This window comes from Falsiroseomonas oleicola (assembly GCF_019029495.1).
In the GTDB taxonomy this organism is placed as follows: domain Bacteria; phylum Pseudomonadota; class Alphaproteobacteria; order Acetobacterales; family Acetobacteraceae; genus Falsiroseomonas; species Falsiroseomonas oleicola.
On sequence record NZ_JAERQM010000005.1, the window covers coordinates 109,364 to 163,249 of the forward strand.

Consider the following 53,886-nt stretch of genomic DNA (forward strand, 5'->3'; position numbering starts at 1 on the left):
GGCAGGTCGACATGGCCCCGCCCGCGCCGCAGAGCGTGGCCGCCGGCGCCGAGGCCGGCCTTGCCACCCGCCTGTTCGCGGGCGCCAAGGAAGTGCGCCTGCTGGATGGCTATGCCGACAACCTGAACATCGAGGGTTTCGACAAGGCGATCGACTTCGGCTTGTTCTACTGGATCACCAAGCCGTTCTTCTATGCCATCGACTGGCTGTTCGGCATCTTCGGCAATTTCGGCGTGGCCATCCTGATCTTCACGCTGGCGCTGAAGGCGGCCTTCTTCCCGCTGGCCAGCAAGGCCTACACCTCCATGGCCCGCATGAAGGTGTTGGCGCCGAAGATGACGGAGGTGAAGGAACGCTACAAGGACGACCCGGCCAAGGCGCAGTCGGAGATGATGGCGCTGTACCGGGCGGAGAAGGTGAACCCGGCCTCCGGCTGTCTGCCCATCCTGCTCCAGATTCCGGTGTTCTTCGCCCTGTACAAGGTGCTGTTCGTCACCATCGAGATGCGGCACGCGCCCTTCTTCGGCTGGATCCGTGACCTCTCCGCGCCGGATCCGACCAACCTGTTCAACCTGTTCGGGATCCTGCCCTACGACCCGACCCAGCTTTCCAGCTTCCTGCACATGCCGGCCTGGGCGATCGCCATGGGCATCACGATGTTCCTGCAGTTCAAGCTGAACCCGACGCCGCCGGACCCGATCCAGGCCAAGATCTTCGCCTGGATGCCGCTGATCTTCACCTTCATGCTGGCCAGCTTCCCGGCCGGCCTGGTGATCTACTGGACCTGGAACAACCTGCTTTCCATCGCCCAGCAGTACTGGATCATGCAGATGGACAAGAAGCGCCAGGCCCGCGCGCCGGCCGTGACGTCGCCGCCGAAGCCGGCGGCCGCCATCGCGGCGAAGCCGGCACCGAAGGGCAAGAAGTGACCATCACCACCCCCTCCGGCACCCCGGTGACGCTTCCGCCGGGTGGCTTGGCGGAAGCGGTGGATGACGAGCAGCGCGCCGGCCTGATCGAGGCCGGGCGGCTGCTTTTCGCGCGGCCCTGCACCTTCTTCTACGCCTCCCAGGCCATCAACCAGCTCCCCCCGATGACGGGGCCGGAGGTGGCCTTCTGCGGCCGGTCGAATGTCGGCAAGTCGTCCCTGCTGAATGCCCTGACCGGGCAGAAGGCGCTGGCGCGGGTTTCCGTGACGCCGGGGCGCACGCGGCAACTCAACTTCTTCCGCTGCGACGAGGGCCAGCTCACCCTCGTGGACATGCCCGGCTATGGCTATGCCAAGGCCTCCAAGACGCTGAAGGAGGACTGGCAAGGGTTGATGTTCGACTTCCTGCGCGGCCGCCCGACGCTGCGGCGCGTGCTGCTGCTGATGGATGCCCGGGTCGAGATCAAGCCCGCCGACCGCGCCGCGATCGAGCTGCTGTCGGATGCGGCGGTCGCCTTCCAGATCTGCATCACCAAGGTCGATGACGTGAAGAAGGCCCAGTTGGAGAAGCGGATCCGGGAGCTGGAGGCGCTGGTGAAGAAGCGCACCGCTGCCCATCCGCTGATGCTGGTGACCAGCAGCGAGACCGGCCAGGGCATTCCAGAACTGCGTGCGGAGCTGGCGGCGGTGGCGCGCCTGGGTTGAAGACCTAGGCGGGGCCTTCAGCCCCGTTTAAAGGGGTTTGGTGCAGGGTTCTGGCGGCGTGTTCCCGATTCCCGGGATGCCGACCCTGCCGCCCAAGGACCCATTCTCCATGTTCCGACGCCTGCTCCTCGCCACCGCCCTCATGGCGGCAACCGCCGCGCCTGCCTTCGCGCAATGCGACACCCGCTTCACCCTGCGCAACAGCTCCGGCGCCCAGGTGAACGAGTTCTATTTCGGCCCCTCCAGCAATTCCAACTGGGGCCGCGACCGGCTCGGCGAGAATGTGCTGCCGAACGGCCGCAGCATGTCCTTCACCCCGGGCGGCCGTGGCGGTGCCTATGACTTCAAGGTGGTCTGGGCCAATGGCGAGACCGCCGAGGTCATGCGGGTGAACATCTGCGAGGCCTCCGAGATCGTCGCCACCCCGCGCGGCATCGAGGCGCGATAATCACGCGATAGGCGAAGGCCCGCCCGGGGCGTCACGCCACGGGCGGGCTTGACCCTGCGGGCGGAAGGCCGCAAACCGCGCCGCCCGCGGCGACATGGCCCCGGAGCCGACCGGGGACGCCTGACCATGACCGACGACGCGCTCGACCAGATGGCGATCCTCGCCGGCGCGCTGCCCTTCCTGAAGCGCTACGACGACCAGATCGTGGTGGTGAAGTATGGCGGCCACGCGATGGGGGAGGAGGAGACGGCCCTCCGCTTCGGCCGCGACATCGCACTGCTGGAACAGGTGGGCGTGAACCCCGTGGTGGTCCATGGCGGCGGGCCGCAGATCAACGCCATGCTGAAGCGCCTGAACGTGAAGTCCACCTTCGTCCAGGGGCTGCGCGTGACGGATGAGGAAATGCTCGACGTGGTCGAGATGGTCCTGGCCGGCCCGGTGAACAAGCAGGTCGCCTCCTCCATCACCCGCGCCGGCGCCCTGGCGGTGGGCATTTCCGGCAAGGATGGCGGGCTGATCCAGGCGCGCAAGCTGACCCGCACCTATCGCGACCCGGACAGCAACATCGAGAAGGTGCTGGACCTCGGCTTCGTCGGAGAGCCGGAGCGGGTGGACCCGCGGGTGCTGCAACTGCTGATCGGCGCGGATATCGTGCCGGTGGTGGCGCCCGTCGGCGTCGGTGCCGATGGCCAGACCTACAACATCAATGCGGATACCGTGGCGGGGGCCATCGCCGGCGCGCTGAATGCCGAGCGGCTGCTGATGCTGACCGATGTGCGCGGCGTGCTCGGCCCCGATGGCCAGTTGATCCCGGAGATGACGGTGGCGGAGGTGAAGGCCGGCATCGAGGCCGGCTGGATCTCCGGCGGCATGATCCCCAAGGTCGAGACCTGCATCTATGCCGTGGAGCGCGGCGTGAAGGGCGCAGTCATCGTCGATGGCCGGGTGCCGCATGCGGTGCTGCTGGAACTGTTCACCGGCCAGGGCGCGGGCACGCTGATCCGCCCCTGAGGGCGCCTGCCGAGCCTCCTCAGGCCGGCAGCCCCTCCAGCAATTCCGCCTGCCATTGCAATTCGGCCTCCCCCAGCGCCCAGCTTCCCTCGGCGGTGGGGTGCACCACCTCGGCCGGCGCCAGGCCACCGAGCGCGATCTGCACCTCCGCCGCCAGCCGCGCCGACCAGCCGGCGCTGTGGCACAGGCCGGCGATGGCGCGGCCGCTGCGCAGTGCCAGCGCCGCCTCCACACGCGCCTCCGTCACCCCCGCCGCCTCCGCCAGGCGCAGCAGCAGCAGGTCGCGGTCGCCGGCCGCGGCGGCGGCGAAGAGCGAATCCTCCCCCGGCTCCGCCGCATCATCCTGCGCGGCGAGCTGCGCGGCGACCCGGCCACGCAGGCTGTCGGCCAGCCCCTCCGGCAGGTCGGTGCGCGCGGCGAGCACGCCCAGCAGGTGGTCCGTCACGATCTCCCCCAGCGCGCGGGCGGCGCGGGGGGGCAGTTGCGCCCGGCGCACCAGGGCCGCCTGCCAGCTCGGCTGGTTGCCGGCGCCGGCCACCAGCCGGTCCAGCGTCGCCTCCCGGATCGCGGCGGAGGAATTGGCCAGCAGGGCGCTGACGGCGGAGGTATCCGTGGTCTGGGCGATGGCGTCGGAGACGTTTTCCGTCAGCGCCGGGCGGCGCGCGACGGCGCGGCGGGTGGCCGGTGCTGGCGGGTCGGCGATCAGCGCCAGCAGGTCCGCCTCGGTCAGCAGCGGCGACAGGCGGATCACCGGCTCCGCCACCGGCATGGCGGTGTCGCGCGCGAGCTGCAGGATCAGCTCCCGCGGCGCGTCCGGCATGTCGCGCACCACCTCGGCGATCGCCGCGCGCACCTCCACCGCCGTGTCCTGCACCAGCAGGGCGAGGGTGCCGGCGGAGAGCCGCATCATCCGGCTGCGGGCATTGGGGTCCAGCGTCGGCGCCAGGGTGGCGATGCGCCCGGCCAGCACGCGCCGCACCTCCGCATCCGCATCCGCCGCCAGCAGCCGGGCCACGGCCGGCGGCGTATGGGCATGGGCGGCCACGGCCTGTCGCACCGATGCCACCTTGTCGGCGGCCAGATAGGTCAGCAGTTCCGGCGATGTGCCGGGCAGGCGCGCCACGGCCGTACGCGCGGCCGGGTCGCCATGCCGGGCGGCATGAATCGCCTCGGGGGTGTCTGTCATCGACGGCGGTCCCCACGGGCCCGTTTCACCGCATACATGGCGGCATCTGCGCGGGCGAGCAGCGCCTCCACGGTCTCTCCCACCTCGGCGACGGCGATGCCGATGCTGGCGCGCAGCGCCGAGGGCCCCGCCTCCGGCCAGTCGGCCAGCGGGCCGGGCTCGCCGAGATCGGCCATGCGATAGGCCGCCTCGGCCGCCGAGCTGCCATGCAGCCAGAGGCAGAATTCGTCGCCGCCCAGCCGCGCCGCCAGGTCGCGCTCACTGGCCGCGCCGCGCAGCCGGGCGGCCATGCCGCGCAGCGCCGCATCGCCCACCTCATGGCCGAACTTGTCGTTCAGCGGCTTCAGCCCGTCCAGGTCGATGAAGACCAGCGCGCCGCCGGCCACCACCTGCCGGGTCAGGGCGCTGGTGAAGCCGCGCCGGTTCAGCAGGCCGGTCAGCCCGTCGCCATGCGCAGCATCGGCCAGCGCGCGCTGGCGCAGCAGCTCGGCCCGCAGCGCCGCCATCGGCAGGGCGAGGGCCGCCAGCAGGTCGCGGTCGTCCGAATCGAGCACCGGCTGGTCCGGCCGGCGCCAGACCAGCAGGCAGGGGCCTGCCTCGGTCGGTGCCATGGCGAGATGCTGGGCGGCGACGCTGGTGCCGGGCGGGGGCAGGTGCGCCAAGGGCGGGTGGTCCTTCGTCACATGCGCCACGCGCCAGGTGCCGCCCTCCGGCTCCAGCAGCGCGGCGCCGTCGCAGGACAGGGCGGCGGGCAGGGCGGTCAGCATCGCCTCCAGCGCCGCCTCGGCGCCGCCCTGGCGCTGGCCGAGGCGCAGCAGGCGGCCGAGGGCATTGGCGCGGCGCAGCGCGCGCGCCGCCACCTCCCCCCGACGTTCCGCCGCGGTGACGTCGCGGCCCACACCACGCAGCCCGGCTTCCTGCGGCAGAAGGGTGAATTCCAGGCAGGCCTGGCTGCCATCGGCGCAGACCAGCCAGGCCTTGGCGTGGCGCTGCCGCTGCCGTGCGGCGAAGGTGCCGCGGCCGAACAGGCCCGGCCCGAAGGCACCCGGGCCGAAGGGGCCGGGGCCGGGGGTCGCCATCAACGCCGATGCCGGCTTGCCGAGCAGCGTCTCCGCCACATGGCCGAGCACCAGGTCGGGGGCCAGGAAGGTGAAGCGGCCCTGCGCATCCGTCTCGAACATCAGGTCGGCTGAAAGCAGCGCGAAGTCGCGCCACCGCGACCGGCTTTCGACCAGCGCGGCGGCCAGGGCGTTGTGGTCCGGGGCGTTCTGGTCCGGGCCGTTCTGGTCCGGTGAGACCTGATCCGGAGATTGGGGAGACATTCCATCCATGTGGGCAGCGTAATCAGACGCGGATGAAGGTGTGGTTAGCGCCGGAGATGAGGCACGCCGCGTTGACAGCGCGGAGGCGCCCTAGGCATGGTCCGACGGCACGCGCCGCGATGCGGCCCACCGCCGGAACAGCCAGGACATATGCAGATGACGACGCCCCTCCAGGCCCAGATCGAGGCACTCTGGGCCCGCCGGGACACGCTGAACGCGCAGACCCAGGGCGAGGACCGCCAGGCGGTCGAGACCGCGCTGGAGATGCTCGATTCGGGCAAGGCCCGCGTCGCGGAGAAGACCGCGGCGGGCTGGCAGGTGAACCAGTGGCTGAAGCAGGCGGTGCTGCTCTCCTTCCGCCTGAGCGACAGCGCGCCGATGGATGTGGGCCTTGGCGCCTATGACAAGGTGCCGCTGAAATTCGCCGACTGGGGCGCCAACCGCTTCAAGGAAGCCGGCTTCCGGGCCGTGCCGGGCGCCGTGGTGCGGCGTTCCGCCTATATCGCGCCGGGCGTGGTGCTGATGCCGTCCTTCGTGAACCTCGGCGCCTATGTCGACCAGAACACCATGGTGGACACCTGGGCGACGGTCGGGTCCTGCGCGCAGATCGGCAAGAACTGTCATATCTCCGGCGGCGCCGGCATCGGCGGGGTGCTGGAGCCGCTGCAGGCGAATCCGGTGGTGATCGAGGATGACTGCTTCGTCGGTGCCCGGTCCGAGGTGGCGGAAGGCGTGATCGTGGAGACCGGCAGCGTGCTGTCCATGGGCGTCTTCCTCGGCGCCTCCACCAAGATCATCGACCGCGCGACGGGCGAGGTCTTCATGGGCCGCGTGCCGGCCTATTCCGTGGTGGTGCCGGGCAGCCTGCCGGGCAAGCCGCTGCCGGATGGCTCGCCGGGGCCGAGCCTGTATTGCGCCGTGATCGTGAAGCGGGTGGATGCGCAGACCCGCTCGAAGACCTCGATCAACGAATTGCTGCGGGATTGATCGCCGGGTGAGGAACGACACGCCGGACCCGGTTCCGCTCGCCCAGGCGCTGATCCGCTGCCGCAGCGTCACCCCCGCCGATGACGGGGCGATGGCGGTGCTGGAAGCGGTGCTGGCGCCGCTCGGCTTCGCCTGCCACCGGCTGCGCTTCGGGGAGGTGGAGAATCTTTTTGCCGTTCGCGGCGAAAGCGGGCCGCATCTGATGTTCGCCGGCCACACCGATGTGGTGCCGCCGGGCGACGCTGGCTGGACCGCCGACCCTTTCGGCGGGGAGGTGCGGGACGGCCTTCTGTATGGTCGCGGCGCCACGGACATGAAGGGCGGCGTCGCCGCCTGGATCACGGCGCTGCAGGACGTGCTGGCTCGGCGGCCTGACCTGCCCGGCACGCTCTCGCTCCTCATCACCGGCGACGAGGAAGGCCCGGCCATCGACGGCACCACCAAGGTGCTGGACTGGCTGGTGGAACAGTCGAAGATTCCGGATTGCTGCGTGGTGGGGGAGCCGACCAGCAAGGTGGTGCTGGGCGACACCATCAAGGTGGGCCGGCGCGGCAGCCTGAATGCGACGCTGACCGTCCACGGCACCCAGGGCCACAGCGCCTATCCGCAGCGCGCCGACAACCCTGTGCACCGCCTGGTCCGCGTGCTGGCGTCCCTGACGGCGGAGCCGCTGGACCAGGGCAGCGAATTCTTCGAGCCGACGACCCTTCAGGTCACAAGTTTCGATGTCGGCAATGCCGCCACCAACGTCATCCCGGCGATGGCGGTGGCGCGGCTGAACATCCGCTTCAACGACCTGCATACGGAGGCCAGCCTGACCGCGCATCTGCGCGCCGCGCTGGAAGGCGAGGCGCCGCGCCACGGGCTGGCGATTTCCTGCTCCGGCGAATCCTTCCTGACCCAGCCCGGCCCCTTCGTCGCCGCGCTGCAGGGCGCGGTGCGGGCGGAGACGGGGCAGGAGCCGAAGCTGGATACCGGCGGCGGCACCTCCGACGCCCGCTTCATCGCGCGGTATTGCCCGGTGGCGGAACTCGGCGCGGTGGGCGCCACCATGCACCAGGCCGATGAGTCGACGCCGGTGGCGGAGCTGCGCGCCCTGGCCCGGCTCTATGCCCGGGTGATCGAGGAGATCGTCGGCTGAGCGGCACCCCCAACCCGCCGGCCGAGCCGCCCCTGCGCCTGGCGATCACCGCCGGTCTGATCGGCGCGCTGCTGCTGGCGCGCGGCCAGGCGGCGGGGCTGGCGCTGATGGAGACCACCACGGCCGGCGCGCGGCGGTCCTTCGCCGCGGCGCTGATCTGCCTGCCGGCCTTCCTGGCGCTGCGCTTCTTCGCCTGGGCCAGCCTGGAGGAGCCGACACTGGCGATCGGCCGGCCGCTGGTGGCGGAGCTGACCGGCTATGTCTATGGCTGGTCGCTGTTCGTCCTGGTCAGCCTGCCGGTGATCGCCGGCTGGGGCCGCGCCGCGCTGTGGCCGCGCTTCGTGGTGGCCTGGAACTGGATCAGCGTGGTGCAGTACCTGGCGCAGATCCTGCTCTCGGTACTGCTGGTCATCGGCCTGCCGCCCATCATCGGCCAGGGGCTGACGCTGGCGGTGGTGGGCTATTCGCTCTGGCTGGAATGGTTCATGGCGCGCGCGGCGCTGGGCATTTCCGGCGGGCGGGCGGTGGGGCTGGTGGTGATGGACCTGGCGCTCGGCCTGTTCATCGCGGGCTTCGTGCTGCGGCTCTCGACGGGCTGACAAGAAAAGGGAGACGGGAATGGGGACGCGCTACGAGGTGGCGGAGCTTCTGCGCTTCGCGACGGCGGCCTGCGCCGCAGCCGGGCTCGATCCGGAAAAGGCCCGCGCGGTGGCGGAGGTGCTGGTCGAGGGCGACCTCATGGGCCACGACACGCACGGGCTGGCGCTGCTGACGCCCTATCTCGATGCGCTGCTCTCGGGCGACATGCGCGCGAGCGGGGAGCCGGAGGTGGTCTCCGCCACCTCCGTCGCCGAGACCTGGGATGGCCGCAAGCTGCCCGGCCCCTGGCTGGTGCGGCGCGCCATCGGCAAGGCGGAGGCAGCCTCCGCCGCGCAGGGCATCGGCGTGGTCAGCATCGGCCGCTGCCACCATATCGGCTGCCTCGCCGCCTATGGCCCGCCGGTCGCCGCCGCCGGGCGGATGCTGCTGCTGACCTGTTCGGACCCGGCCACGGGTTCGGTCGCGCCCTGGGGCGGGACGCGGCGCATCTACACACCGAACCCGCTGGCCGCCGCCTGGCCGACGCCCGATGGGCCGGTGCTGATCGACGTGTCGATGTCCGTCACCACCAATGGCATGACCGGCCGCAAGCGGGCCGAGGGCAAGCTGTTCGACCACAAGGTGCTGCTGGATGCGGAGGGGACGCCGACGCGCGACCCCAATGCCTTCTGGGCCGATGGCACGCTGATGCCGCTCGGCGGGGTGGAGGCCGGGCATAAGGGCTTCGCCCTCGGCCTGCTGATCGAGGTGCTGACCAGCGCACTCGCCGGCCATGGCCGCGCCGATCGGCCTTCCGGCTGGGGTGCCTCCGTATTGGTGATGGTGATCGACCCGGCCCGCTTCGGCGGCACCGCGGCCTTCCTGCGGGAGACGGGGTGGATGGCCGATGCCGTCCATGCCAACCCGCCGAAGCCGGGCGGCGAGGCGCCGCGCCTGCCGGGCGAACGCGCCATGGCCCGCAAGGCCCGGGCGATGGCGGAGGGCGTGGCGCTGCACCCGGCCATTCCGCCGGCGCTGGTTAAGCTGGCGCAGCGCTTCGAACTGGCGCCGCCAGCGGCGGGCTGACGACGCCTATTCGTCCTGACCTGCGGCCGGCGACGCCGGCCGAGCGGCCGAATGGCCGCCGCGCCCAGTGGCGCGCAGCCAGGCGGCCGGAGGCCGCGCCCGTCACGCCTTTGGCGTGCCTGCGGCACGCCTGACGGCAAGGGCCAATCCTTCAGCCGCGCGGACGCAGCCTGTCCGCCACCACGGCCACCACCACGCCGGCCAGCATCAGCGCCGCCATCGGCCGCGCCGTGTCCTCGGTCAGCGCACCGACCAGCCCGGCACCCAGCGCGGCCAGGGCGAATTGCAGCGTGCCCAGCAGGGCGGAGGCGCTGCCCGCCCGCACGCCATGCCGCGCCAGCGCGCCGACGGCGGAATTGGGAAAGACCAGCCCGGTGCAGGCCAGCGTCACGCAGGCCGGCAGGTACAGGCCGAGGAAGCCGCCCGTCCCGGTGAAGGCGAAGAAGGTCAGCAGCGCCACCGCCAGCAGGCACACCGTCAGCGCCAGCCGCGGCACATGGCTGCCGATCCGGCCGAGCAGCCAGGGGTTCAGCTGCGTCATGCCGATGAAGCCGGTGGCGCTGAGGGCGAACAGCAGGCCGAACTCCGCCGGTGCGATGCCGTATTGCGCGATATAGACCTCCGGCGCGCCGGCAATGAAGGCGAAGACCAGGAACATGGTCGCCCCGCCCATCACCGCATTGGACAGGAAGCCGCGCTCCACCCCGATGCGGCCGAAATCGCCGATCAGCGCCAGCGGCGACCGGCGCAGCCGGCGCTCCGGTGGCAGCGTCTCCGGCAGCAGCCAGGCCGCCAGCAGGCAGGAGATCAGGCCGTAGCTGGCCGAGACCCAGAAGATGGCGCGCCAGCCGCCGCCCAGCAGCAGCACCCCGCCCAGCGTCGGCGCCAGGATCGGCGCCGCGCCCATCACCAGCATCAGCCGCGACATCAGCCGCGCCGCGTCCATCCCGGTGGCGAGGTCGCGCACCATGGCGCGCGGGATCACCGCGCTGGCGGCGCCACCGAAGGCCGCCAGGCAGCGCCAGGCGGAGAGTTGCAGCATATCCGCCGACAGGGCGCAGCCGATCGAGGCGACCGTATAGACCGCCGTGCCGATGATGAGCGGCCGGCGCCGCCCCAGCCGGTCCGCCAGCGTGCCCTGGACCAACTGGCCCACCGCCAGCCCGATGAACCAGGCGGAGAGGGTTGCCTGCACCCCGCCCCAGCCGGTGCCCAACTCCGCCTCGATGGCGGGGAAGGCGGGCAGGTACATGTCGGTGGAAAGCGGGCCGACGGCGGTGAGGAAGCCGAGCAGCAGGGGCAGCCAGCGGGGCATGGTCGTCCTGGGAAGGTTGCGTCCAGCCTTGCCCAGCCATGCCCCGCGACGCCACCCCGAATATGCGGGGGGCGGCCCTGCGTCAGCCAGGCTGATCGACACCTTCCCGGTTCACCTTGAAGGCATTGGGCGGCGGGTAGGTGGCGGCCAGCCAGGCCGGCCCGCCATGGGCGATCCAGGCGCCAGCCGCGACCTGCGCGCAGGCAACGAGGATGGCGAGGTCCACCGGCCGCATCGCATGCCGCGCCTGGGCGGCCATGATGAGCATGCCATGGAAATCGCCCTGCCAGAGGATGGGCGCGAAGATGGTGGAGCCCATGCGCGAGGTCTTCAGGTATTGCCGGAAGCCGTCATGCTCGTCCGTGTTTTCCAGCAGCAGCTTGCGGCGGCTGGCATGGACACGGCCCGGATGGCCGCCATCGATCGGCACCAGCAGCCGTTCCTGGTCTGGCGGGAAGCCGATGCTGCCCACCAGCATATGGTACTGCCGGTCGGGCGTGACGAAGAAGCTGCCGGCGATGAAGTAGTCGCGCTCGCCGGGCTTCAGCGCGCCGGGGCGCGCATGCGCCTCGCGGTCGCCGAGCAGGTCGAAGCAGCCCTGCGCCAGCGCGCGGATGGCTTCCTCCGGCCCTGCTGCTGCCAGGGCGGCGGCGCCGGCGGTCTCGATCATGGCGAGGCCCTTGCAGACGATATCGCTGCCCATTCATCCGGCTCCTTGAATTTGTCCGGACAAATCTTCGGGCCTGGTTCGCGGGCCTGTCAAGCAGGGGGGGGCGGACCTGGCTGCGACAGGCCGTCGGACCTTCCAACAGATTGATCCGTTTACCCGCTTGCGCAGCGCACTCGCAGCATCAACAATGCAGCAGAAGCGCATCGGCCATGCGTCTGGATTGCAACGGCGATTCGGGCGGAGGCGCTGCAACAAACAATTGGGGGCGTCCACGAGTGGTCGATACGATCCTCGAGACCGAGGGGCTGACGAAGGAGTTCCGTGGCTTTGCCGCGGTCAGCGATGTGCGTCTGCAGGTGCGGCGCGGCAGCATCCATGGGCTGATCGGCCCGAACGGGGCTGGCAAGACCACCTGCTTCAACCTGCTGACAAAGTTCCTGCCGCCCACCCGCGGCGTCATCCGCTATGACGGTCGCGACATCACGGGCATGAAGCCGGCGGAGGTGGCGCGGCTGGGGCTGGTGCGGTCCTTCCAGATCTCCGCGGTCTTCCCGAACCTGACGGTGCTGGAGAATGTGCGGCTGGCGCTTCAGCGCCAGCGCGGCGGGTCCTTCGATTTCTGGCGCGGCGAGAACCTGCTGCGGCAATATGACGACCGCGCCCTGGAATTGCTGGAGGATGTGGGCCTGACCGGCTATGCGCGGCTGACCGCGGGGCAATTGCCCTATGGCCGCAAGCGGGCGCTGGAGATCGCCACGACGCTGGCGTTGGACCCGGTGATGCTGTTGCTGGACGAGCCCACGGCGGGCATGACGCATGAGGATGTTGACCGCATCGTCGCTTTGGTCAAGCGCGTCGCGGCCGGGCGCACCGTGCTGCTGGTGGAGCACAATCTGAAGGTGGTGGAAGGGCTGTGCGACACCATCACCGTGCTGACCCGCGGCCGTGTCCTGGCCCAGGGCGACTATGCCAGCGTCTCCCGCAATCCGGAGGTGCAGGCGGCCTATCTCGGCACCGATCCGACCATTGCCGGAGGCAGCCAGAATGTCTGATCGCGCGATGCTGGAAATCCGCGACCTGGAAGCCTGGTATGGCGAAAGCCATGTGCTGCATGGCGTCTCGCTCGACATCCATCCGGGGGAGGTGGTGACGCTGCTGGGCCGCAACGGCGCCGGCAAGACCTCCACCCTGCGTTCCATGATGGGGCTGGTCGGGCGGCGTTCGGGCAGCATCAGGTTCGAGGGGCGGGAGACGATTGGCCTGCGCTCCGACCTGATCGCCCGCACCGGCATCGCCTATTGCCCCGAGGAGCGCGGAATCTTCGCGAGTCTCGACGTCACCGAGAACCTGATGCTGCCGCCGGTCATCGCGCCGGGCGGGCTGGGGCTCGATGAGATCTACACGCTGTTCCCGAACCTGAAGGAACGCGCGCGCAGCCCGGGAACGAAACTTTCGGGCGGCGAACAGCAGATGCTGGCCATCGCCCGCATCCTGCGCACGGGCGCCCGGCTGCTGTTGCTGGATGAGCCTTCGGAGGGCCTCGCCCCGGTCATCGTGCAGCAGATCGGCGCCATGATCCGGGCGATCAAGCAGCGCGGCTTCACCGTGCTGCTGGTGGAGCAGAATTTCCGCTTCGCCCAGACCGTGGCGGACCGGCACTATGTGATGGAACACGGTCGCATCGTGGACATGGTGGCGAATCAGGACCTGACCGCCAGCCTCGACCGGCTGCACGAATACCTGGGCGTCTGAGAGCCCGGTGCCTGACGAACATTCTGGGGAGAATTCGAACATGACCATCAATCGCCGCACCCTGCTTGGCGCCGCCGCCGCCCTTCCGGCCCTCGGTGGGCTGCCTTTCCGCTCGGCCCGCGCCCAGGCCGCCAATACCATCCGCATCGGCGTGCTGAACGACCAGTCCGGCACCTATCGCGACCTGTCCGGCCCGGGCTCGACCCAGGCGGTGCAGCTCGCCGTGCAGGAATCCGGCATCGCCGCGAAGGGCGTGACGGTGGAGGTGGTGCAGGCCGACCACCAGAACCGCCCCGATGTCGGCTCCACCGTGGTGCGCCAGTGGATCGACCGCGACGGCATTGACGTGGTGGTCGATGTGCCCACCTCCTCCGTCGCGCTCGCCACCAACACGCTGGTGCGGGAGAAGAACAAGGTCTTCCTCAATTCCGGCGCCGCGACCTCCGACCTCACCGGCGCGCAGTGCTCGCCGAACACCGTGCATTGGACCTACGACACCTGGATGCTGGCGCAGTCGACCGGCGGCGCCATGGTGCGGGCCGGCGGCAAGTCCTGGTTCTTCATCACCGCCGACTACGCCTTCGGCCATGCGCTGGAACGCGACACCGGCAATTTCGTGAAGGCGCAGGGCGGCGAGGTGCTGGGCGCCGTCCGCACCCCCTTCCCGGGCACCACCGACTTCTCCTCCTACCTCCAGCAGGCGCAGCGGTCCCGTGCGCAGGTCATCGGCCTGGCCAATGCGGGCGGCGACACCATCAACTCCATCAAGCAGGCGGCCGAATTCCGCATCACCCGCGGCGGCCGCGTGAAGCTGGCGGGGCTGCTGGTCTTCATCACGGACGTCAACTCGCTCGGGCTTGAGGTGGCGCAGGGCCTGGTGCTGTCGGAGACCTTCTACTGGGATCTGAACGACAAGACCCGCGCCTTCACCCAGCGCCTCGGCGCCATGCCGGGCAATATCAAGCCGTCGATGGTGCAGGCGGGCTGCTACTCCTCCGTGCTGCATTACCTGAAGGCGGTGGGCGACATGGGGGTCGCGGCGGCCAAGGCCTCCGGCGCCGATGCGGTGGCGCGGATGAAGGCGATGCCGACCAGCGACGATGCGTTCGGGGAGGGCACCGTCCGCGCCGATGGCCGCAAGGTGCATCCCTGCTATCTGTTCGAGGTGAAGGCGCCGGGCGAGAGCCGTGGCGCCTGGGACTACTACAAGCTGCTCGGCACCACCGGCGCCGACCAGGCTTTCCGCCCGGTCGCCGATGGCGGCTGCGCCCTGGTCCGGAGCTGACCGAAAGCCCTCTCCCCCCACTCGGGGGGAGAGGGTTGGGTGAGGGGGGCTGGCGCCGCCCGATCCTTCCCGACCCCGCCTGGAACTTCACGAAGGCCCGCGCCCGGTGATCGAGAACCTGCTCTTCGAACTTGAGATGGCGGCCCCGCAGGTGATCCTCGGGCTGGTGAACGGCGCCTTCTACGCGCTGCTGTCGCTCGGGCTTGCCATCATCTTCGGCATGCTGAACGTCATCAACTTCGCCCATGGCGCGCAGTTCATGATGGGCGCCTTCGTCGCCTGGATGCTGCTGGCCTGGGCGGGCATTCCCTATTGGGGGGCGCTGGTGCTGGCGCCGCTGCTGGTGGGTGTCTTCGGCATGGCGGTGGAGCGCACGATGATCGCGCGGCTCTACAAGCTGGACCACCTCTACGGCCTGTTGCTGACCTTCGGGCTGGCGCTGATTATCGAGGGTGTGTTCCGCAACGGCTTCGGCTCCTCCGGCCTGCCTTACGCGCCGCCGCCGGAATTCGGGGCGCTCGATCTCGATTTCGATTTCCTGTTCCTGCCGGGCTACCGCGTCTGGGTGGTGATCGCCTCCGCCGCCATGTGCCTGCTGACCTGGCTGGTGATCGAGAAGACCAAGATCGGCGCCTATCTGCGTGCGGCGACCGAACGGCCGGAACTGGTGCAGGCCTTCGGCATCAATGTGCCGCGGATGATGACGCTGACCTACGGCGCGGGCGTGGCCCTGGCCGCCTTCGCCGGCGTGCTGGCGGCACCGATCTATTCGGTGAACCCTGCCATGGGCGCCAATTTCATCATCACCGTCTTCGCCGTGGTGGTGATCGGCGGCATGGGCTCCATCATGGGCTCCGTCGTCACCGGCTTCGCGCTGGGGCTGATCGAGGGCATGACGCGGGTCATCTACCCGGAGGCCTCCGCCACCGTGGTCTTCGTCATCATGGCGATCGTGCTGCTGACGCGGCCCGCCGGCCTGTTCGGGAGGGGCTGACCCATGGCCGATACCACCATCGCCGTTGCCGCGCCGCTGAGCGCGCATGAGGAAGCCGGCTTCCTCGGCTTCACCCGCGCCCAGGCGCTGGCCTTCGGGCTGCTGCTGGCCTTCGTGCTGGTCAGCCCCTTCTTCCTCTATCCCGTCTTCCTGATGAAGATCCTCTGCTTCGCGCTGTTCGCCTGCGCTTTCAACCTGCTGATCGGCTATGTCGGGCTGCTGTCCTTCGGCCATGCGGCCTTCTTCGGCATGGGCGGCTATGTGACCGCCCACGCGGCCAAGGTCTGGGGGCTGACGCCGGAACTCGCCATCCTTGCCGGCGGCGTGGTGGGCTGCGTGCTGGGGGTGGGTATCGGCTGGCTGGCGATCCGCCGCTCCGGCATCTACTTCGCCATGATCACCCTGGCCGCGGCGCAGATGGTCTATTTCTTCTGCCTTCAGGCGCCCTTCACCGGGGGTGAGGATGGCATCCAGCAGGTCCCGCGCGGGGCGCTGTTCGGCGTGATTCCGCTCGGTGCCGATTTCACCCTGTACTGGGTGGTGGCGGTGGTGTTCCTGGCCGGCTTCCTGCTGATCCACCGCATCGTCCATTCCCCCTTCGGCCAGGTGATGAAGGCGGTGCGGGAGAATGAGCCGCGCGCCACCTCCCTCGGCTACCGCACGGATGACTACAAGCTGATGGCCTTCGTGCTGTCCGGCACCCTTTCGGGCGTGGCCGGCGGCACCAAGGCGCTGGTCTTCGGCATCGCCACCCTGACCGATGTGAACTGGACCATGTCCGGGGAGGTGGTGCTGATGACCCTGGTGGGCGGCCTCGGCACCGTCTTCGGCCCGGTGGTCGGCGCCGCCGTCATCGTCACCATGCAGAACTACCTGGCGGAGTTCGGCGCCTGGGTCACGGTGATCCAGGGCGTCATCTTCGTCGCCTGCGTGCTGGCCTTCCGGCGCGGCGTGGTGGGCGAGATCGGCAACCTGCTGAAGGTCAGGCTCTGACCGGCAAGGCGGCTGCGATTGGCGCACGACCCGTCGGAACGGACGGGTCTCGTGCTTCGGAAGCATTTGAATCGAGAGCAAGACATCCGTACTGACCGAGTCAGTCGGTACGGGTGTCGCTCTATCAACGCATGATGATGATGGTCTCGATATCCGTGAAGGTCAGGGTCTCGGTTCCCACCATCAGGCTGCCGCTGAACGTAATCGGGTTTCCGTTGCCGTCGACCATGCCCCATTCGTCGCCGCCCCGATGCACCAGGGACGCGCCCTGGGGGCTGGTGAAATTGGTGATCGAGTACTGCCACATGGACAGCAGCAGCAGCGTGTCCCGGCCTTCGCCGCCATGGAAGGTGTCGTTGCCGTCGCCGGGCCTCCAGTGATAGTCGTCGTTGCCGCCGCCGCCGAAGGCGAGGTCCGCGGCGTGGTCCTGGTGCCCACCCATCAGCGTGTCGTCGCCACCGATGTGCGATTGCGTCTCCGTATCGCCGTAGAGCGTGTCCGCGCCATCGCCGCCATACAGCTTGTCCTGGCCGGGGGCGCCGTTATGGCCGACCTGGTCATGGCGGAAGACGATGCCGGAATTGACGCCGTCGCCGATCAGCACGTCGTCGCCGTCGCCGCCATCAACGAAGTCATTGCCGAGATTGGCGAAGATCGTGTCGTTGTTCGCTGTGAGCTCGATGGAATCATCCTCGTCACCGGCCTGGATGAAGACGGAGAACGGCACCGACCCGAGGCTGAACGATGCGGGATTGAGGATGAAGTAGGAGTCCGCCGGCCTGTCCGCCGGATTGGTGCCGATCAGGACATCGATGTTGGGGACGGTCACTTGAAGAAGGGACCCGCCGGAGACCTGCGAAAGGTCCTTCTCATCGATCGGCGTCGCCGCGGCGGGCTTGGTCGTGTCCGGCACGATTGTAACTCCATGTGTTGCGGGGACGATATCCCAGGGTGCGTGACGGCGGGAACAGGGGGGCAGCCTATTGCGCGGGAAGGTTCTCCCTTCGGCTGCCTGTTCGGCGCGATCCCGCCGGCGTTGGACTTCACCCTGTAGCGGGTCCGGGGCTTGATCCTCAGGACCGTATTGGCTGGCGAACTCGGCAACCGGCTGAAGGTGACGCTGCAGCTTCAGGCCCGTTTAATCGTTGCGGGGTAGCTTCGTTGATCCAATCCAGGGTCACGCCGGCATGCCGATCCGCCACCTTCTCGTCGCCATTCAACTCGCGCTCGCGCTCTGCGTCGGTGCGGCCTGCCTGCTCGGCTGGTCGGCGCTGCGCAGCAACCAGGCGGACCTGGACTATCTGAACCAGGCCGCCATCGCCCCGCTGATCGAGCTGAAGGCGATGTCGGACGCCTATGCGGTGGCGGTGGTCGATGCCAGCCACAAGGTCCGCAACGGCAACATGCAATGGGCGGAGGGGCTGGACAGCATCCGCACCGCCGAGGCCACCATAGCCGCCAGCCTCGCACGCCTCGACCGCGCGCCGCCGGATGCGGCGGGCTGGGCCGAGGTGCAGCGGCGCCGGCAGGCCGCCGATGCCACGGTGGCGGGCCTGTCGCAGGCGCTGCAGCGCCAGGACCGGGCGGCGCTGGACGATCTGGTGCGCAACGCCCTGTACCGCGACATCGACCCGCTGAGCGAGGCGATCGGCGGCCTGTCGGACCGCATCCTGGCGCGCACCGATGCGCGGCTGCAGGCCAGTGGCGCCCGCGCGCTGCGGCTGGGCCAGGAAATGGCGGGGCTCGCGGGCGCGGCGCTGCTGGTGGCGCTCGGCGCGCTGTGGCTGGTGCGCCGCCGCGTTGCGCGCCCGCTGCGCGCCCTGACCCGGGCGATGGCCGAGGTGGCGGAGGGGCGGCTGGACGGGGACCGCGCCGTCAGCCCGCGGCGCGACGAATTCGGCGCGATGGGGGAGGCGCTGGAGGTGCTGCGCGAACGCAGCGCGGAGACGGTGCGGCTGCGCGCCGAGCAGGAAACCGCGCGCGCCGCCGGGCAGCAGGCCCGCATCGCCGCGCTGCGCGCCATGGCCGAGGCGGTGGAGCAGAAGGCCGGCACGGCCAGCGAGGCGATGGCCGCGGGCCTCGGCCGCATGCGCGAGGCGGCCGCCGCGATGGGCGCGCAGGCCGCATCCTCGGGCGCCGCCGGCGCGCAGGTGGCGGAGGCCGCGCATCACGTGCTGGAGAATGCCGAATCCGGCGCCGCCGCGACCGAGCAGATGACCGCCAATATCCGCAGCATCACCGACCAGGTCGCCGCCGCGGCCGCCGCCACCGGCCGCGCGGTGGCGGAAACCGAGGCCGGCAGCCGCGCCATCACCGGGCTGCAGGAGGCGGTGGGCCGGATCGGCGCCGTCGCCCGGCTGATCGGCGATATCGCCGGCCAGACCAACCTGCTGGCCCTGAACGCCACCATCGAGGCGGCGCGCGCCGGCGAGGCCGGCAAGGGCTTTGCCGTGGTGGCAGGCGAGGTGAAGTCGCTGGCCAGCCAGACCGCCAGCAGCACGCAGGAAATCGCCCGCCACATCGCCGAGGTCGGCGCGGCGACGGAGGCCGCGGTGCTGGCGGTGCGCGCCACCCTCGGCACGATCGGCGAGCTGGACCAGATATCCACCTCCATCGCCGAGGCCATGGCGCAGCAGAACGAGGCGACGGGCGATATCGCCCGCACCGTGGTCGGCACCGCCGATGCCGCGCGGCAGATGACCGGGCGGCTGGCCGCCGTGACCGAGGCCGGGGAGGCCGTGGCCGTGCGCGCGGCGGCGCTGGGCGAGATGGCGGGGGAGGTGACCACCGGCCTGACCGGCCTGCGTCAGGCGATGGTGGCCACCGTGCGCGGCGCGGCGCCGGAGCTGGAGCGCCGCGGATCGCCGCGCCATGCCGTGCAGCTCGGCGCCACGCTGCGCCATGGCGGCGCGGTGCTGGCGGTGCGGGTCGAGGATGTCTCGATGGGCGGCGCGCGGCTGGCCAAGGGGCCGGCCTGGCCCGCCGCCCTGGCGCATGGGGCGGTGGTGGAGCTGGAGCTTCCCGGCATCGGCCGCCGCGCCGCGGAGGTCGTGGGCCTGGAGGATGGCGGCCTGCGCCTGCGCTTCCGGCCGCAGCGGCTGACGGAGGCGGAGGTCGCGGCGCTGGTCGCCCATGGATCGTCCCGGCGCGCGGCCTGAGCCGCTGATCTGCCGCGCTGGGCGGCAGGCTGGTCAGGCTTCGGGCAAAGCAGGCCAGGTTCTGGACAATCCGTCCAAAAGTCAGGCTTGCGCCGCCGGACCAGCCTGTCATGTAGCAAGGCATGACGTGGTCGATCCTTCTGCGCGATCCAACGACCGGGGAATTCGGCGTCGCGGTGGCCAGCCGCTTCCTGGCGGCCGGCGCCCTGTGCCCGCGTGTCGAGGGTGGCGTCGGCGCCGCCAGCACCCAGGCCCTGGTCAATCCCTTCCTGGTGCCGGATGCCCTGGCGCGGCTGCGGGCGGGGCAGGGACCGCGAGAGGCGTTGGCCGAGCTGGTCGCAGCCGATGCCGGGCAGGCGATGCGGCAGGTGCATCTGCTGGCCGCAGATGGCAGCAGCGCGCAGCATACCGGCACGGAATGCGTCGCCTGGTGCGGCCATCTTGCGGCGCCGGATGTGTCGACAGCCGGCAATATGCTGGCGGGGCCGGAGGTGCTGCGCGCCACGCTGGACGCGGCCCTGGCCAGCGCCGGACTGCCGATCGCCGAGCGCCTGCTGCTGGCGATGGAGGCCGGCGAGGCGGCGGGGGGCGACAGGCGCGGCCGGCAATCCGCGGCGATGCAGGTGGCCTCGGCCGATTCCTATCCGGATCTCGACCTGCGGGTGGATGACCACCCGGACCCGCTGGCGGAGCTGCGCCGGCTATACGTCGTCTGGCGCGGCTATCTGCGGCATTTCCGCCGTTTCCTGCCGGGGCGGGACCATCCCGGCGTCTTCGACCGCGACGTGATCCAGGCGGCGATTGCGAAAGCCCAGGCCGAATGAGCACGCCGGTCCTCGACCTTGCCCGCGTCACCGTCGAATTCCCCACCGATCGCGGCCGACTGCGGCCGGTGGATGGCGTTTCCTTCAGCGTCGAGGCCGGCAAGACGCTCGCCGTGGTCGGGGAGAGCGGCTGCGGCAAGTCGGTGACGGCGCTCGCCATCATGGGGCTGCTGCCGCAGGGCGGCGAGGTTGGCGGCGGCATCCGCCTGGGTGGCGAGGAACTGCTGGCGCTGACGCCGGACCAGCGCCGGGCGCGCCGGGGCGGCGAGATGGCTATGGTGTTCCAGGAACCCATGACCAGCCTGAACCCCGCCTTCACCGCCGGCGAACAGGTGGCGGAGGCGCTGCGCCTGCACCAGGGTCTGTCGCCTGACGCTGCCTTCGCCAAGGCCATCGAGATGTTCGCCCGCGTCCGCATCCCGGAACCCGAGCGCCGCGCCCGCAGCTACCCGCACCAGCTTTCGGGCGGCATGCGCCAGCGGGTGATGATCGCCATGGCCCTGGCATGCCGCCCGCGCCTGCTGATCGCGGACGAGCCGACCACGGCGCTGGACGTGACGGTGCAGGCGCAGATCCTGGCGCTGATCGACGAGATGAAGCGGGAGACGGGCACGGCGGTGGTCCTCATCACCCATGACCTCGGCGTTGTGCGCGACCATGCGGATGATGTGGTGGTGATGTATGCCGGCCGCGTCGCGGAGCGTGCCAGGGCTGCCGACCTCTTCGCCAATCCGCAGCACCCTTACACCATCGGCCTGCTCGGCGCCGTGCCGCGGCTGGAAGGCGGCGCCGCGCGGCTGGCCAGCATCGAGGGCACCGTGCCCGACCTGATGAACCCGCCGCCCGGCTGCCGCTTCGCGCCCCGCTGCCCCTTCGCCATCGCCAGATGCGCGGAACAGCCGCCGCTGGCGGAGGTTACGCCGGGCCATCAGGCGGCCTGCTGGCGCGCGCCGCTCGATACGCTGCTGGAGCAGGCGGCATGAGCGCGCCGCTGCTGGAGTTGCGCGATGTCGCGAAGGGTTTTCCGGTGCGCGATGCACTGGGCCGCCGGCGCGGCGCGGTGCGTGCGGTGGATGGCGTTTCGCTGATCGTGCCGAAGGGCAGCGTGCTCGCCATCGTCGGCGAAAGCGGCTGCGGCAAGTCGACGCTTGGCCGCCTGGCGCTGCGGCTGATCGAGGCGGATCAAGGGCAGATCCTGTTCGAGGGGGAGGACCTGCGTGGGCTCTCCGCCCGCGCCTTGCGGGCGCGGCGGCGGGACATGCAGCTCATCTTCCAGGACCCCTTTGCGAGTCTCGACCCGCGCATGACGGTGGAGCAGGCCGTGGCGGAACCGCTGCGGCTGCATGGAATCGTGCCGCGCGCGCAGGAGACGCAGCGGGTGGCGGAGCTGCTGTCCCGTGTCGGGCTGCGGCCGGAACTCGCGCGCCGCTGGCCGCATGAATTCTCGGGCGGCCAGCGGCAGCGCATCGCCATCGCCCGCGCGCTGGCCAGCCAGCCGAAGCTCATCATCGGGGACGAGCCGGTTTCGGCGCTGGATGTCTCGGTGCAGGCGCAGGTGGTGAACCTGCTTCAGGACCTGATCCGGGAGCTCGGCCTGACCTTCGTGCTGATCAGCCACGACCTCGGCGTGGTGCGCCACATCGCGGACCGCGTGGCGGTGATGTATCTCGGCCGCATCGTCGAGGAGGGGCCGACCGCCCAGGTCTTCGGCGCCCCGCGCCACCCCTATACCCGCGCATTGCTGGCGGCGGTCCCCGGGCAGGGGCATGCCAATGCCCCGCTGCTGGAAGGCGACATCCCCAGCCCGATCAACCCACCCTCCGGCTGCCGTTTTCGGACGCGCTGCCCCTATGCGCAGGCGCTCTGCGCGGAACAGGTGCCGCCGATGGAGGGCGCCGGCCATGTCGCCGCCTGCCATTTCCAGCAAAACCTGCCGCCCGCGCTCGTGGGGCAGGATGTCGATACCGGCGGCGAAAGACTGCGCCGCCTGCAGGCCTATTTCACCGACCAGACGCAAAGACAGGGAGAACTGGCATGATCCGCAAAACCCTCGCCATGGGGCTGGTGGCCCTCGCGGCCTTCGGCGCCGCGCCGGCCGCCGAGGCCCAGAACCTCCGCATCGCGCTGCGCGAGGACCCGGACATCCTCGACCCGTCCCTGTCGCGCACCTATGTCGGTCGCATCGTCTATATGGGCTTCTGCGACAAGCTGTTCGACATCAACGCGGCGCTGGAGCCCATCCCCCAGCTCGCCACCGGCTTCACCTGGGACGATGCCACCACCCTGACCATCCGGCTGCGCGAAGGCGTGCGCTTCCATGATGGGGAGATGATGGATGCGGAGGCGGTGCGCTATTCGCTGAACCGCCACCTGACCATCCAGGGCAGCTTCCGCCGGTCCGAGATGGGCAATGTCACTGCGATCGAGGTGGTCGATCCGCTGACCGTCCGCATCAAGCTCGGCGCGCCCAACGCCGCCTTCATGGCGACGCTGACCGACCGTGCCGGCATGATCCTGAGCCCCAAGGCCGCCGAGGCCGCCGGCCGCAACTTCGGCAACCGCCCCGTCTGCGCCGGCCCCATGCGCTTTGTCGAGCGGGTGGCGCAGGAGCGCATCGTGCTGGAGCGTTTCCCGGAATACTGGGACGCCGCCAATATCCACTTCAACCGCGTGACCTACCTGCCGATCCCGGACAACACCGTCCGCCTGGCGAACCTGCAATCCGGCGCGGTCGAGTTCGGGGAGCGGATGGAGCCGGACGACCTGCGCTCCATCCAGCGCAACCGCAATCTGCGCGGCGTGCCGGTGGATGAACTGGGCTACCAGGGCATCACCATCAACATCGGCAACGGCCCGCGCGCCAACACGCCGATGGGCCGCGATGCCCGCGTGCGCCACGCTTTTGAGCTCTCGCTGGATCGCGCGGCCATCAATCAGGTGGTCTATGAGGGCATGTACACGCCAACGCGCCAGCCGGTGCCGCCCGCCAGCAGCTTCCACGTCCGCAGCTTCCAGCCCGAGAACCGCGACGTGGCCCGCGCCCGCGCCCTGCTGCGCGATGCCGGCCACACCGCCCCGGTGCCCGTCGAGCTGACGGTCCCGAACAACCCGGACCTCCGCCAGGCCGGCGAGGTGATCCAGGCCATGGCGCGGGAGGCCGGCTTCGAGGTGACGCTACGCGCCTCCGAATTCGCCTCCGCACTCGCGGGTGCGGTGCGGGGCGAGTTCGAGACCTTCCTGCTCGGCTGGTCCGGCCGCACCGATCCGGACGGCAATATCTACGCCTTCATCCACAGCCGCGGCGGCCAGAATGACGGGCGCTATGCCAACCCGGCGGTGGATGCGCTGCTGGAGTCGGCGCGGACGGAGCAGGATGTGGCGAAGCGCCAGGACCTGTACCGCCAGGTGATGGAAACCGCGCTCGGCCAGGACCGCATGCGGATCTACCTGTGGCACCGCAAGAACGTGATGATCCATTCGGCCCGGCTGACCGGCTACCGCCCGATCGCCGATGGGATGGTGCGGCTGCAGGGCATGCGGCTGAACTGAACCGACAAACGCCCCAAGCCCCCCCTCACCCAACCCTCTCCCCCCGTCGGGGGGAGAGGGCTGCGCAGGCTTGGCGCGAAGCGCCTAGCCGAAGCGGGTGAGGGGGGCCACGCGCAGACCTGGGAGGCGGAACAATGTGGAACTGGCTTCTGAAACGCCTCGGCCAGGTCGTGCCGACGCTGGTGATCCTCTCCTTCCTGATCTTCGGGCTGCAACAGCTCATGCCCGGCGACCCGGCCATGATCCTGGCCGGGGAGGAGCGCGGCGACCCGCAGGTGCTGGCGCAGATCCGCGCGGAGCTGCGGCTGGACCAGCCGATCTGGTCGCAATACCTCTACTGGATCGGCAATGTCCTCCAGGGTGATTTCGGCTTTTCCTGGCGCATCCGCATGCCGGTTTCCGACCTGATCCTGGAGAAGCTGCCGGTCACGGCGCAGCTTGCCAGCATGGCCTTCATCATCGCGGTGCTGATCGGCGTGCCGCTCGGCATCCTGTCCGCGGTGAAGAAGGACACGGCCTGGGATTGGGCGGCGAATGGCATCGCGCTGTTCGGCATTTCGACGCCGAACTTCTGGCTCGGCATCATGATGATTCTTTTCTTCAGTGTGCAGCTCGGGTGGTTGCCGCCCTCCGGCTACGTGCCGCTGTGGGAGGATCCGGTGCAGTCGCTGGCGACGACGATCATGCCGGCCTTTGTGCTCGGCACAGGCGTCGCCTCCGTGCTGATGCGCCACACCCGGGCTGCGATGCTGACGGCGCTGAGCCAGGACTATGTCCGCACCGCCCGTGCCAAGGGGCTGACGGAGCGGGTGGTGGTGTGGAAGCACGCGCTGCGCAATGCGCTGATCCCGGTGGTCACGCTGGGCACCATCGAATTCGGCCGGCTGCTGGCCGGGGCGGTGCTGACCGAGCAGATCTTCACCATCCCCGGCTTCGGCAAGCTGGTGGTCGATGCGGTGTTCAACCGGGACTATCCGGTGGTGCAGGGCGTGGTGCTGGCCACCGCGCTGATCTTCGTGGCGCTCAGCCTGCTGGCGGATATTTTGTATATGGCGATCAATCCGAGGCTGCGTCAGGCATGAGTGCGACCGCAGCCCCTGTCGCAGTCGCGCGCGGCGAAAGCCCGTCGCGCCGCGCGCTGCGCCGCTTCATCCGCCATCGCCTGGCGCTGGCCGGCTTCCTGGTGGTGCTGACCTTCGTGCTGGTGGCGATCCTCGCCCCCTGGATCGCGCCCTACGACCCGATCGAGACCAGCTGGTCCCGCATCCGCCGCCCGCCTTCGGAGCTGTACTGGTTCGGCACGGATGAGAATGGCCGCGATGTGCTGTCCCGCGTCATCTGGGGCGCCCGGGCCTCGCTGATGGCGGGCGTGGTGTCCGTCATCGGCGCGGTGCTGATCGGCGTGCCGCTGGGGCTTCTGGCGGGGCTGGCGGGGGGCTGGGTGGATGCGCTGATTTCCCGCATCGCAGATGCCATGCTGTCGATCCCCTTCCTGATCCTGGCCATCGCGCTGGCGGCCTTCCTCGGCCCGGCGCTGGAGAATGCGATGCTGGCCATCGCCATCACCGCCAGCCCGGTCTTCGTGCGGCTGGCGCGCGGCATGGCGCTGGATGCGAAAAGCACGGATTGGGTGGAGGCGGCGCGCTCGCTCGGCAATCCGCCCTGGCGCACCGCCTTCGTCCATGTCCTGCCCAACATCATCCCGCCCTTGCTGGTGCAGTCCACCCTCTCGATCGCGGAGGCCATCATTGCCGAGGCCTCCCTCAGCTTCCTCGGCCTCGGCCAGCAGCCGCCCTCGCCGAGCTGGGGCTCCATGCTGAACAGCGCCCAGCGCTTCCTGGAGACGGCGCCCTGGCTGGCCATCGCGCCGGGGGCCGCGATCTTCGTGGTGGTGCTGGCCTTCAACCTGATGGGCGATGGCCTGCGGGACGCGCTGGACCCCCGCGCCGACAGGCGCTGAGGGTCTAGGCTTTCAGCGATCGCTCCAATCCATGCCGGTAATCTGGATTCGGGTGATGCCGCTGAAGGTGATCGTCTCGCCAAACAGGACGAGGCTGCCTTGCCTGTACGGCGTCTGAATCTGGTTGGGCTCCAGCGAGAAAGGGGAGGCAGGGTGGGGCGGGCCAGGCAGGCCCATCTTGGCCGAGGCCTCCTTCAGGGCCTCAAGCACGCTCCCCGCGGGCAGACCGGTCAGGTCAAGCGTCAGGCTGTTGAAATGGCCCACGCCTGGGTAGATTTTCCCGGCGGCGAAATCCAGGTTGCCATCGCCGGGGCGCCAGACGGCGTTGTAGTCCGTGCCGGTCGGGGTGGCGGTGGTGTTGGTGACCTGCGGTGCATCCTCGTCGCTCAGCGGCGCGTCCTCGCCGGCCGGCGGGGCATTGCCGGTATCGATCGGGGGCGGCATCGTCTCGGCCGCCACGCCCGTCTGGTCGTGGAACAGGGTCATGCCGCCGCTCACGCCTGACAGGTCCTCGGCATTGAGGGGACGAGGGGCAGGGTGATCCTTGGGCGGCATCGGATTCTTCCAGGTTATTGCGGGGGAGGCCTGCAGCCTCCGGACCAGCGGCGGCCTGCGCATTGTATGCGGATGAAGCGGCGGGCCAACAATCACATTCCCCTATCGGCACCATCGGAAGGCCCTTGGGCTGCTTTCCTCTCTTGATCCGGCGCCCCCGCGCGGCGATCTCTGTGCCGCCATGGCCCGACCCCCGAAGATCCTGCTGCCCACCCTGCCGGCCCCCGCGCGACGCATCGCCGGCTTCTGGCTGCTGACGCTCAGCCTCTGGCTGGCCAGCGCCGTCGCGCTGTTCCGCTGATGTCGGATCAGCGCCCCGGCCAGCCGCCCATCTGGCAGAACGACCCCTGGCGCGGCGCACGCGCCAAGGCGGAGGGGGCCTTCAGCCATTTCCGCAACGGCACCCGCGGGCTGCTGCTGCCGCTGTTCACCTGGCCGCTGCTGTTCGACGTGGTGGTGGAGGTGGTGCGTGGGAACACGCGCGGCCTGGTCGCCGCCGGCCTCGGCATCCTGCTGCCGATCCTGGCGGTGCGCATCCTGCGGCGCGGCCGGCGCGGCGATACGCGGCGCGCGGCGGTGCTGGTGGCGGTGGCGACCGGCCTGGTCGCGCTGCTCGGCGCGAACATGGCCATGCCCATCCCCCTGATCCTGGCCGCTGGCGCCTGGCTCGGCACCCGGCTGCTGTATGACGGTGCGCAGGTGGAGGTGGACCCACCCGCACCCGCCGTGCCCCCGCCGCCGCCCGGCCCGCTGGAGGAGGCGCGCATCCGCCTCGCCCGGGTCACGGCAGAGCCGCGCATGGCCGGCATCGCCCAGGCGATGGATGCGGTGCTGGATGACCTGGAGGCGCGGCCGGACCGGCTGCCTTTGGCCCGCCGCTTCCTGGCCGTGCATCTGGATGGGCTGGACCGCATCGCCCAGCGCCTGGCCGCCGGCGCCGAGCCGCCGGCCAGCCTGCCGCAACTGCTGACGGATATGCAGACCGCCGCCGACGAACTGCGCACGAAGCTGCGCGCTGAGGAAAGCGTGGCGCTGGATATCCAGGTGAAGGTGCTGGCCGAAAGGCTGCGCCAGGAGGGTTACGCATGAGCACGACCAAGCCGAACAGCCCGAAGCCCTATGGCACGCCGAAGCCGGAAGTGATCCTGGAACCTGCCGCACCCAGCCCCATGGCCACCGCCCAGGCCGCCGCCGAGCGCGACCTTTCCGAAGCCGCGCCGGCCGGCGCGGCGGTGCCGGATGCGCTGATCGGCGAATTGGCGCAGCAGATCGACATTTCCGACCCCGGCTCCATCCTGCGCTTTGGCCAGCAGACCCAGACCCAGGCCCAGGCCGCGGCGGATGCCATGCTGGAAGGCGCGCGCAACCAGGAGACGGGGGAGGCGGGCCGCACGCTGGCCAGCCTGTTGCAGACCCTGCGCGGCTTCGACGTGACGAAGCTGGACGAACGCCCCGGATTTCTCGCCCGCATCTTTACCAAGGCGGGCGCCGAGGTGACCGAGATCATCGGCCGCTATGAGACGGTGAAGGGCCAGATCGAGGGCATCGGCGACAAGCTCGACACCCATCGTACCCGCCTGCTGGAAGACGTGGAGCGGCTGGAGCGGCTGTACCAGGCAACGCTCGAATGGTTCCACGCGTTGGGCACCCATGTGCAGGCCGGCGAGGAGGTGCTGCGCAAGACCGATGCCGAGGCGATCCCCGCCATGGAAGCGGCCGTCGCCAATTCCACCGACGACCTGGCACCCCAGAAGCTGCGCGACCTGCGCGGCGCGCGGGATGAGTTGGACCGCCGCGTGCACGACCTGCGCCTGACGCGCCAGGTGGCGATGCAGGCGCTGCCCTCGATCCGGCTGATCCAGGAAAACGACAAGGCGCTGGCCAGCAAGATTCACTCGGTGCTGGCCAATACTGTGCCGCTCTGGCGCCAGCAGCTGGCCCAGGCGCTGGCCATCCACCGGATGCGGGAAGCCGGCCAGGCGGTGAAATCCGCCACCGACCTGACCAACCAGCTTCTGACCGCCAATGCCGAGACGTTGCGGCGGGGCAATCTGGAGGCGCGGACCGAGCTGGAACGCGGCGTCTTCGACCTCGCCGCCGTGCAGAAGGCGAATGCCGCGCTGGTCTCCACCATCGAGGACAGTCTGCGCATCGCCGACGAGGCCCGCGGCCAGCGCCTGCGCGCGGCGGAGGAGCTGGAGAAGCTGGAGGGCGATATCCGCCGCGCCCTGAAGGCGGCCAAGCCGCCGGCGCCGGCGCCGCGCCCGGTCTGATGCTGCGCCGCGACCTGCTGGCGCTGGGCGCGCTGGCCGTCCTGCCGGGCGCCGCGCGCGCCCAGCCGCCGGAAATGTTCGAGATGGCGGAGGCGGCCGGCGAGCCCGGCCCGATGCGGGTCTTCCTGCATCGCCCCGCCGATTGGCGGCGGGAGGGGCGGGCGATCATCGTGCTGCATGGCCTGCAGCGCGATGCCGACCGCTACCTCGCGCAATGGGTGCCGCAGGCGGAGGCCGCCAACCTGCTGCTGGTCGCGCCGGAATTCTCGCGCGCCAAGTTCCCGACCGTCGCCTCCTACAACTGGGGCAATGTGGTCACGCAGGACCTTGCGCCGAACCCGCCGGAGGCCTGGACCTTTGGCGTCATCGACCGGGTCTGGGATGCGGTGCGCGCCCATACCGGCAGCACGCGGGACAGCTTCGCGCTGTTCGGCCATTCGGCCGGCGCGCAATTCGTCCATCGCTACCTGATGCTGGCGGAGACCAGCCGGGCCGAGGCGATCATCACCGCCAATGCGGGCTCCTACACCATGCCGGTGCGCAACGTGGCCTTCCCTTTCGGGCTTGGCGGCCTTGATGTGCCTGATGCAAGGCTGGCGGCGGCCTTCGCGCGGCCCGTTACGGTGCTGCTCGGCGCCGATGACGTGGACCCCAACCACCGCTCCATCCCACGCCAGCCCGGCGCCATCGCCCAGGGGCCACCGCCTGGCGCGCGGCCTGCGCTTCTATGCCGAGGCGCGCGGCGCCGCCGCGCGGCTGGGCGTGCCCTTTCGGTGGCGGCTGGAGACGGTGCCGGGGGTTGGCCACGACAATGGCGGCATGGCCCAGCGGGCGGCGGCGATCGCGGCTGGCTGACCCGGCCCTATTCCTCCAGATGCAGCACCGTGGCCCGCAGGTGGAGGCGCGGCAGGCCGCTTTGCCGCCATAGCGGCGGGATGATGGCGGTGCGCTCGGTCCCGGCCGGCAACAGTTGCAGCGTGATCAGTTGGCTTGCCATATGGCGTGACGCGGTGGGCATGGGCACCCGTGCCACGCCGTTCCTCTCGATGCGGTAGATCGGCGCCGGCGCTGCCTCCCGCAGCGTCAGGAAGGCGTAGCCTTCCGAGAATTCAACCCGCGCCACCAGCTGCGCCGGCTGGCCATTCAGGATCAGGGTGACCTGCCCCTCGCAGCCAGGTCCAGCCGGGTCCGGCTGCGTGCAGGTGAAGGCGCCGCGCGCCAGCACGGTGCCGATGGCGCGGTCGGTCTGTTCAAGCTGCACGCCAAGGCGGCCAGGCATCTTCTGGGCGGCGGTCGGCGCCGGGACGGCCACCGCAGCGGCCAGAACCGAGACCATGCTCAGCTTGCGGATCATGCAACGAGTCCCTCGCAGTCGGGGAAGCAGTCTGCACGTCGGCGTCGCGGCGAACCAGGGTGCAGGCCACTGTTGCGCCCGCCGCCGCGGCCGGGCCTAATCCCGGCCAAGAACGATCAGGGAGGAAAAGACCATGTCGCATCTCACGCGTCGCGTGCTGCTGGGCGGTGCCGCCATGCTCGCGGCGCCCGCCCTCCGCGCGCAGCCGGCCTGGCCATCCGGCCCCATCCGCATCGTCCCGCCCTTTCCGCCCGGTGGCAGCACCGATGCGCTGGCGCGGCTGCTCCAGCCCCATCTGATGCGCAGCCTGGGCGTGAATGTGGTGGTGGAGAACCGGCCGGGTGCCTCGGGGGCCATCGGCACGGCCGGCGTGGCGCGCAGCGCGCCGGATGGGAATAGCTGGGTGCTGGTCTTCGACACCCATGCGGTGAATCCCTCCCTCATCCCGAATATCGGCTTCGACACGGAAAAGGACATGACGCCGCTGCTGCTGTTCGGCACCGCGCCCATGGTGCTGACCGCGCATCGCACGCGGCCCTTCAAGACCTTCGCCGAAATGGCGGATGCCGCAAAGGCGAGGCCGGATACGCTGACCTATGGCAGCATCGGCAATGGCTCCCTGGCGCATCTGACCATGGCGCTGGTGGCCAAGGCGGCCGGGCTGCAACTGGTGCATGTGCCCTATCGCGGCGGCGGCCCGCTGGCGGTGGCCTCCGTGGCCGGGGAGGTCGACATGCCCATCGCCACCCGCCCCGCCATCGGCGTGCATATCGACAGTGGGGCCCTGGTTCCGCTGGCGCAGACGGGCGCCACGCGCTCCCCCTCCATGCCCGATATCCCGACCCTGGCCGAGGTCGGCGTGCCCGGCATCGATGCCCGTGCCTTCTGGGGCTTCCTCGGCCCGGCCGGCATTCCCGCGCCGATCAAGCAGCGCATGGAGGCCGCGTTGCGGGAAGCGCTGGCGATTCCGGAGATCAGGCAGCGCGTGCTGACACTTGGCATCGACCTGGACCCGAAGGGGGAGGCGGAGTTCGGCCCCTTCCTCTCGACCCAGATCGCCACCTGGGGCCGCGTGGTGCGGGAGAACAATATCCGACCGGATTAGCCGCCGGCTCAGAAGGCCATCAGGTTCTCCCGGAACGTCCTGTGCGGATAGTCGCGCCGGGTCAGGCCCCGGCGTTGCAGTTCCGGCACCAGCCCGTCGCAGATCTCGGCGATGTAGCGGCGGGTGAAATCGGCATGGACGATCAGGAAGCCGTCGCCGCCGGCCTCCTGCATCGCCTCCTCCATCATCCCCGCCACCTGGTCCACCGTGCCGGTGAAGCGGATGCCGAGTTCGGCATTCATCGCCAATTGGCGCGGCGTGCGGCCGGTGAAGCTGTCGACCATCGACTGGTGGCCGTTGCTCACCAGCTTGGGCAGCGGCTCATCCAGCGGAAACTGCGCGAAATCGATGCCGCTGAGGCGGGAGAGGGAGGCGAGGTGCTGGTCGCGGTGCGTTGCCACGTCGCGTTCCAGGATGCGCCGCCGCTCCTCCGCCGCTTCCGCCGTGTGGTCGACCAGCGGGTCGATCAGGAACAGCACCTTGATCCCATCCGGGTCGCGGCCGAGCGCCACGGCGTCCTGCCGGATGCGCTCCCGCGTCGCCTTCATCGAGCCGACGTCGCGCACCGCGGTGATGATGGTGTCCGACCAGCGCGCGGCGAACCGCCGGCCGCGGGAGGATCCGCCCGCCTGGCACAGCACCGGCCGAACCTGCGGCGAGCGCGGCGCGCTCAGCGGGCCGCGGGAACTGTGGTAGCGGCCCTGGTAGTTGATGGCATGCACCTTGCTGCCATCGGCGAACATCGGCGCGTCCCGGTCCAGCACCATCGCATCCGGGTCCCAGCTTTCCCAAAGCTGCGTCACGATCTCGGCGAATTCGTCGGCGCGGTCGTAGCGCTCGTCATGCTCGATCTGGCGGTCCATGCCGTAATTCTGCGCGCCGCCGTCATTGCTGCCGGTCACCATGTTCCAGCCGGCGCGGCCCTCCGTCACATGGTCCAGCGAGTTCATCAGCCGGGCCAGCAGGAAGGGCGGGTATTCGGTGGTGGACATCGTCGTCACCAGCCCGATTCGCTTCGTGGCGGCGGCCATGTAGGGCACCAGCACCGCCGGATCGAGCTTCGGCGTCGCCATGGCGTATTTCAGATAGGCGTCATGCGTGCCCTGGTAGGTGTAGGGGACGTTGCAGCTATCCTCCATCATCACATAGTCGAAGCCCGCGCGTTCCATGGACTTCGCCAGGTCCACGAACAGGTCGGGCATCATCCAGCGGGACTGGTCGCCGGCCCAGTCATAGCGCCAGGCCTTGGGGCCATAGCCGCGGGAGACGAACCAGGCGAGGTGGAAGGGGGCGCAGACCATCGGCATCCTCTCGGTGGAAAGGCGGCTGGCAGGTCCTGGCCCAGGGCAGGCGCTTGTGGGATGCGCCTTGGATGCCGAGTGCAATGAATGTCGCCGGTCCTGTCAAGCGGGCCGCCGCCGGATCGCGCCATTGGCCCGCCTGGGGCCGCCTGTGCTAGGCTTGGGGCGAAGGAGCTTGTTGGCCATGGCCGAGTTGATCGATCTGGAGGAGCTGCGCCGCATCAGCCAGACGCTGCGCCGGATGCAGGCCGACCTCTCGCCGTTGTATTCCCGTTTCGATGGGGTGGAGCGGCGCCTGGCGATCGTCGAGGAACGCCAGGCGGAGATGGAGGCCTCGATCCGCCTGCTCGGCGAAAATCTGGAGCTGGTGGATCGCAAGCTCGACACGGTGACGGCGCTGGTCCGTGACGATGTCGCGCGGCTGGAAGCCCGGATGGAAGCGCGCTTCGGCGCGGTCGAGGGGCGGCTGGACGCGATCGAGGCGCGCTTCGACGCGATCAATGCGCGCTTCGACGCGGCGGACCGCAAATTCGATGCCGTGCTGGCCGCGCTCGCCGATCTGAAGGCCAGCCGCAACCCCTGAAACAGGCCCGCGCGCCTGGCCCCATGGTGGGGCGGGTGACGCCGGCGGATGATCGCGCCATGAACGATTCCGACCTTTTCGCCGCCATCCGGGCGCAGGTGGTGGCTGCCCTGCGCGGCCTGCTGCCGGAACTGCCGCCCGAAGCCTTCGCCCGCGTGCTGGTGGAGCCGCCGAAGGATGTCGCGCATGGCGACATGGCGACCAATGCCGCGATGGTGGTGGCGAAGCTGGCGAAGATGCCGCCGCCGAAGCTGGCCGCAGCGCTCTGCGAGAAGCTGCGCGACCTGCCCATGGTGGTGGAAGCCACGCCGGCCGGCCCGGGTTTCGTCAATCTGCGGCTGGATGAGGGCTATGTGCGCGGCGTGGTGCCGGCAGTGCTGGCGGCCGGCCCGGCCTATGGCGATGGCCCGGCGCGGGAAGGCGGGCCGGTGAATGTGGAATATGTCTCGGCCAACCCGACCGGGCCGATGCATGTCGGCCATTGCCGCGGCGCCGTGGTGGGCGACGCGCTGGCGCTGCTGCTGCGCAAGGCGGGCTATGACGTCACCCGCGAATACTATGTGAACGACGCCGGCGCCCAGGTGCTGGCGCTCGCCTATGCCACCTACTGGCGCTACCTTCAGGCCCTCGGCACGCCCATGACCGAGGACGACTATGCTCAGTCGGTCCCCGGCGGGCTGCAGTACAAGGGCGAATACCTGGTGCCCGTCGGCATCGCGCTGCGCCAGATTTTCAAGGAATCCCTGGCCGAGCCGGGCGGCATGCCGGCGCCTGCCACGCTCTGGCTGGATACGGTGCGGGACTTCACCGTCGAGGCGATGATGTCGGCGATCCGCGAGGACCTGGCGGCGCTCGGCGTGCAGCACGATGTCTTCATCAGCGAACGCGCCATCGTGGCAGAGGGCTGGCTGGAGAAGGCGGAAGCCACACTCTCGGCCAAGGACCTGATCTATACGGGCGTGCTGGAGCCGCCGAAGGGCAAAACGCCGGAGGACTGGGAACCCCGCCCTCAGGTCCTGTTCCGCGCCACCCAGTTCGGCGACGATGTCGACCGCCCGCTGCGCAAGTCGGACGGCTCCGGCACCTATTTCGCCAATGACGTGGCCAACCATCTGGCCAAGATCGAGCGCGGCTTCCCGCAGCTGGTGCAGGTCTGGGGCGCCGACCATGGCGGCTATGTGAAGCGCATGCAGGCCGCCGTCGCCGCGCTGTCGGACCGGAAGGTCAGCCTGGATGTGGTGCTGACCCAGATCGTGCATGTGGTGAAGGATGGCGAGCCGGTCCGCATGTCCAAGCGCGCCGGCACCTATGTCACGCTGCGCGACCTGATCGACGAGGTGGGCAAGGACGCCGTCCGCTTCACCATGCTGACGCGCAAGGCCGATGCGCAGATGGAATTCGACCTGAACAAGGTCATCGAGCAGACGCGGGAGAACCCGGTCTTCTACGTGCAATACGCCCATGCCCGCTGCCGGTCGGTGCTGCGCTCCGCCGGCGATCCGGCCCAGGCCGAACTGGCCGGGGCGCCACTGGACAGCCTGACCGACCCCTCCGAGCTCGCCCTGATCCGCCGGATGGCCGCCTGGCCGCGCACGGTGGAGGCCGCTGCTGCGGCGCGGGAGCCTCATCGAATCGCGTTCTTTCTCCAAGACTTGGCCAGCGACTTTCATGTATTGTGGAACAGGGGGCGTGACGATGCGACGTTGCGCTTCATCCGGGTGGAGGAGCCGGAAGCGACCCGGGCGCGTCTCGCGCTGGTGGCCGCGACCTCGGTGGTCCTGCGCTCAGGCCTCGCGGTGATGGGGGTCGAACCCGTCGAGGAGATGCGATGAGCGATATGATGGTGCCAAGCTATCGCGTGGCGCGCGAACCCGCAGGGGTTCCGTGGCGCATGATGGCGGTGGCGGGCGGCATGGTGGCGGCGGTGGCCCTGGGGGCGGGCGGCTGGTGGGCGGTCCAGCGGATGAGCGGCGCCGGCGGCGTGCCGGTGGTCGAGGCCGATCCGCGCCCCTTCAAGGTGCGGCCGGACGATCCCGGCGGACTGCGCGTGCCCAATCAGAACGCGCTGGTGCTGGAACGCCCCGGCAACCGGCAATCCCCGGCCCAGACCGGCCGCCCGGCCGCCCTGGTGCCGGAGGCGGAAGCCCCGAATATCGACCTGCTGCGCGCCGCCGTGGCGCCGCCGCCCGTGGTGGCGCCACGCCCGGTTGAGTCGCAGGCGGCCGAGGCACCGGACTCTGCCGTGCTGGCGCAACTTGCCGAGCCGGAACTGGCGGCCGGCGCCCTGCCGCCCCCGCCACCGCCCGCCCCGCCACAGCCCACCCAACTGGCCGCCACCCAGCCCGCCGTGCCCCGCGCGGCGCCGGGTGGGCGCTTCATGGTGCAGCTTGCTGCGGTAACCAGCGAGGAAGGCGCCCGCAGCGAATTCGAGCGCATCTCCCGTCGCGCCCCGGAACTGTTCGAGGGACGCGGCCCGGTGGTGCAGCGGCTGGACCGCGATGGGCAGCCGACCTTGTTCCGCCTGCGCACCGCCGGCTTTGCCGACCAGGACGGCGCCCAGCAATTCTGCGAGCAGCTCCGCGCCCGGAGCCTTGCCTGCATCCCGGTCCGCTGAGGGACTCCACATTGACCATGCCCAGGGCCGTCATCGTCGGCATCGCCGGCACCAGCCTGGCGGCGGAGGAGGTGGCGCTGTTCCGGCGGCACCGCCCGGCCGGCGCCATCCTGTTCCGCCGCAATGTCGAAAGCCCCAGCCAGGTGGCCGCGCTCTGCGCCGCGCTGCGGGAGGAGCTGGGGGAGGCGGCGCCGATCCTGGTGGACCAGGAAGGCGGCCGCGTCGCCCGGCTGCGCCCGCCGCACTGGCCGGAATTCCCCGCCGCCGCGCTGTTCGAGGATGCGCCCTCCATGGCGGCGGAGGCGAATGCCACGCTGCTCGGCCTGGAATGCGCCGTGCTCGGGCTGGATGTGGTCTGCGCCCCGGTGCTCGACCTTCGCCTGCCCGGCGCCCATGGGGTGATCGGCGACCGTGCCTTCTCCGCCGATCCGGCGGAAGTCGCGCGGCTGGGTGCCGCCTGGGTGCGGGGGCTGCAACAGGCTGGCTGCATTCCGGTGGTCAAGCACATCCCCGGCCATGGGCGGGCGGAGGTGGACAGCCATGAGGCGCTGCCCCGCGTCGCCGCCGACCGCGCCACGCTGGCGGCCGATTTCGCGCCCTTCCAGGCGCTGTCGGCGCCGGATGGCGGCACCGGGCTCTGGGCGATGACGGCACATATTCTGTATGAGGCGCTGGACCCGGCGCTGCCCGCCACCCTGTCCCCCGGCCTGATCCGCGATGTCATCCGGGGCGAGATCGGCTTCCAGGGCGTGCTGGTCTCGGACGACCTGGCGATGGGCGCCGTGGCCGGGCTTTCCAACGACCTCGCCGGCGCCACCATGGCGGCGGGCTGCGACCTCGCCTTGCACTGCACCGGCGTGCTGGCGGAGACGGCGGCGCTGCTGGCCGCCTGCCCGGCGCTGACCGAGGCCAGCGCGGCGCGGATGGCGGCGGCGCGGGCGGCCATGATGGGCGCGCGGCGGACCATCGCGCCCGAATTGCTGGCGGAGATCCGCGACCGGCTGCTCGCCACGCGGCCCGCCTTCGCATGATCGCCGAGATCTCGGCGATCGTGGTGGCGGCGGTGCTGGCCATCACCCTGCATGAGGCGGCGCATGGCTATGCCGCCCGGGCGCTGGGCGACGACACGGCCTATCTGCTCGGCCGGGTCAGCCTGAACCCGCTGCGCCATGTGGACCCTGTGGGCACCATCCTGCTGCCCGGCCTGCTGCTGGTGACGCAGTTGCTGACCATCGGGCGGGTGGAGGCGATGTTCGGCTGGGCCAAGCCGGTGCCGGTGGATATCTGGCGGTTGCGCAATCCGCGCTGGGGCATGGTGCTGGTCGCGGCCGCCGGGCCGGCCATCAACTTCGCGCTCGCCTTCGGCTTCGGCCTGTTCGCCCACCTTGTCGTCGCGGCCGATGGGACCCTGCCGGACGACGTGATCCTGTGGTTCATCAGCCTTGTCCAATACAGCGTCCTGTATAACGTCATCCTCGCCTGCTTCAATCTGCTGCCGATTCCCCCGCTGGATGGCGGGCGCATCCTGGTCGGCATCCTGCCGGCCCCCGCGGCGCGGGCGGTGGCGAGCCTGGAGCGGTTCGGGCTGCTGATCGTCATCGGCCTGATCTTCGTGCTGCCCTATCTGGTGCCGGGCTTCGACCCGTTGCGCAGCCTGGTGCAGGAGGTGGCGGTGCCGGTGATGCGGATGATCTTCCTGCTGTCCGGCCATGGAGACGCGTCATGACCGATCCGGTGCTGCATCTGCGCCTCGATGGCTATGAGGGGCCGCTCGACCTGCTGCTGGACCTCGCCCGGGCGCAGAAGCTGGACCTCGCCGGCATCTCCATCGTCGCGCTGGTCGACCAGTACCTGGCCGTGATCGACCGGGCGCGCGGCATGCGGCTGGAATTGCAGGCCGAATGGCTGGTGATGGCCGCCTGGCTCGCGTGGCTGAAATCCCGCCTGCTGCTGCCCAAGGAGGAAGCCGGGGAGGATGAGGACCCGGAGGCCCTGGCCAGCCGCCTGACCGAAAGACTGGCGGAGCTTGAGGTGATGCGCGCCGGCGCCGCCTGGCTCGGCCAGCAGCCGCAGCTCGGCCGCGACGTCTTCGCCCGTGGCGCGCCCGAGAACCTGACCATCGAGGACCGCTCCGGCCTGCGTGCCGACCTTGCCGCGCTGTGCCAGGCCTATGTCGCCGGGCGCCGCCGGGTGATGGCGCAGCGCCCCTACCGCCCCAAGCCGCGCCGCCTGTGGAGCGTGCAGGACGCGCTGGCACGGCTGAGCCAGGTTCTGGGCGATCTGCCGAGCTGGGGCGTGCTGCAGCGTTTCCTGCCGGAGGCGGCGGAGCTGGACACGGTGGAACGCCGCGTCGCCCTGGCCAGCACGCTGATCGCCAGCCTGGAAATGGCCAAGGGCGGCCATCTCGACCTGCGCCAGGACCGCGCCTTCGGGCCGATCCTGCTGCGGCGCTCCCAGCCCAGTGAGAAAGCGGCCGATGTCCGAGCCGCCTGAGGAGGTCGCGCCCGCCGAGGGCACGGAAGAACCCGTCATCTCCTCCGCCGCGCTGCGGCTGGCGGAGGCGCTGCTCTTCGCCTCCGACCGCCCGGTGACGCCGGCCCGCCTTCAGACGGTGCTGGCGGAGGGCGAGGATGCGCTGGCGGTGCTGCGGGAGCTGGGACGGCTGCTGGAAGGCCGCGGCGTGGTGCTGGCCGAGACCGCTGGCGGCTTCGCCCTGCGCACCGCCCCCGACCTTGCCGCCGCCCTGACCCGGGTGGTGGAGGTGCCGAAGCGCCTGCCGCGCGCGGCGATGGAGGCGCTGGCGGTGATCGCCTGGCACCAGCCCGTCACCCGCGCCGAGATCGAGGAAATCCGCGGCGCCGGCCTCGCCCATACGACGCTGGAGGCGCTGCTGGAACACGGGCTGGTGGCGCCGCGCGGGCAGAAGGAAGTGCCGGGTCGCCCGACGCTCTGGGGCACCACGCCGCGATTCCTGGAACAGTTCGGCCTGACCTCGCTGCGCGACCTGCCGAAGCGGGAGGAACTGGTCAGCGGCGAAAACATGCCGCTGCTGGATGTGCCGAAGCCGCCGCCCGCCGAGGCATCGTGATGCCATCACCCGACCTGCGGCCGGCGCCCTTCGTCGGCCGGGCCGCCAGAGGCCGCGCCTCGGCATGAGCATCCGCTTCGAAGGGGTGTCCCACAGCTATCCCGAACGGGGCGTGGTGCTGCGGGAGCTGGATCTGGAGGTCGGGCCAGGGGAAATCCTCTGCCTGCTCGGCCCCTCCGGCTGCGGCAAGACCACGCTGCTGCGCCTGGCTTCGGGGCTGGAGCCCTTGCAGCAGGGGCGCATCACGCTCGATGGCCAGTTGATCGCCGAGCCGGGGCGGGAAACGCCGCCCGAGGCGCGCGGCGTCGGCTTCGTCTTCCAGGACTATGCGCTGTTCCCGCATCTGACGGTGGAGGAGAATGTCGCCTTCGGCCTGCGCTTCGTGCCGCGCGGGCAGCGGCAGTGGCGGATCATGGATGCGCTGGCCCGGGTGGGGCTGGAGGCCTTCGCCAAGGCCTGGCCGCATATGCTCTCGGGCGGCCAGCAGCAGCGCGTGGCGCTGGCCCGTGCCCTGGCGCCGCGCCCGGCCCTGTTGCTGCTGGACGAGGCCTTCGCCAGCCTGGATGCGCGGCTGCGCGAACAGGTGCGGGACGACACGCTGCATGTGCTGCAGGAAGCCGGCATCGCCACGCTGATCGTGACGCATGATGCGGAGGAGGCGATGTTCATGGCCGACCGCATCGCGCTGATGAATGCCGGGCGGATCGAACAGCTTGGCGCGCCTTCCGCCCTGTACCTCGCCCCGAGCACCCGCTTCGTTGCGACCTTCCTGGGGGAGGTGAACCGGCTGCCGGCGGTGCTGCGGGGCGGCATGGCGGAAACCGCGATCGGCGCCGTGCGGGTGCTGCCGCCGGCCCCGGCGCCGGACGGCGCGGCGGTGGAGGTGCTGCTGCGGCCGGAGGGGCTGCGGCTGTCCGACCCCGACTCGGAAGGCGTGGTGGCGGAGGTGGAGGCCTGCCGGCTGCTCGGCGCCACCACGCTGGTGCATCTGGCGGTGGCGGACGGGCAGGGCGGGTTGCTGCACCTGCATGCGCGGTTGCCGCCGGGGGTCTGGCTGGGGCGGGGGGACCGGGTGTCGGTGGCGATGGATCCCGAACGGGCCTTCGTATTCCCGCCCGAGGCTCCCTAGATAGGGGACTGGATACGGATCGTCGGACGGCCGCCGGATTGGCGGGGGGCGACGATCCTGCTAACGGGGTGGCCCGCGGGCCGGCATGCCGCATGGCGTCGGGGATGAGGATTCATGCTGGGTCTCGATTGGACCGAATTGGCGCTGATCGCCGTGGTCGCTGTGGTCATCATAGGCCCCAAGGACCTTCCCGATGCCGTGCGCGGTATCGCCAAGGGCATACAGAAGCTGCGTCGCATGGCCGGGGAGTTCCAGGGCCAGGTGGATGAGGTGGTGCGCGAAGCCAAGCTCGAGGATGTGCGCAACCAGATCAACGACATCCGCAACTTCAACATGCGCGACATCGTCGAGAAGGAAATCGACAAGGACGGGTCGATCCGCAAAACCTTCACGGAAGACCCGATCGGCAATCCGCTGCGCGATGCCTTCCAGGACACGCCCCCGCCGGTGCATGGCGCGGAGGTGACTCCGCCGCCGGCCGCGACCGACCCGGGGGTCTCCCCTGGGGCCTCCCCGGGTGCCACCCCCGCCGTGGCCGCGCCGGCCTTCATTCCGCCCGGGGTGGCTGCGCCGCCGGCCGCTTATGCCGCCGCGCCTTCGACGCCGGAACCCCAGGCCGCGGTGACTGCGCCGTTGGCCCCCGCCGCGCCGGCCTTCGTGCCGCCGCCCGGTTCAGCCTCCTGACATACGGATCCCCCCACCGTGCCGCGTGATCCGAACGACGAAATCAACGACAAGCCGATGCCGTTGGTCGAGCACCTCATGGAGCTGCGCACGCGGCTCATGTGGTCGGTCGGCGCCTTCATCATCGCCTTCGCGGTCTGCTACTACTTCTCCCGCCAGATCTACGGCTTCCTGGCCGCGCCGCTTGCCGACATCCTTCAGGCGCAGGGCATGGGCGAGCGCCGGATGATCTTCACGGCGCTGTATGAGGCGTTCTTCACCTATCTGAAGGTCGCCTTCTTCGGTGCCACATTCTTCAGCTTCCCGATGTGGGCGACGCAGCTCTGGCTGTTCATCGCGCCGGGCCTGTACAAAAGCGAGAAGAACGCGGTCACGCCCTTCCTGGTGGCCTCCCCCTTCCTGTTCGTACTGGGGGCGGCGCTGGCCTACTACTTCATCTTCCCGATGGCCTGGAGCTTCTTCATCAGCTTCGAGACGCCGGGCGATGCGGGGACGGTGCCGATTCAGCTCGAAGCCAAGGTCAGCGAATATCTCTCGCTGGTCATGCACATGATCCTGGCCTTCGGCATCGCCTTCCAGTTGCCAGTGCTGCTGACTCTGTTGGCCCGCGTTGGCATCGTCAGCGTCGAGGGTCTGCGAAAGGGCCGGCGCTATGCCATCGTCGGCATGTTCGTGGTCGCCGCCATCATCACCCCGCCGGACATCATCAGCCAGATCGGCCTCGCGGTGCCCATGATCCTGCTCTACGAGATTTCCATTCTCGCCGCGGTCTGGATGGGTCGGAAGAAGAAGGCCGCCGAGGAGAGCTGAAGCGGGGCGGGCTCGATTGACGGGCTCGCCACTCTGGCCTAGCCGCTGAGCGCCACACCACGCGCTCAGGTCCCGTTCCATGCACGACATCAAGGCGGTTCGCGCCAACCCCGAGGCCTTCGACGCGGCGCTGGCCCGGCGGTCCCTGCCACCCGTCGCGGCGGAGGCCCTGCGGCTGGACGACCTGCGGGTCGAGGCGGTTCGCCTGGTGCAGGCCGCCCAGACCACGCGCAACGAGCTGTCCCGCCAGATCGGCGCCGCCATGAAGGCCGGCGACACGGCGACGGCGGAGCGGCTGAAGGCCGAGGTGAAGGCGGCGATGGATGCCGCCGCCGCCGCGACGCCGGAGGCGCATGAGGCGGCGCGGGACGAGCTGCTGGCCGCCCTGCCGAACCTGCTCGCCGCCGACGTGCCGGACGGCGCCGACGAATCCGCCAATGTGGTGCTGCATACCCATGGCAGCCCGCGCAACTACGCCTTCACCCCGCGCCAGCATTTCGAGCTGGGCGAAGCCTTCGGCATGGACTTCGGCACCGCCGCCAAGCTGGCTGGCGCCCGCTTCACCGTGCTGCGCGGCCCGCTGGCGCGGCTGGAACGCGCGCTGGGGCAGTGGATGCTGAACCAGCATGTGGACGAGCATGGCTATACCGAGGCCAGCGTGCCGCTGCTGGTGAACGACGCCACCATGTACGGCACCGGCCAATTGCCGAAGTTCAAGGAGGACCTCTTCGCCACCACGGATGGCCGCTGGCTGATCCCGACGGCGGAGGTGCCGCTGACCAATTTCGTGCGCGGCGAGATTCTTCCTGAATCGGCGCTGCCGATGCGCCTCACGGCGCTCTCGCCCTGTTTCCGGTCGGAGGCGGGCTCTGCCGGGCGGGACACGCGCGGCATGCTGCGCCAGCACCAGTTCCCGAAGGTGGAGCTGGTCTCCATCACGCTGCCTTCCGAGTCCGAAGCGGAGCATGAGCGGATGACGGCCTGCGCGGAGCGGGTGCTGACGGCGCTCGGCCTGGTCTGGCGGCGCATCGTGCTGGCCTCCGGCGATACCGGCTTCGGTGCCGCCAAGACCTATGACCTGGAGGTCTGGCTGCCCGGCCAGCAGGCCTGGCGGGAGATTTCCTCCTGCTCCAACTGCCGGGATTTCCAGGCGCGGCGCATGGAGGCGCGCTTCCGCCCCGCCGGCGGCAAGGGCACGGAATTCCTGCATACACTGAACGGGTCGGGCGTCGCGGTCGGCCGGGCGCTGATCGCGGTGCTGGAGACGCATCAGAACGAGGATGGCAGCGTCACCATCCCCGAGGTGCTGCGGCCCTTCCTGGGCGGGCTGGAGGTGCTGCGCCCGGCCTGAGGCCGGGCGCAGCGCGCTCAATCGCCGGCGACGACGCCCTGTTCGGGCAGCATGCGCGCGGCGGATTCGCTCATCCAGATCAGCACGAAGCCAACGAACATCGCGAAGCCGGCGCCCCAGGCGCCATGACGCGTCACGAAGGCCAGGAGGCAAAGCGCGCAGCCTACGGCGATGGCGACCAGCGGGCCCCGCGCGACGAGGCTGCAGAAGGCGGTCAGCGGCCAGAGCAGGATGGTGAACAAGGGCGCAATCCTTTGGAGGGCCTTATGCGGCCCCCCGCCAGGATGGCGGTCTCGCAGCTGGCGCGCGGACGTTCCGCGTCCGCCGCCGGATATGCAACGCAATACGCCAAAGCGTCCGCGAATTCACATCCGCGTCACCGGGCGGGGGCGTTCTGCAATCTTCAGGCGCCGCCCCCTCTTCGTCAGCCGCCCGTCTTCACGCCCAGCCGCCCGGCCATGTCCTGCACGAACTGCCAGGCGACGCGGCCGGAGCGGGCACCGCGAGTCACGCTCCATTCCACCGCCGCGCGGCGCAGCTCGTCGGAGGTGGCGGGCAGGCCGAAGCTCGCGGCATAGCCCTCGACCATGGCGAAGAAGGTGTCCTGGTCGCAGTTGTGGAAGCCGATCCAGAGGCCGAAGCGGTCGGAGAGCGAGACCTTCTCCTCCGTCGCCTCGGAGGGGTTGATGGCGGTGCTGCGCTCATTCTCGATCATATCGCGCGGCATCAGGTGGCGGCGGTTGCTGGTGGCGTAGAACAGCACATTGGCGGGCCGACCCTCGATGCCGCCATCCAGCACGGATTTCAGCGCCTTGTAGTCGGCATCCTCCTTCTCGAAGGACAGGTCGTCGCAGAAGACCAGGCAGCGGCGGGCGCCGCCCCCCCCGCGGAGCGGGTCTTGGTGATCTGCTCGCAGCACGTTCAGCAGGTCGGGCAGGGTGCGGACATCCTCCCGCTGGATCTCGATCAGCGCCAGGGCGCCCGGCACCTCGGCATTGGCGGCGGCGTGCGCCGCCTTCACCAGGCTCGACTTGCCCATGCCGCGCGCGCCCCAGAGCATGGCGTTGTTGGCCGGCAGGCCGCGGGCGAAGCGCAGCGTGTTCTCCAGGATCAGCGCCTTCTGCCGCTCCACCCCCTGGAGCAGGGTGATGCCGACGGCGGCGACCCTCGGCACCGGGTCCAGCCGCGCCGGCGGGCCGGGGTGCCAGACGAAGGCATCGGCCGCCATCAGGTCGGGCTTCACCAGGGCCGGCGGGGCCAGACGCTCCAGCGCCTCGGCGATCCGGGTCAGGGTGGGCAGCAGCGCATGAGGTTCGGACAAGGGATGGGACCCGGATCATGTATTGACGGAAAGGGGCCGGAGGCTAGGTTGCCGGCCGAGGCCCCGCAACCCCGGGGCCACCCTTCCAGGAAAGCCGGATCGCACCCCATGTTCATCTCTCCCGCCTATGCCCAGGATGCCGCCGGTGGCACCGGTGCCGTCGTCATGCAGCTTCTGCCGCTGATCCTGATCTTCGCCGTCTTCTATTTCCTGCTGATCCGTCCGCAGCAGAAGAAGATGAAGGAGCATCGCACCATGCTCTCGGCGCTGAAGCGCAACGACAAGGTCATCACCGGCGGCGGCCTGGTCGGCACCGTGACCAAGGTGCGCGACGACAGCGAGGAGGTGGAGGTGGAACTGGCGCCGAATGTGCGCGTCACGGTCCTGCGCGGCACCATCGGCAGCGTCGTCAAGCCGCCCGCCCCGGCCAATGATGCCAAGGCGACCGACGCCGCCAAGGGCTGAGGCCAAGACGGCGCGCGTGTTGCCGCGGGCTGCGGGGAGAGGTTAGAAGGCCGCATGTCCCGTCTGCCCCTGCGCGCGCTGCGGCTGATTCTCGCTTTGGCCTTCTGCTTGCAGAGCGGCCTTGCGATGGCGCATTGCGCGCGGCTGGTTTCGACATCCCAGGGGCAGGCGCAGCCTTTCCCCATGGTGATCTGCACCAGCGATGGGCTGGTCACCATGGACATGTCCGGGGCGGATGGCCCGGACAGCCCCGCGCAGGCCATGCCGGATCTCTGCCTCGCCTGCCATGTGCTGCCGGTCGCCGAACTGCCGGCGCCCGTCGCGGTGGCCGCGCCGCGCCTCCTTCCGATCCAGGTGCTGGCTGGTTCCGCCGCGGCCCTGCCGCCGCTCGGCGCGCGGGCGCCGCCCTACCGGCCCACCGGCCCACCCTCCCACTCCTGATGCCTTGCCTGCGCCTGGGGCCTTCGCGGTTCCAGGCCGCTGTCGCTTGACCAGGAGAGTCCCGCCATGCGGGGATTGCGTGCCGGCCGCGCCGGCCTCGCCCCAGCCTTGACCCGAAGAGCCGCGTCGCGCCCCTGGCGCGGCCGGGATCTTCTCGCCGGCCTGCTGGCCTGCCTGTTGCTGTGCCAATGGGCGGCGACCGCGATGGCGCATGTCCGCGGCATGGCGCGGCTGGCCGACAGCCAGGCGGTCGAGATCTGCACCCATGAGGGCTTTCGCACCCTGCTGCTGGATGCGGAGGGGCAGCCGATCGACCTGACGAAGCCGATGGAGTGCTGCGCCCTCGGCCTCGGCCCGATCGCCATCCTGCCCTCGCCGCCCGCCGCGCCGGCGATCCGCCTGTCCTTCGTCGTCCTGCCTGCGCCGCGCCGGATGGAAGGGCTGCCGCCCTTTCCGGCGCGCGCGCCACCCCAGCAACCCCGCGCCCCTCCGACCGCCTGACGATGCCACGCCGGCCGCAAGCCGGATGCCGTTCGTCACGAAAAATCGGAGAGAGCTGATGTCACGCCCAACCCTGCGCGCCTGCCTTCTGGCGGGTGCCGCCTTCTGCCTGCTGCCCGGCGGCCTTGCCGCCCAGACCCCCCCTGAACCCTTCCCGCTCGGCGAGATCATCGTCACGGGCACCGCGCCGGAGGCGCCGGTGAACTGGCCCTCCAGCGTCGATCGCGTGGACCGGCGCACCATGGATGCGCTGGATGCCAACCGTGTCGGCCAGGCGCTGGAAACCGCCCCTGGCCTGTCGCTGAACCCCGGCAACCGGGGCGGCGCGCGCGGCGAGGTCGGCTTCTTCCTGCGCGGATTCGACCAGTCCCGCGTGCCGGTGCTGGTCGATGGCATTCCGATCTACGTGCCCTATGACGGCTATCTCGACCTGAACCGCGTGCTGACCAGCGACCTGGCCGAGATCGAGATCACCCGCGGCTTCGCGCCCTTCGCGCTCGGCCCGAATGCCCTGGGCGGCGCCGTCAACCTGGTGACGCGGCGGCCGGTGCGGCCCTTCGAATTCGATGGCAGCACCGGCCTGGATCTCACCGGCCGCGGCGATTTCGGCGGGTCCCGCACCATCCTCAACGCCGGCAGCCGCATCGGCGACTACTATGTGCAGGGCGGCGCCGCCTATATCGGGCGGGAGACTTTTGGGCTGTCGGAGGATTTCGGCGGCGGGCTGTACCAACCCTCCGGCAACCGCCTGCGTGCGGAATCCGAGGATCTGCGGCTCTCCGGCAAGGTCGGCTACACGCCGTCGGCCACCGACGAATACGCCATCGGCTTCGTCGTCAATCGCGGCGTGAAGGAGGCTCCGCCCTATGCCGGTCGGGATGCGACGCGCGCCACCTTCTTCGACTGGCCGCGCTATGATCGCGACAGCTTCTATGCGCTGACCCGCACCAGCCTGCCCTTCGGCACGGACAGCTACATCCGCACGCGGGCCTATTACGACACCTTCCGGAACTCGCTCTACCGCTACGACAACCAGAACTACACCACGCAGCGGCTGCCCTACGCCTTCCAGTCTTCCTACAACGACCACACCCTGGGTGGCGGTGTGGAGCTCGGCACCAGCCCGACCGCCGGCGGCACGCTGCGGCTTTCGGCCACCACCAAGCAGGATGTGCATCGCGAATCCGGCCCGCGCACGCCGGAAAGCGAGATGAGCGACTTCACCTGGACGCTGGGCCTGGATGCCGAGCAGCGCGTCAATTCCTGGCTGACCTTCTTCGGCGGCATCGGCTACGAGGCGCGCGACGCGCTGCGGGCGGAGGACCCGGCCTATAACGGCGCGCGGCGCTTCGAGACGCGGGACCAGGATGCGCTGAACGGCCAGATCGGCCTGCGCATCCGGCTGGACGACACCAACGAGGTCTTCACCAGCATCGCCCGGCGTTCCCGTTTCGCCACGATGTATGAGCGGTATTCCTACCGCCTCGGCAACGGCCTGCCCAATCCGGACCTCGCGCCAGAACGCTCGACCAATGTCGAACTGGGCTGGGACACGCGGGTCACGCCCGATACGCGACTGCGCGTCGCGGCCTTCGGCAGCCAGGTGGATGACTACATCCAGGCCACCACCGTCGGCCGCGCCACCACCGCGCCCTTCGGCCTGATCTCCCAGTCGCGCAATGTGGGAGAGGCGCTGTTCTACGGCGTGGAAGCCACCGTCGAGACCCGGCTGACGGAGCGCGCGCGGCTGCGGCTGAACTACACCTATCTGGTGCGCGAACGCGGCAATGACGACACGGCGCTGCTCTATGGCGCACCGCGCCACAAGGTCTTCGCCATGGGCTTCCTCGACATCACGGAGCGGCTGACGCTGATGCCGAGCGTGCTGGCGCAGTCGCGCCAGTTCACCACGGATGCGGGCAATGGCCGGCCGACCGGCGGCTGGCTCGTCGGCAATGTGAAGCTCGCCTACGCCTTCACGCCGCGGCTTTCGGGCGAGGTCGCGGCCAACAACATCGCCGATGCCGACTACAGCTATGACGATGGCTACCCGGCGGAAGGTCGCAATTTCCGCTTCACGCTGAGGACCAGCTTCTGATGCGCAAGCTGTTTCCCATTCTGATGCTGCTCGCGCTCGGCACGCCGGTCGCGGCGCAGGATGCGGCCTCGCGTGGCCGTCCGATGCAGGAGATGCGCGGCGGCTGCGACAATTTCGCGATCGACCTGCGGCGCGAATTTTCGGTCTGGGACGCTGCGCCGCAGCGCCTCACCGCCGCGCCGGCCGAACCCGCTGCCGATGCCGTCGCGGTGCGGGCCTCGCAGCCGGCGGAGATCACGCTGCTGCCGGATGGCGCCTATCGCCTGGCGCCGCAGGCCGGGCAGGACCGCCGCGCCGAGGGCCGCTTCGGCGGCGAGGTCACGGTGGAGATTCCGGCGGCCGGGCAGTGGCGCGTCTCGGCCGGGCCGGGCGGCGTCTGGTACGACCTGATGGGTCCGCAAGGACCGCTGCACGATCCGCGCTTCGAGATGCAGACGCGCTGCACCAGCATCTTCAAGACGGTGGTCTTCGCCGTGCCGGAACCGGGTCGCTATCGCCTGGCGATCAATGGCAACGCGAATGCGGTGCTGCGCATCCTTGTGAGTCCCGAGCCATGAGGACCGCGCAGATGCCCCGCCGCGCCAGCCTGGCGGCCTTCGCCGCGCTCGCCGCCGGCACGACGGCCAATGCGCAGCCCATCCCGCGCGATGGGCCGGAGGTGGTCATGCTGGTGCATCCCGGCATGATCCTGCTCGACCTCGTCGCGCCGATGACCGTCTTCAACCTGATGGGCGCGACGCTGCGACTGGCCTGGAAGGATCTGTCGCCGGTGGCGACCGATGTCGGCCTGCCGGTCACGCCGACCAGCCGGCTCGCCGACCTCACGCCCGGTGCGCCGATCCTGTTCCTGCCGGGCGGACTCACCGGCAGCGTGGCGCTGATGGACGATCCGGAAGTGCTGGGCTTCCTCGCGGCGCAAGCGGCGGCGGCGCGCTGGGTCACCAGCGTCTGCACCGGTTCGCTGGTGCTGGGCGCCGCCGGGCTGCTGCGCGGCCATCGCGCCACATCGCATTGGTATGTGCGCGATCTGCTGCCGCTGATGGGCGCCACCATGGCCACCGATCGCGTGGTGGTGGACCGCAACCGGATGACCGGCGGCGGCGCCACCGCGGGGGTCGATTTCGGCCTGCGCCTGGCTGCCGAGATCGGCGGGGAGGCTCTGGCCCGTCGCATCGGCCTGGTTCTCGAATATGCCCCGGACCCGCCCTTCGGGCCCGGATCGCCGGAGGCATCGCCAGGGGCGGTGCCGGATGTGCTCGCCCGCCGCGCGCCTGTCCTGGCCACCGCGCGCGCTGCCGCGCTGCGGGCCCAGCGCCGGCTTGGAACCTGAACCGAGGAGAGATCCCATGACCACCCGACGCCAGATCCTGGCCGCGCTCGCGGCCACCAGCCTGCCGCTGCCCGCACTCGCCCAGACCCGCACCATCACCGACGCCATCGGGCGGGAGGTCGTGCTGCCGCGCCAGTCGCAGCGCGTGGTGAACATGTTCAACTACGAGGAATTCACCGCCATCGCCGGCCTCGATGGCTGGCAGCGCGTGGTCGGCATGAACCGCGTGGTCTGGGAAGGCTGGCGCCCCGCCATCTTCTCCCGCTACCGGGAGCTGATCCCGAACCTCGCCACCATGCCCGATGTCGGCAACACCGATGAGGGCACCTTCAGCGCGGAGAAGGTGATCTCGCTCCGCCCCGACCTGCTGATGATGCCGGCCTGGGCCTGGACTGCGGGATCGACCGTGCGCGACCAGATCGTGGCCGCCGGCATTCCCGTGCTCGTCTTCGACTACAATGCGCAGACGGTGGAGCGCCACGTCGCCTCCACCCTCGCCATCGGCGCCGCCATGGGCACGCCGGGCCGCGCGGCGGAACTGGCGGAGCGCTATCGGCGCAACATCGGCGACATCCTGGACCGCGTCGGCCGCGCCGCCGGCCCGACCCGCCCAAAAATTCACCTGGAGCTGGGGCAGGGCGGCAAGGATGTCATCGGCAACAGCTATTCCGCCGCCACCATGTGGGGCCGCATCTTCGCGATGCTGGGCGTGCAGAACGTCGCGGAGGGGCGCTTCACCGGCAATTACGCGCCGATCGCGGCGGAGGCGGTGCTCGCCGCCAATCCGGATTTTCTCTACATCGGCGCCTCCTCCTGGACGAACCGCCCGAATGCCGTGCGCACCGGCTATGGCGTGACGGCGGAGCAGACGCGCGCCAGCCTGGCGCCCTATGCCACGCGCCCCGGCTGGTCCGGGCTGGCGGCGATCCGCAACGGCGAGCTGCACGCCATCGAGCACGGGCTGTGCCGCACATTGTTCGACGATACCGCCATGCTCTACATCGCCCGCCGCGCCTGGCCGGGGGCCTTCGAAGGCATGGACCCGGTGGCGGCGCTGGCCAACTATCACGCCCGCTACCTGCCGGTGCCTTTCTCCGGCACCTGGATGCTCCCATGGCGGGCCTGAGCGCCACGGTGGAGGCACGGGCGGCCTGGGGGCGGCTGGCCGCCCGCCGGGCCTCCCTGCTGGCCGGCGGGGCGGCGGTGCTGGTGCTCTGCTTCCTGCTGGACCTGGCCACGGGGCCGGCGCTGCTGCCGGTTTCCGCCGTCGCCGCTTCCCTGGTCGGGGCCGGGCAGGACCCGATGGTGGAGGCGATTGTCTGGTCGATCCGCCTGCCGGTGGCGCTGATGGCGCTGCTGGTGGGGGCGGCGCTCGGCCTGACCGGGGCGGTGATGCAGACCATCCTGAACAACCCGCTGGCGTCGAGCTACACGCTCGGCGTCTCGGCCGGCGCGGGCTTCGGCGCGGCGCTGGTCATCGTCCTCGGCGCGGCGCTGCCGCTGGCGGAGGCGCAGGCGGTGCCGCTCGCCGCCTTCCTGTTCGCGGCGCTGGCCTGCGCCGGCGTCTGGCTGCTGGGCGGCCTGCGTGGCGCGACGCCGGAGACGCTGGTGCTGGCCGGCATCGCGCTGATGTTCCTGTTCCAGGCGCTGCTGGCGCTGCTGCAGTTCATGGCCTCGCCGGAGGCCTTGCAGCAGATCGTCTTCTGGCTGTTCGGCAGCCTGCAGCGCGCCACCTGGCCCAAGCTCGGCATCGTGGCGACAGTGCTGGCCATCGCCGTGCCGCTGCTGCTGCGCGATGCCTGGCGGCTGACGGCCCTGCGGCTGGGCGATGACCGCGCGGCCGCGCTGGGCGTGCGCGTGGCGGGTGTGCGGTTTCGCGGCTTCATCTTCGTCTCGGTGGCCACCGGCGTGGCGGTCGCCTTCGTCGGCACCATCGGCTTCGTCGGCCTGGTGGCGCCGCATGTGGCGCGGATGCTGCTGGGTGAGGATCAGCGCGTGCTGTTGCCGGGCGCGGCCCTGGCGGGTGCGGTGCTGCTCTCGGCGGCTTCCGTCGCCAGCAAGATCGTCTCGCCCGGCGCGCTGTTTCCGGTCGGCATCGTCACCGCGCTGATCGGCGTGCCCTTCTTCGCCTGGCTGATCCTGGCGTCGCGGAGGTCGCATTGGTGACCGCGCGGCTTGAGCTCGATGCCGTCTCGGTGCGCTACGGTGCGCATCGCGCAGTGCGGGAGGTGTCGTTCTCGGCAAGGGGCGGCGAGGTTCTGGCCCTGCTCGGACCGAATGGCTCCGGCAAATCCTCGCTGCTGCGCGCGGCGGCGGGGCTGCTGCGGCATGAGGGGCGCGTCGCCTGGGACGGCCTGGCGGGCAAGGGCATCGGCTTCCTGCCGCAGGACAATGGCGCGCGCACCGCGCTGACGGTGCTGGAGACGGTGCTGCTCGGCCGGCTGCGCGCGCTGGGGATGCGGGTGGCGGAGGCGGAGGTGACGCGCGCCATCGCGGCGCTGGACCGGCTGGGCATCGCCGGGCTCGCCCCGCGGCTGCTCGGCGAATTGTCCGGCGGCCAGCGGCAGATGGTGTTCCTGGCCCAGTTGCTGTGCGCGGAGCCCGCGGCGCTGCTGCTGGATGAGCCGACCAGCGCGCTCGACCTGCGCAACCAGTTCGAGCTGCTGGGCCTGTTGCGGCGCCTGGCGCGGGAGCACGGGCTGCTGGTGATCGTCGCCATCCACGACCTGAACGCCGCCGCCGCCTTCGCCGACCGCCTGGCGGTGCTGCGGGAGGGCCGGCTGGTGGCGACCGGCGCGCCGGACTTCGTGCTGACACCGCGGCTGATGGCGGAGGTCTATGGGCTGGAGGCGGAGGTCTGTGTCAGCCCCACCGGGCGGCGTGTGATGCTCCCGGTGGCGGCGTTGCGCTAATCGCCGCGTCGTCGCAGCCGGGCCTGGATCGGGTCGGCGAAGGCCACCAGCCCGGCGGCGAGCACCACGACCACGGCGCCCAGCACGCTGGGCAAAGCGGGGATCAGGCCGAAGATGGTCAGGTCGAAGACCACCGCCCAGAGCAGGGCGGTGTATTCGAAGGGGGCCAGCAGCGAGATCGGCGCCCGCGCCACGGCCTCCGTCATGCAGATATGGGCCAGCCCGCCGGCCATCCCGGCACCGACCAGGAAGGTCAGGCTGGCGCCGCCCACATCGGCCCAGCCGAAGGGCAGGGTGGCCAGGCCGCCCAGCGCGCAGATCAGGGAGAAATACAGCACGATGGTGCCCGGCAGTTCCGTCGCCGTCAGCCGCTTCACCTCCACCCGCGCCGCCAGCGTCGTGGCTGCCGTGGCAAGGCCGGCGCCGACGCCGATCAGCGTGGCGGTGTCCCATTCCGGGCCGGTGAAGGCCGGCGCCAGCATCAGCAGCACACCGCCGAAGCCCAGCACCGCCGCGCCGGCCACCAGCCAGCCCGGCTTTTCCCGCAGGAAGATCACGCCCACCGGCACGGCCATCAGCGGCGCCAGGAAGCTCAGCGCGGTGGCCAGCGCCAGGGGCAGCTTCGACAGCGACAGGAAGGAGAAGAACATGGCGGCGCAACCGAACAGGCTGCGCCGGAGATGGGCGAGCGGATGCCGCGTGCGCAGGCCGCGCGGAAACTGCCCGCGCCAGGCCAGGTAGAGCACGACGGGGATCAGCGCCCAGGCGCTGCGATGGAAGACGATCTGCCCGACCGGCGCCTCCGCCGAGGCCAGGCGCACGAACAGCGACATCACGGCGAAGAGCAGCGTCGCGGTCAGCCGCAGCGCGATGCCCCAGGCCGGATGTTCCGTTCTACCGCTCATGCCCGCATCCCCGACCGCCGGTCGGTCCTAGCAGAGCAGGGCCGTGGCGGGCAGGGCGGGTCGGTCCTGGCAGAGCAAGGCGGCAGCAGGTAGGGCCGGTCATGCTGGCGGCCCAACGACACAACCTGCGGCCGCCATCGGCAGCCGAGGCCGCGCCCGTCACGCCAGCGGCGTGTCTGCGGCGCGACTGAGGGCACGAAAAGACCAAAAATCAGATGCGCTGGTGCAGGGCGCAGACCAGGGTGAACAGGCGCCGCGCCGTTTCGAAATCGATCTCCACCTTGCCGGCCAGACGCTGCGTCAGCAGTTCCGCGCCTTCATTGTGCAATCCGCGGCGGCCCATATCGATGGCCTGGATGCGGGCCTCGGAACCGCCTTCCGTCACCGCCTGCTCATGGCTTTCCACCACCAGGTGGTAGTCCTTGATGAGGCGCCGAAAGGGGCCGAGGGCCAGGACCAGCGCATGCAGGGGCGCATCCGCCGTGTCGCGGATCTCCAGCATCAGGCGGCCATCGCGCACGGCGATCGCCAGGCCGAAGGGACCCTGGCCGAGGCCCGCCGGGCGGAAGCGATTGCCAGCCAGCAGATCCTCCACCGCCTGGCGGCGATCGGCCTCGGCATAGGGGCTGGGCAGCAGGCCTTGCCCGTCCGGCAACTCGATGCGGATCAGGTCGCGGCCGCCGGCGGGCCGGGTGTCAGGCATGGTCGGGGCGGGGCGGGGTGGCCGGCAGGGCCACCGCCGGCGGCGCCTCGTCGAAGCCGAGCCGCGCCAGCCAGCCGACCGTGGCGCCCTTGATCGGCCGCAGCAGCAGGATGCAGGCGATGGTGAAGGCCGGCAGCCAGACCACCATGTGCAGCCACATCGGCGGCATCCAGGCCTTCTCCACCCAGAAGACGGGCGGGAACAGGAAATGGCCGACGATGAAGATGGTGAAATAGGGCGGCGCGTCATCGGCACGCAGCGTGCCGAGCGGGGCGTGGCAGACCTCGCATTCATCCACCACGCGCAGATAGCCCTTGAAGATCCGGCCCTCGCCGCAGCAGGGACAGCGGTTGCGCACGCCACGGCCCAGCGCCGTCCAGAAGGAGGCGGGGGTGGCGGGGGTGGTGGCCGCGCGGGCAGGTTCCCAGCGGTTCATGTGGCGTTCCTTTCGGCCTTGTCGCCCGGGCGGA

Annotated in this window: 56 protein-coding genes (1 of these 56 running past the window's edge); 44 read left to right on the plus strand and 12 right to left on the minus strand. The window is 70.5% G+C overall.

Annotated elements, in window-relative coordinates; all coding sequences use genetic code 11:
- The 4 genes from yidC to argB form a co-directional block, all read left to right on the plus strand.
- Positions 1-929, plus strand: partial view of a membrane protein insertase YidC gene (gene yidC / locus JJQ90_RS17135; RefSeq protein WP_216877457.1) — the 3' portion only. 922 nt of this gene lie to the left of the window's left edge; 929 of the gene's 1,851 nt are visible here — the last part of the coding sequence; the start codon falls outside the window, past its left edge; it ends in the stop codon at positions 927-929.
- Positions 930-988: 59 nt separating this feature from the next.
- Positions 989-1,633 (plus strand): ribosome biogenesis GTP-binding protein YihA/YsxC, encoded by a 645-nt coding sequence (gene yihA, locus JJQ90_RS17140; protein ID WP_457851890.1) that lies wholly within the window; start codon positions 989-991, stop codon positions 1,631-1,633.
- Positions 1,634-1,742: 109 nt separating this feature from the next.
- Entirely contained in the window at positions 1,743-2,081 is a 339-nt protein-coding gene (locus JJQ90_RS17145; RefSeq protein WP_216877458.1) for a hypothetical protein, read from the plus strand.
- Positions 2,082-2,207: 126 nt separating this feature from the next.
- On the plus strand, positions 2,208-3,092 hold the full coding sequence (gene argB / locus JJQ90_RS17150; protein WP_216877459.1) for an acetylglutamate kinase: 885 nt from the start codon (positions 2,208-2,210) through the stop codon (positions 3,090-3,092).
- Between the two features lie 19 nt (positions 3,093-3,111).
- Here the strand turns inward: argB and JJQ90_RS17155 are convergent, their stop codons facing one another.
- Both JJQ90_RS17155 and JJQ90_RS17160 read right to left on the minus strand, forming a co-directional pair.
- Positions 3,112-4,278, minus strand: a complete 1,167-nt coding sequence (locus JJQ90_RS17155) for a DUF2336 domain-containing protein (protein WP_216877460.1) — start codon at positions 4,276-4,278, stop codon at positions 3,112-3,114.
- Positions 4,275-5,600 (minus strand): GGDEF domain-containing protein, encoded by a 1,326-nt coding sequence (locus JJQ90_RS17160; protein ID WP_216877461.1) that lies wholly within the window; start codon positions 5,598-5,600, stop codon positions 4,275-4,277. Before JJQ90_RS17160 ends, JJQ90_RS17155 begins: the two co-directional genes overlap by 4 nt.
- A gap of 156 nt (positions 5,601-5,756) precedes the next feature.
- On the opposite strand from JJQ90_RS17160, the gene dapD reads away from it, so the two are divergent.
- From dapD to JJQ90_RS17180, 4 genes are all read left to right on the plus strand, one after another.
- On the plus strand, positions 5,757-6,587 hold the full coding sequence (dapD, locus tag JJQ90_RS17165; protein WP_216877462.1) for a 2,3,4,5-tetrahydropyridine-2,6-dicarboxylate N-succinyltransferase: 831 nt from the start codon (positions 5,757-5,759) through the stop codon (positions 6,585-6,587).
- A 7-nt stretch (positions 6,588-6,594) separates the two neighbouring features.
- A complete protein-coding gene (dapE, locus tag JJQ90_RS17170; RefSeq protein WP_329959465.1) occupies positions 6,595-7,728 on the plus strand; it encodes a succinyl-diaminopimelate desuccinylase in 1,134 nt (377 codons plus the stop codon).
- A 107-nt stretch (positions 7,729-7,835) separates the two neighbouring features.
- Entirely contained in the window at positions 7,836-8,327 is a 492-nt protein-coding gene (locus tag JJQ90_RS17175) for a hypothetical protein (protein ID WP_216877464.1), read from the plus strand.
- A gap of 19 nt (positions 8,328-8,346) precedes the next feature.
- A complete protein-coding gene (locus tag JJQ90_RS17180; protein WP_216877465.1) occupies positions 8,347-9,393 on the plus strand; it encodes an Ldh family oxidoreductase in 1,047 nt (348 codons plus the stop codon).
- Between the two features lie 151 nt (positions 9,394-9,544).
- On the opposite strand, the gene JJQ90_RS17185 is transcribed toward JJQ90_RS17180, so the two are convergent.
- On the minus strand, positions 9,545-10,708 hold the full coding sequence (locus JJQ90_RS17185) for a multidrug effflux MFS transporter (protein ID WP_216877466.1): 1,164 nt from the start codon (positions 10,706-10,708) through the stop codon (positions 9,545-9,547).
- A gap of 82 nt (positions 10,709-10,790) precedes the next feature.
- Entirely contained in the window at positions 10,791-11,411 is a 621-nt protein-coding gene (locus JJQ90_RS17190) for a GAF domain-containing protein (RefSeq protein ID WP_216877467.1), read from the minus strand.
- Positions 11,412-11,653: 242 nt separating this feature from the next.
- On the opposite strand from JJQ90_RS17190, the gene JJQ90_RS17195 reads away from it, so the two are divergent.
- From JJQ90_RS17195 to JJQ90_RS17215, 5 genes are all read left to right on the plus strand, one after another.
- The gene (locus tag JJQ90_RS17195) at positions 11,654-12,430 is read left to right on the plus strand and encodes an ABC transporter ATP-binding protein (protein WP_329959466.1); all 777 of its coding nucleotides are present in this window, start codon (positions 11,654-11,656) and stop codon (positions 12,428-12,430) included.
- Positions 12,423-13,130 carry an ABC transporter ATP-binding protein gene (locus JJQ90_RS17200; RefSeq protein ID WP_230410764.1) on the plus strand — a complete coding sequence of 236 codons (708 nt, stop codon included), beginning with the start codon at positions 12,423-12,425 and terminating at the stop codon, positions 13,128-13,130. Before JJQ90_RS17195 ends, JJQ90_RS17200 begins: the two co-directional genes overlap by 8 nt.
- Before the next feature lie 40 nt (positions 13,131-13,170).
- Positions 13,171-14,415 (plus strand): ABC transporter substrate-binding protein, encoded by a 1,245-nt coding sequence (locus JJQ90_RS17205; RefSeq protein ID WP_216877469.1) that lies wholly within the window; start codon positions 13,171-13,173, stop codon positions 14,413-14,415.
- 106 nt (positions 14,416-14,521) lie between these two features.
- Positions 14,522-15,409 (plus strand): branched-chain amino acid ABC transporter permease, encoded by an 888-nt coding sequence (locus JJQ90_RS17210; protein ID WP_457851888.1) that lies wholly within the window; start codon positions 14,522-14,524, stop codon positions 15,407-15,409.
- Positions 15,410-15,412: 3 nt separating this feature from the next.
- The gene (locus JJQ90_RS17215) at positions 15,413-16,402 is read left to right on the plus strand and encodes a branched-chain amino acid ABC transporter permease (RefSeq protein WP_216877470.1); all 990 of its coding nucleotides are present in this window, start codon (positions 15,413-15,415) and stop codon (positions 16,400-16,402) included.
- A gap of 124 nt (positions 16,403-16,526) precedes the next feature.
- Here JJQ90_RS17215 and JJQ90_RS17220 read toward each other — a convergent pair whose 3' ends face one another.
- Positions 16,527-17,315 carry a hypothetical protein gene (locus tag JJQ90_RS17220; protein ID WP_216877471.1) on the minus strand — a complete coding sequence of 263 codons (789 nt, stop codon included), beginning with the start codon at positions 17,313-17,315 and terminating at the stop codon, positions 16,527-16,529.
- Between the two features lie 274 nt (positions 17,316-17,589).
- Between JJQ90_RS17220 and JJQ90_RS17225 the strand changes: the two genes are divergently transcribed.
- From JJQ90_RS17225 to JJQ90_RS17255, 7 genes are all read left to right on the plus strand, one after another.
- Positions 17,590-19,560 carry a methyl-accepting chemotaxis protein gene (locus JJQ90_RS17225; RefSeq protein ID WP_216877472.1) on the plus strand — a complete coding sequence of 657 codons (1,971 nt, stop codon included), beginning with the start codon at positions 17,590-17,592 and terminating at the stop codon, positions 19,558-19,560.
- A 122-nt stretch (positions 19,561-19,682) separates the two neighbouring features.
- Positions 19,683-20,384, plus strand: a complete 702-nt coding sequence (locus JJQ90_RS17230; protein WP_216877473.1) for a DUF1028 domain-containing protein — start codon at positions 19,683-19,685, stop codon at positions 20,382-20,384.
- Positions 20,381-21,367: an ABC transporter ATP-binding protein gene (locus JJQ90_RS17235; RefSeq protein WP_216877474.1), complete on the plus strand. Its 987-nt coding sequence runs from the start codon at positions 20,381-20,383 to the stop codon at positions 21,365-21,367. Before JJQ90_RS17230 ends, JJQ90_RS17235 begins: the two co-directional genes overlap by 4 nt.
- Entirely contained in the window at positions 21,364-22,422 is a 1,059-nt protein-coding gene (locus tag JJQ90_RS17240; RefSeq protein WP_216877475.1) for an ABC transporter ATP-binding protein, read from the plus strand. The genes JJQ90_RS17235 and JJQ90_RS17240 overlap by 4 nt, the downstream gene beginning before the upstream one ends.
- On the plus strand, positions 22,419-23,933 hold the full coding sequence (locus JJQ90_RS17245) for an ABC transporter substrate-binding protein (protein ID WP_216877476.1): 1,515 nt from the start codon (positions 22,419-22,421) through the stop codon (positions 23,931-23,933). Before JJQ90_RS17240 ends, JJQ90_RS17245 begins: the two co-directional genes overlap by 4 nt.
- 134 nt (positions 23,934-24,067) lie before the next feature.
- Positions 24,068-25,015: an ABC transporter permease gene (locus tag JJQ90_RS17250; RefSeq protein ID WP_216877477.1), complete on the plus strand. Its 948-nt coding sequence runs from the start codon at positions 24,068-24,070 to the stop codon at positions 25,013-25,015.
- Positions 25,012-25,893 carry an ABC transporter permease gene (locus JJQ90_RS17255; protein ID WP_216877479.1) on the plus strand — a complete coding sequence of 294 codons (882 nt, stop codon included), beginning with the start codon at positions 25,012-25,014 and terminating at the stop codon, positions 25,891-25,893. The genes JJQ90_RS17250 and JJQ90_RS17255 overlap by 4 nt, the downstream gene beginning before the upstream one ends.
- Positions 25,894-25,905: 12 nt before the next feature.
- On the opposite strand, the gene JJQ90_RS17260 is transcribed toward JJQ90_RS17255, so the two are convergent.
- Positions 25,906-26,448, minus strand: coding sequence for a hypothetical protein (locus JJQ90_RS17260; protein WP_216877480.1), 543 nt, complete (start codon positions 26,446-26,448; stop codon positions 25,906-25,908).
- A gap of 300 nt (positions 26,449-26,748) precedes the next feature.
- On the opposite strand from JJQ90_RS17260, the gene JJQ90_RS17265 reads away from it, so the two are divergent.
- The 4 genes from JJQ90_RS17265 (at position 26,749) to JJQ90_RS17280 (ending at position 31,180) form a co-directional block, all read left to right on the plus strand.
- Positions 26,749-27,537, plus strand: coding sequence for a 5-bromo-4-chloroindolyl phosphate hydrolysis family protein (locus JJQ90_RS17265; RefSeq protein WP_216877481.1), 789 nt, complete (start codon positions 26,749-26,751; stop codon positions 27,535-27,537).
- The gene (locus tag JJQ90_RS17270) at positions 27,534-28,721 is read left to right on the plus strand and encodes a toxic anion resistance protein (RefSeq protein WP_230410765.1); all 1,188 of its coding nucleotides are present in this window, start codon (positions 27,534-27,536) and stop codon (positions 28,719-28,721) included. The genes JJQ90_RS17265 and JJQ90_RS17270 overlap by 4 nt, the downstream gene beginning before the upstream one ends.
- Positions 28,721-29,776: a hypothetical protein gene (locus tag JJQ90_RS17275; protein WP_216877482.1), complete on the plus strand. Its 1,056-nt coding sequence runs from the start codon at positions 28,721-28,723 to the stop codon at positions 29,774-29,776. Before JJQ90_RS17270 ends, JJQ90_RS17275 begins: the two co-directional genes overlap by 1 nt.
- Positions 29,777-30,208: 432 nt before the next feature.
- A complete protein-coding gene (locus tag JJQ90_RS17280; protein WP_216877483.1) occupies positions 30,209-31,180 on the plus strand; it encodes a Bug family tripartite tricarboxylate transporter substrate binding protein in 972 nt (323 codons plus the stop codon).
- 8 nt (positions 31,181-31,188) lie between these two features.
- On the opposite strand, the gene JJQ90_RS17285 is transcribed toward JJQ90_RS17280, so the two are convergent.
- Complete coding sequence (locus JJQ90_RS17285; protein WP_216877484.1) at positions 31,189-32,481, minus strand: NtaA/DmoA family FMN-dependent monooxygenase; 1,293 nt, start codon at positions 32,479-32,481, stop codon at positions 31,189-31,191.
- Between the two features lie 184 nt (positions 32,482-32,665).
- Here JJQ90_RS17285 and JJQ90_RS17290 point away from each other — a divergent pair, with 184 nt between their 5' ends.
- From JJQ90_RS17290 to serS, 11 genes are all read left to right on the plus strand, one after another.
- A complete protein-coding gene (locus JJQ90_RS17290) occupies positions 32,666-33,064 on the plus strand; it encodes a hypothetical protein (protein WP_216877485.1) in 399 nt (132 codons plus the stop codon).
- 59 nt (positions 33,065-33,123) lie between these two features.
- Positions 33,124-34,896, plus strand: coding sequence for an arginine--tRNA ligase (gene argS, locus JJQ90_RS17295; protein WP_216877486.1), 1,773 nt, complete (start codon positions 33,124-33,126; stop codon positions 34,894-34,896).
- Positions 34,893-35,678, plus strand: a complete 786-nt coding sequence (locus JJQ90_RS17300) for an SPOR domain-containing protein (protein WP_216877487.1) — start codon at positions 34,893-34,895, stop codon at positions 35,676-35,678. Before argS ends, JJQ90_RS17300 begins: the two co-directional genes overlap by 4 nt.
- 17 nt (positions 35,679-35,695) lie before the next feature.
- Positions 35,696-36,709, plus strand: coding sequence for a beta-N-acetylhexosaminidase (nagZ, locus tag JJQ90_RS17305; RefSeq protein WP_216877488.1), 1,014 nt, complete (start codon positions 35,696-35,698; stop codon positions 36,707-36,709).
- Complete coding sequence (locus JJQ90_RS17310) at positions 36,706-37,404, plus strand: site-2 protease family protein (RefSeq protein ID WP_216877489.1); 699 nt, start codon at positions 36,706-36,708, stop codon at positions 37,402-37,404. Before nagZ ends, JJQ90_RS17310 begins: the two co-directional genes overlap by 4 nt.
- Entirely contained in the window at positions 37,401-38,171 is a 771-nt protein-coding gene (locus tag JJQ90_RS17315; RefSeq protein WP_216877490.1) for a segregation and condensation protein A, read from the plus strand. Before JJQ90_RS17310 ends, JJQ90_RS17315 begins: the two co-directional genes overlap by 4 nt.
- A complete protein-coding gene (scpB, locus tag JJQ90_RS17320; RefSeq protein ID WP_216877491.1) occupies positions 38,155-38,766 on the plus strand; it encodes an SMC-Scp complex subunit ScpB in 612 nt (203 codons plus the stop codon). The genes JJQ90_RS17315 and scpB overlap by 17 nt, the downstream gene beginning before the upstream one ends.
- Before the next feature lie 64 nt (positions 38,767-38,830).
- Positions 38,831-39,895 (plus strand): ABC transporter ATP-binding protein, encoded by a 1,065-nt coding sequence (locus JJQ90_RS17325; RefSeq protein WP_216877492.1) that lies wholly within the window; start codon positions 38,831-38,833, stop codon positions 39,893-39,895.
- A 114-nt stretch (positions 39,896-40,009) separates the two neighbouring features.
- Positions 40,010-40,579: a Sec-independent protein translocase protein TatB gene (gene tatB, locus JJQ90_RS17330; RefSeq protein ID WP_216877493.1), complete on the plus strand. Its 570-nt coding sequence runs from the start codon at positions 40,010-40,012 to the stop codon at positions 40,577-40,579.
- 18 nt (positions 40,580-40,597) lie between these two features.
- The gene (tatC, locus tag JJQ90_RS17335) at positions 40,598-41,389 is read left to right on the plus strand and encodes a twin-arginine translocase subunit TatC (protein ID WP_329959467.1); all 792 of its coding nucleotides are present in this window, start codon (positions 40,598-40,600) and stop codon (positions 41,387-41,389) included.
- 79 nt (positions 41,390-41,468) lie between these two features.
- Positions 41,469-42,740 (plus strand): serine--tRNA ligase, encoded by a 1,272-nt coding sequence (gene serS / locus JJQ90_RS17340; protein ID WP_216877494.1) that lies wholly within the window; start codon positions 41,469-41,471, stop codon positions 42,738-42,740.
- 17 nt (positions 42,741-42,757) lie between these two features.
- Here the strand turns inward: serS and JJQ90_RS17345 are convergent, their stop codons facing one another.
- Both JJQ90_RS17345 and JJQ90_RS17350 read right to left on the minus strand, forming a co-directional pair.
- Positions 42,758-42,982, minus strand: coding sequence for a hypothetical protein (locus tag JJQ90_RS17345; RefSeq protein ID WP_216877496.1), 225 nt, complete (start codon positions 42,980-42,982; stop codon positions 42,758-42,760).
- Between the two features lie 182 nt (positions 42,983-43,164).
- Positions 43,165-44,061, minus strand: coding sequence for an ATP-binding protein (locus JJQ90_RS17350; protein WP_216877497.1), 897 nt, complete (start codon positions 44,059-44,061; stop codon positions 43,165-43,167).
- Positions 44,062-44,169: 108 nt separating this feature from the next.
- Here JJQ90_RS17350 and yajC point away from each other — a divergent pair, with 108 nt between their 5' ends.
- From yajC to JJQ90_RS17395, 9 genes are all read left to right on the plus strand, one after another.
- The gene (gene yajC, locus JJQ90_RS17355) at positions 44,170-44,526 is read left to right on the plus strand and encodes a preprotein translocase subunit YajC (RefSeq protein WP_216877498.1); all 357 of its coding nucleotides are present in this window, start codon (positions 44,170-44,172) and stop codon (positions 44,524-44,526) included.
- A 54-nt stretch (positions 44,527-44,580) separates the two neighbouring features.
- The gene (locus JJQ90_RS17360; RefSeq protein ID WP_216877499.1) at positions 44,581-44,967 is read left to right on the plus strand and encodes a DUF2946 family protein; all 387 of its coding nucleotides are present in this window, start codon (positions 44,581-44,583) and stop codon (positions 44,965-44,967) included.
- Positions 44,968-45,033: 66 nt separating this feature from the next.
- Entirely contained in the window at positions 45,034-45,468 is a 435-nt protein-coding gene (locus tag JJQ90_RS17365; protein WP_216877500.1) for a DUF2946 family protein, read from the plus strand.
- A 58-nt stretch (positions 45,469-45,526) separates the two neighbouring features.
- Complete coding sequence (locus JJQ90_RS17370; RefSeq protein ID WP_216877501.1) at positions 45,527-47,566, plus strand: TonB-dependent receptor plug domain-containing protein; 2,040 nt, start codon at positions 45,527-45,529, stop codon at positions 47,564-47,566.
- Positions 47,566-48,123 (plus strand): hypothetical protein, encoded by a 558-nt coding sequence (locus tag JJQ90_RS17375; RefSeq protein ID WP_216877502.1) that lies wholly within the window; start codon positions 47,566-47,568, stop codon positions 48,121-48,123. The genes JJQ90_RS17370 and JJQ90_RS17375 overlap by 1 nt, the downstream gene beginning before the upstream one ends.
- A gap of 11 nt (positions 48,124-48,134) precedes the next feature.
- On the plus strand, positions 48,135-48,896 hold the full coding sequence (locus JJQ90_RS17380) for a DJ-1/PfpI family protein (protein WP_230410766.1): 762 nt from the start codon (positions 48,135-48,137) through the stop codon (positions 48,894-48,896).
- 16 nt (positions 48,897-48,912) lie between these two features.
- A complete protein-coding gene (locus tag JJQ90_RS17385) occupies positions 48,913-50,022 on the plus strand; it encodes an ABC transporter substrate-binding protein (RefSeq protein ID WP_230410767.1) in 1,110 nt (369 codons plus the stop codon).
- Positions 50,010-51,062 carry a FecCD family ABC transporter permease gene (locus JJQ90_RS17390; RefSeq protein ID WP_216877504.1) on the plus strand — a complete coding sequence of 351 codons (1,053 nt, stop codon included), beginning with the start codon at positions 50,010-50,012 and terminating at the stop codon, positions 51,060-51,062. Before JJQ90_RS17385 ends, JJQ90_RS17390 begins: the two co-directional genes overlap by 13 nt.
- A complete protein-coding gene (locus JJQ90_RS17395; protein ID WP_329959468.1) occupies positions 51,059-51,808 on the plus strand; it encodes an ABC transporter ATP-binding protein in 750 nt (249 codons plus the stop codon). Before JJQ90_RS17390 ends, JJQ90_RS17395 begins: the two co-directional genes overlap by 4 nt.
- On the opposite strand, the gene JJQ90_RS17400 is transcribed toward JJQ90_RS17395, so the two are convergent.
- The 3 genes from JJQ90_RS17400 to JJQ90_RS17410 form a co-directional block, all read right to left on the minus strand.
- Entirely contained in the window at positions 51,805-52,713 is a 909-nt protein-coding gene (locus JJQ90_RS17400) for a DMT family transporter (protein WP_216877505.1), read from the minus strand. The two genes, JJQ90_RS17395 and JJQ90_RS17400, sit on opposite strands and share 4 nt — an antisense overlap.
- 211 nt (positions 52,714-52,924) lie before the next feature.
- A complete protein-coding gene (locus tag JJQ90_RS17405; protein ID WP_216877506.1) occupies positions 52,925-53,416 on the minus strand; it encodes a UPF0262 family protein in 492 nt (163 codons plus the stop codon).
- Positions 53,409-53,852, minus strand: coding sequence for a DUF983 domain-containing protein (locus tag JJQ90_RS17410; protein WP_216877507.1), 444 nt, complete (start codon positions 53,850-53,852; stop codon positions 53,409-53,411). Before JJQ90_RS17410 ends, JJQ90_RS17405 begins: the two co-directional genes overlap by 8 nt.
- Between the last annotated feature and the right edge of the window lie 34 nt (positions 53,853-53,886).

What these genes read in the sequence shown, in the direction of transcription:
- yajC (WP_216877498.1), top strand. Translation starts at nt 44,170, where the DNA reads ATGTTCATCTCTCCCGCCTATGCCCAGGATGCCGCCGGTGGCACCGGT.
- nagZ (WP_216877488.1), top strand. Translation starts at nt 35,696, where the DNA reads ATGCCCAGGGCCGTCATCGTCGGCATCGCCGGCACCAGCCTGGCGGCG.
- JJQ90_RS17240 (WP_216877475.1), top strand. Translation starts at nt 21,364, where the DNA reads ATGAGCGCGCCGCTGCTGGAGTTGCGCGATGTCGCGAAGGGTTTTCCG.
- JJQ90_RS17250 (WP_216877477.1), top strand. Translation starts at nt 24,068, where the DNA reads ATGTGGAACTGGCTTCTGAAACGCCTCGGCCAGGTCGTGCCGACGCTG.
- JJQ90_RS17375 (WP_216877502.1), top strand. Translation starts at nt 47,566, where the DNA reads ATGCGCAAGCTGTTTCCCATTCTGATGCTGCTCGCGCTCGGCACGCCG.
- JJQ90_RS17155 (WP_216877460.1), bottom strand. Translation starts at nt 4,278, where the DNA reads ATGACAGACACCCCCGAGGCGATTCATGCCGCCCGGCATGGCGACCCG.
- JJQ90_RS17325 (WP_216877492.1), top strand. Translation starts at nt 38,831, where the DNA reads ATGAGCATCCGCTTCGAAGGGGTGTCCCACAGCTATCCCGAACGGGGC.
- JJQ90_RS17370 (WP_216877501.1), top strand. Translation starts at nt 45,527, where the DNA reads ATGTCACGCCCAACCCTGCGCGCCTGCCTTCTGGCGGGTGCCGCCTTC.
- JJQ90_RS17315 (WP_216877490.1), top strand. Translation starts at nt 37,401, where the DNA reads ATGACCGATCCGGTGCTGCATCTGCGCCTCGATGGCTATGAGGGGCCG.
- JJQ90_RS17360 (WP_216877499.1), top strand. Translation starts at nt 44,581, where the DNA reads ATGTCCCGTCTGCCCCTGCGCGCGCTGCGGCTGATTCTCGCTTTGGCC.
- JJQ90_RS17245 (WP_216877476.1), top strand. Translation starts at nt 22,419, where the DNA reads ATGATCCGCAAAACCCTCGCCATGGGGCTGGTGGCCCTCGCGGCCTTC.
- JJQ90_RS17145 (WP_216877458.1), top strand. Translation starts at nt 1,743, where the DNA reads ATGTTCCGACGCCTGCTCCTCGCCACCGCCCTCATGGCGGCAACCGCC.
- JJQ90_RS17380 (WP_230410766.1), top strand. Translation starts at nt 48,135, where the DNA reads ATGCCCCGCCGCGCCAGCCTGGCGGCCTTCGCCGCGCTCGCCGCCGGC.
- JJQ90_RS17175 (WP_216877464.1), top strand. Translation starts at nt 7,836, where the DNA reads ATGGAGACCACCACGGCCGGCGCGCGGCGGTCCTTCGCCGCGGCGCTG.
- JJQ90_RS17310 (WP_216877489.1), top strand. Translation starts at nt 36,706, where the DNA reads ATGATCGCCGAGATCTCGGCGATCGTGGTGGCGGCGGTGCTGGCCATC.
- JJQ90_RS17405 (WP_216877506.1), bottom strand. Translation starts at nt 53,416, where the DNA reads ATGCCTGACACCCGGCCCGCCGGCGGCCGCGACCTGATCCGCATCGAG.
- JJQ90_RS17235 (WP_216877474.1), top strand. Translation starts at nt 20,381, where the DNA reads ATGAGCACGCCGGTCCTCGACCTTGCCCGCGTCACCGTCGAATTCCCC.
- JJQ90_RS17290 (WP_216877485.1), top strand. Translation starts at nt 32,666, where the DNA reads ATGGCCGAGTTGATCGATCTGGAGGAGCTGCGCCGCATCAGCCAGACG.
- JJQ90_RS17215 (WP_216877470.1), top strand. Translation starts at nt 15,413, where the DNA reads ATGGCCGATACCACCATCGCCGTTGCCGCGCCGCTGAGCGCGCATGAG.
- JJQ90_RS17160 (WP_216877461.1), bottom strand. Translation starts at nt 5,600, where the DNA reads ATGTCTCCCCAATCTCCGGATCAGGTCTCACCGGACCAGAACGGCCCG.
- JJQ90_RS17265 (WP_216877481.1), top strand. Translation starts at nt 26,749, where the DNA reads ATGTCGGATCAGCGCCCCGGCCAGCCGCCCATCTGGCAGAACGACCCC.
- JJQ90_RS17285 (WP_216877484.1), bottom strand. Translation starts at nt 32,481, where the DNA reads ATGGTCTGCGCCCCCTTCCACCTCGCCTGGTTCGTCTCCCGCGGCTAT.
- JJQ90_RS17230 (WP_216877473.1), top strand. Translation starts at nt 19,683, where the DNA reads ATGACGTGGTCGATCCTTCTGCGCGATCCAACGACCGGGGAATTCGGC.
- serS (WP_216877494.1), top strand. Translation starts at nt 41,469, where the DNA reads ATGCACGACATCAAGGCGGTTCGCGCCAACCCCGAGGCCTTCGACGCG.
- JJQ90_RS17270 (WP_230410765.1), top strand. Translation starts at nt 27,534, where the DNA reads ATGAGCACGACCAAGCCGAACAGCCCGAAGCCCTATGGCACGCCGAAG.
- JJQ90_RS17185 (WP_216877466.1), bottom strand. Translation starts at nt 10,708, where the DNA reads ATGCCCCGCTGGCTGCCCCTGCTGCTCGGCTTCCTCACCGCCGTCGGC.
- JJQ90_RS17365 (WP_216877500.1), top strand. Translation starts at nt 45,034, where the DNA reads ATGCGGGGATTGCGTGCCGGCCGCGCCGGCCTCGCCCCAGCCTTGACC.
- JJQ90_RS17385 (WP_230410767.1), top strand. Translation starts at nt 48,913, where the DNA reads ATGACCACCCGACGCCAGATCCTGGCCGCGCTCGCGGCCACCAGCCTG.
- JJQ90_RS17200 (WP_230410764.1), top strand. Translation starts at nt 12,423, where the DNA reads ATGTCTGATCGCGCGATGCTGGAAATCCGCGACCTGGAAGCCTGGTAT.
- JJQ90_RS17260 (WP_216877480.1), bottom strand. Translation starts at nt 26,448, where the DNA reads ATGCCGCCCAAGGATCACCCTGCCCCTCGTCCCCTCAATGCCGAGGAC.
- JJQ90_RS17255 (WP_216877479.1), top strand. Translation starts at nt 25,012, where the DNA reads ATGAGTGCGACCGCAGCCCCTGTCGCAGTCGCGCGCGGCGAAAGCCCG.
- JJQ90_RS17390 (WP_216877504.1), top strand. Translation starts at nt 50,010, where the DNA reads ATGGCGGGCCTGAGCGCCACGGTGGAGGCACGGGCGGCCTGGGGGCGG.
- JJQ90_RS17410 (WP_216877507.1), bottom strand. Translation starts at nt 53,852, where the DNA reads ATGAACCGCTGGGAACCTGCCCGCGCGGCCACCACCCCCGCCACCCCC.
- JJQ90_RS17180 (WP_216877465.1), top strand. Translation starts at nt 8,347, where the DNA reads ATGGGGACGCGCTACGAGGTGGCGGAGCTTCTGCGCTTCGCGACGGCG.
- argS (WP_216877486.1), top strand. Translation starts at nt 33,124, where the DNA reads ATGAACGATTCCGACCTTTTCGCCGCCATCCGGGCGCAGGTGGTGGCT.
- tatB (WP_216877493.1), top strand. Translation starts at nt 40,010, where the DNA reads ATGCTGGGTCTCGATTGGACCGAATTGGCGCTGATCGCCGTGGTCGCT.
- JJQ90_RS17225 (WP_216877472.1), top strand. Translation starts at nt 17,590, where the DNA reads ATGCCGATCCGCCACCTTCTCGTCGCCATTCAACTCGCGCTCGCGCTC.
- JJQ90_RS17300 (WP_216877487.1), top strand. Translation starts at nt 34,893, where the DNA reads ATGAGCGATATGATGGTGCCAAGCTATCGCGTGGCGCGCGAACCCGCA.
- JJQ90_RS17280 (WP_216877483.1), top strand. Translation starts at nt 30,209, where the DNA reads ATGTCGCATCTCACGCGTCGCGTGCTGCTGGGCGGTGCCGCCATGCTC.
- JJQ90_RS17400 (WP_216877505.1), bottom strand. Translation starts at nt 52,713, where the DNA reads ATGAGCGGTAGAACGGAACATCCGGCCTGGGGCATCGCGCTGCGGCTG.
- dapD (WP_216877462.1), top strand. Translation starts at nt 5,757, where the DNA reads ATGACGACGCCCCTCCAGGCCCAGATCGAGGCACTCTGGGCCCGCCGG.
- argB (WP_216877459.1), top strand. Translation starts at nt 2,208, where the DNA reads ATGACCGACGACGCGCTCGACCAGATGGCGATCCTCGCCGGCGCGCTG.
- JJQ90_RS17190 (WP_216877467.1), bottom strand. Translation starts at nt 11,411, where the DNA reads ATGGGCAGCGATATCGTCTGCAAGGGCCTCGCCATGATCGAGACCGCC.
- JJQ90_RS17205 (WP_216877469.1), top strand. Translation starts at nt 13,171, where the DNA reads ATGACCATCAATCGCCGCACCCTGCTTGGCGCCGCCGCCGCCCTTCCG.
- scpB (WP_216877491.1), top strand. Translation starts at nt 38,155, where the DNA reads ATGTCCGAGCCGCCTGAGGAGGTCGCGCCCGCCGAGGGCACGGAAGAA.
- JJQ90_RS17275 (WP_216877482.1), top strand. Translation starts at nt 28,721, where the DNA reads ATGCTGCGCCGCGACCTGCTGGCGCTGGGCGCGCTGGCCGTCCTGCCG.